General features: G+C 68.6%; 56 protein-coding genes (1 of these 56 running past the window's edge). 33 read left to right on the top strand and 23 right to left on the bottom strand.

What is annotated here, in order from left to right; all coding sequences use genetic code 11:
• Positions 1–776 carry the 5' portion of an MBL fold metallo-hydrolase gene (locus F9C11_RS00280; RefSeq protein WP_409182952.1) on the bottom strand. 16 nt of this gene lie to the left of the window's left edge, so the window shows 776 of its 792 coding nt (coding positions 1–776); it begins with the start codon at positions 774–776; the stop codon falls past the left edge of the window.
• 1200 nt (positions 777–1976) lie between these two features.
• On the opposite strand from F9C11_RS00280, the gene F9C11_RS00275 reads away from it, so the two are divergent.
• From F9C11_RS00275 to F9C11_RS00265, 3 genes are read left to right on the top strand one after another with little or no spacing between them, the layout of a single operon-like run.
• Positions 1977–2660: a hypothetical protein gene (locus tag F9C11_RS00275; protein WP_409182951.1), complete on the top strand. Its 684-nt coding sequence runs from the start codon at positions 1977–1979 to the stop codon at positions 2658–2660.
• Between the two features lie 16 nt (positions 2661–2676).
• Positions 2677–3120, top strand: a complete 444-nt coding sequence (locus tag F9C11_RS00270; protein WP_409182950.1) for a hypothetical protein — start codon at positions 2677–2679, stop codon at positions 3118–3120.
• Entirely contained in the window at positions 3110–4786 is a 1677-nt protein-coding gene (locus tag F9C11_RS00265; protein WP_409182949.1) for a Terminase, read from the top strand. The genes F9C11_RS00270 and F9C11_RS00265 overlap by 11 nt, the downstream gene beginning before the upstream one ends.
• A 20-nt stretch (positions 4787–4806) precedes the next feature.
• Here F9C11_RS00265 and F9C11_RS00260 read toward each other — a convergent pair whose 3' ends face one another.
• Positions 4807–5211 carry a hypothetical protein gene (locus tag F9C11_RS00260; protein ID WP_409182948.1) on the bottom strand — a complete coding sequence of 135 codons (405 nt, stop codon included), beginning with the start codon at positions 5209–5211 and terminating at the stop codon, positions 4807–4809.
• Between the two features lie 488 nt (positions 5212–5699).
• Here F9C11_RS00260 and F9C11_RS00255 point away from each other — a divergent pair, with 488 nt between their 5' ends.
• The 4 genes from F9C11_RS00255 to F9C11_RS00240 all read left to right on the top strand — a co-directional run bounded on the left by F9C11_RS00255 (position 5700) and on the right by F9C11_RS00240 (position 8405).
• Positions 5700–6017: a hypothetical protein gene (locus F9C11_RS00255; protein WP_409182947.1), complete on the top strand. Its 318-nt coding sequence runs from the start codon at positions 5700–5702 to the stop codon at positions 6015–6017.
• Between the two features lie 51 nt (positions 6018–6068).
• Positions 6069–6959 carry a P22 phage major capsid protein family protein gene (locus F9C11_RS00250; RefSeq protein WP_409182946.1) on the top strand — a complete coding sequence of 297 codons (891 nt, stop codon included), beginning with the start codon at positions 6069–6071 and terminating at the stop codon, positions 6957–6959.
• Positions 6960–7406: 447 nt separating this feature from the next.
• The gene (locus F9C11_RS00245; RefSeq protein WP_409182945.1) at positions 7407–7766 is read left to right on the top strand and encodes a hypothetical protein; all 360 of its coding nucleotides are present in this window, start codon (positions 7407–7409) and stop codon (positions 7764–7766) included.
• Positions 7767–7769: 3 nt separating this feature from the next.
• Entirely contained in the window at positions 7770–8405 is a 636-nt protein-coding gene (locus F9C11_RS00240) for a hypothetical protein (RefSeq protein ID WP_409182944.1), read from the top strand.
• A gap of 115 nt (positions 8406–8520) precedes the next feature.
• On the opposite strand, the gene F9C11_RS00235 is transcribed toward F9C11_RS00240, so the two are convergent.
• Positions 8521–9603 carry a helix-turn-helix domain-containing protein gene (locus tag F9C11_RS00235; protein ID WP_409182943.1) on the bottom strand — a complete coding sequence of 361 codons (1083 nt, stop codon included), beginning with the start codon at positions 9601–9603 and terminating at the stop codon, positions 8521–8523.
• Positions 9604–9792: 189 nt separating this feature from the next.
• On the opposite strand from F9C11_RS00235, the gene F9C11_RS00230 reads away from it, so the two are divergent.
• Together F9C11_RS00230 and F9C11_RS00225 are read left to right on the top strand one after the other, a co-directional pair.
• Positions 9793–9969, top strand: coding sequence for a hypothetical protein (locus F9C11_RS00230; protein ID WP_409182942.1), 177 nt, complete (start codon positions 9793–9795; stop codon positions 9967–9969).
• A gap of 11 nt (positions 9970–9980) precedes the next feature.
• On the top strand, positions 9981–10325 hold the full coding sequence (locus F9C11_RS00225; RefSeq protein ID WP_409182941.1) for a hypothetical protein: 345 nt from the start codon (positions 9981–9983) through the stop codon (positions 10323–10325).
• Positions 10326–10705: 380 nt separating this feature from the next.
• Here the strand turns inward: F9C11_RS00225 and F9C11_RS00220 are convergent, their stop codons facing one another.
• The gene (locus F9C11_RS00220) at positions 10706–13009 is read right to left on the bottom strand and encodes a terpene synthase family protein (protein ID WP_409182940.1); all 2304 of its coding nucleotides are present in this window, start codon (positions 13007–13009) and stop codon (positions 10706–10708) included.
• Between the two features lie 111 nt (positions 13010–13120).
• Between F9C11_RS00220 and F9C11_RS00215 the strand changes: the two genes are divergently transcribed.
• The 4 genes from F9C11_RS00215 to F9C11_RS00200 all read left to right on the top strand — a co-directional run bounded on the left by F9C11_RS00215 (position 13121) and on the right by F9C11_RS00200 (position 16480).
• Entirely contained in the window at positions 13121–13528 is a 408-nt protein-coding gene (locus F9C11_RS00215) for a GNAT family N-acetyltransferase (protein ID WP_409182939.1), read from the top strand.
• Between the two features lie 175 nt (positions 13529–13703).
• A complete protein-coding gene (locus F9C11_RS00210; protein WP_409182938.1) occupies positions 13704–14720 on the top strand; it encodes a S1 family peptidase in 1017 nt (338 codons plus the stop codon).
• A 98-nt stretch (positions 14721–14818) separates the two neighbouring features.
• Positions 14819–15661 carry an SCO6745 family protein gene (locus F9C11_RS00205; RefSeq protein ID WP_409182937.1) on the top strand — a complete coding sequence of 281 codons (843 nt, stop codon included), beginning with the start codon at positions 14819–14821 and terminating at the stop codon, positions 15659–15661.
• A gap of 63 nt (positions 15662–15724) precedes the next feature.
• The gene (locus F9C11_RS00200; RefSeq protein ID WP_409182936.1) at positions 15725–16480 is read left to right on the top strand and encodes an SDR family NAD(P)-dependent oxidoreductase; all 756 of its coding nucleotides are present in this window, start codon (positions 15725–15727) and stop codon (positions 16478–16480) included.
• 62 nt (positions 16481–16542) lie between these two features.
• On the opposite strand, the gene F9C11_RS00195 is transcribed toward F9C11_RS00200, so the two are convergent.
• The 3 genes from F9C11_RS00195 to F9C11_RS00185 form a co-directional block, all read right to left on the bottom strand.
• Positions 16543–16959, bottom strand: a complete 417-nt coding sequence (locus F9C11_RS00195) for a VOC family protein (RefSeq protein ID WP_409182935.1) — start codon at positions 16957–16959, stop codon at positions 16543–16545.
• A gap of 33 nt (positions 16960–16992) precedes the next feature.
• Positions 16993–18279 carry a diguanylate cyclase gene (locus F9C11_RS00190; RefSeq protein ID WP_409182934.1) on the bottom strand — a complete coding sequence of 429 codons (1287 nt, stop codon included), beginning with the start codon at positions 18277–18279 and terminating at the stop codon, positions 16993–16995.
• A 1467-nt stretch (positions 18280–19746) separates the two neighbouring features.
• A complete protein-coding gene (locus tag F9C11_RS00185; protein WP_409182933.1) occupies positions 19747–20988 on the bottom strand; it encodes an MFS transporter in 1242 nt (413 codons plus the stop codon).
• Positions 20989–21124: 136 nt separating this feature from the next.
• Here F9C11_RS00185 and F9C11_RS00180 point away from each other — a divergent pair, with 136 nt between their 5' ends.
• Positions 21125–22621, top strand: a complete 1497-nt coding sequence (locus F9C11_RS00180; RefSeq protein ID WP_409182932.1) for a serine/threonine-protein kinase — start codon at positions 21125–21127, stop codon at positions 22619–22621.
• Here the strand turns inward: F9C11_RS00180 and F9C11_RS00175 are convergent.
• Positions 22618–23196 carry an HAD family hydrolase gene (locus tag F9C11_RS00175; RefSeq protein WP_409182931.1) on the bottom strand — a complete coding sequence of 193 codons (579 nt, stop codon included), beginning with the start codon at positions 23194–23196 and terminating at the stop codon, positions 22618–22620. The genes F9C11_RS00180 and F9C11_RS00175 overlap by 4 nt on opposite strands.
• A gap of 98 nt (positions 23197–23294) precedes the next feature.
• Between F9C11_RS00175 and dinB the strand changes: the two genes are divergently transcribed.
• Positions 23295–24512, top strand: coding sequence for a DNA polymerase IV (dinB, locus tag F9C11_RS00170; protein ID WP_409182930.1), 1218 nt, complete (start codon positions 23295–23297; stop codon positions 24510–24512).
• A gap of 893 nt (positions 24513–25405) precedes the next feature.
• Here dinB and F9C11_RS00165 read toward each other — a convergent pair.
• Genes F9C11_RS00165 through F9C11_RS00150 form a run of 4 tightly spaced genes read right to left on the bottom strand, consistent with a single transcriptional unit; the run spans position 25406 to position 28558 of the window.
• Positions 25406–26194 (bottom strand): NAD(P)-binding domain-containing protein, encoded by a 789-nt coding sequence (locus F9C11_RS00165; RefSeq protein WP_409182929.1) that lies wholly within the window; start codon positions 26192–26194, stop codon positions 25406–25408.
• Positions 26191–26634: a hypothetical protein gene (locus tag F9C11_RS00160; RefSeq protein WP_409182928.1), complete on the bottom strand. Its 444-nt coding sequence runs from the start codon at positions 26632–26634 to the stop codon at positions 26191–26193. Before F9C11_RS00160 ends, F9C11_RS00165 begins: the two co-directional genes overlap by 4 nt.
• Positions 26634–27608 (bottom strand): aldo/keto reductase, encoded by a 975-nt coding sequence (locus tag F9C11_RS00155; RefSeq protein ID WP_409182927.1) that lies wholly within the window; start codon positions 27606–27608, stop codon positions 26634–26636. Before F9C11_RS00155 ends, F9C11_RS00160 begins: the two co-directional genes overlap by 1 nt.
• A gap of 11 nt (positions 27609–27619) precedes the next feature.
• Complete coding sequence (locus F9C11_RS00150; RefSeq protein WP_409182926.1) at positions 27620–28558, bottom strand: alpha/beta hydrolase; 939 nt, start codon at positions 28556–28558, stop codon at positions 27620–27622.
• 128 nt (positions 28559–28686) lie between these two features.
• Here F9C11_RS00150 and F9C11_RS00145 point away from each other — a divergent pair, with 128 nt between their 5' ends.
• Positions 28687–29328, top strand: coding sequence for a TetR/AcrR family transcriptional regulator (locus F9C11_RS00145; RefSeq protein ID WP_409182925.1), 642 nt, complete (start codon positions 28687–28689; stop codon positions 29326–29328).
• A 33-nt stretch (positions 29329–29361) separates the two neighbouring features.
• Here F9C11_RS00145 and F9C11_RS00140 read toward each other — a convergent pair whose 3' ends face one another.
• Positions 29362–30132 carry a TetR/AcrR family transcriptional regulator gene (locus F9C11_RS00140; protein ID WP_409182924.1) on the bottom strand — a complete coding sequence of 257 codons (771 nt, stop codon included), beginning with the start codon at positions 30130–30132 and terminating at the stop codon, positions 29362–29364.
• A gap of 61 nt (positions 30133–30193) precedes the next feature.
• Between F9C11_RS00140 and F9C11_RS00135 the strand changes: the two genes are divergently transcribed.
• Together F9C11_RS00135 and F9C11_RS00130 are read left to right on the top strand one after the other, a co-directional pair.
• Positions 30194–31024: an ABC transporter ATP-binding protein gene (locus tag F9C11_RS00135; protein WP_409182923.1), complete on the top strand. Its 831-nt coding sequence runs from the start codon at positions 30194–30196 to the stop codon at positions 31022–31024.
• Entirely contained in the window at positions 31021–31821 is an 801-nt protein-coding gene (locus tag F9C11_RS00130) for an ABC transporter permease (RefSeq protein WP_409182922.1), read from the top strand. The genes F9C11_RS00135 and F9C11_RS00130 overlap by 4 nt, the downstream gene beginning before the upstream one ends.
• Before the next feature lie 57 nt (positions 31822–31878).
• Here the strand turns inward: F9C11_RS00130 and F9C11_RS00125 are convergent, their stop codons facing one another.
• On the bottom strand, positions 31879–33270 hold the full coding sequence (locus F9C11_RS00125; RefSeq protein ID WP_409182921.1) for a sugar porter family MFS transporter: 1392 nt from the start codon (positions 33268–33270) through the stop codon (positions 31879–31881).
• A 420-nt stretch (positions 33271–33690) separates the two neighbouring features.
• Here F9C11_RS00125 and F9C11_RS00120 point away from each other — a divergent pair, with 420 nt between their 5' ends.
• The 5 genes from F9C11_RS00120 to F9C11_RS00100 all read left to right on the top strand — a co-directional run bounded on the left by F9C11_RS00120 (position 33691) and on the right by F9C11_RS00100 (position 37031).
• Positions 33691–33984 carry a hypothetical protein gene (locus tag F9C11_RS00120; RefSeq protein WP_409182920.1) on the top strand — a complete coding sequence of 98 codons (294 nt, stop codon included), beginning with the start codon at positions 33691–33693 and terminating at the stop codon, positions 33982–33984.
• Complete coding sequence (locus F9C11_RS00115) at positions 33981–35480, top strand: alpha/beta hydrolase (protein WP_409182919.1); 1500 nt, start codon at positions 33981–33983, stop codon at positions 35478–35480. Before F9C11_RS00120 ends, F9C11_RS00115 begins: the two co-directional genes overlap by 4 nt.
• Positions 35481–35551: 71 nt before the next feature.
• The gene (locus F9C11_RS00110; protein WP_409182918.1) at positions 35552–36085 is read left to right on the top strand and encodes a hypothetical protein; all 534 of its coding nucleotides are present in this window, start codon (positions 35552–35554) and stop codon (positions 36083–36085) included.
• Positions 36086–36132: 47 nt separating this feature from the next.
• Entirely contained in the window at positions 36133–36723 is a 591-nt protein-coding gene (locus F9C11_RS00105; protein ID WP_409182917.1) for a TetR/AcrR family transcriptional regulator, read from the top strand.
• A 14-nt stretch (positions 36724–36737) separates the two neighbouring features.
• Positions 36738–37031 carry a hypothetical protein gene (locus F9C11_RS00100; protein WP_409182916.1) on the top strand — a complete coding sequence of 98 codons (294 nt, stop codon included), beginning with the start codon at positions 36738–36740 and terminating at the stop codon, positions 37029–37031.
• Positions 37032–37070: 39 nt separating this feature from the next.
• Here F9C11_RS00100 and F9C11_RS00095 read toward each other — a convergent pair whose 3' ends face one another.
• Entirely contained in the window at positions 37071–37628 is a 558-nt protein-coding gene (locus F9C11_RS00095) for a YceI family protein (protein ID WP_409182915.1), read from the bottom strand.
• A gap of 99 nt (positions 37629–37727) precedes the next feature.
• Between F9C11_RS00095 and F9C11_RS00090 the strand changes: the two genes are divergently transcribed.
• Positions 37728–38213, top strand: a complete 486-nt coding sequence (locus F9C11_RS00090; RefSeq protein WP_409182914.1) for a MarR family winged helix-turn-helix transcriptional regulator — start codon at positions 37728–37730, stop codon at positions 38211–38213.
• Positions 38214–38232: 19 nt separating this feature from the next.
• A complete protein-coding gene (locus tag F9C11_RS00085; RefSeq protein WP_409182913.1) occupies positions 38233–39222 on the top strand; it encodes a glutathione S-transferase family protein in 990 nt (329 codons plus the stop codon).
• Positions 39223–39265: 43 nt separating this feature from the next.
• On the opposite strand, the gene F9C11_RS00080 is transcribed toward F9C11_RS00085, so the two are convergent.
• From F9C11_RS00080 to F9C11_RS00070, 3 genes are all read right to left on the bottom strand, one after another.
• Complete coding sequence (locus tag F9C11_RS00080) at positions 39266–39937, bottom strand: alpha/beta fold hydrolase (protein WP_409182912.1); 672 nt, start codon at positions 39935–39937, stop codon at positions 39266–39268.
• A gap of 69 nt (positions 39938–40006) precedes the next feature.
• Entirely contained in the window at positions 40007–42268 is a 2262-nt protein-coding gene (locus F9C11_RS00075; RefSeq protein ID WP_409182911.1) for a hypothetical protein, read from the bottom strand.
• Between the two features lie 198 nt (positions 42269–42466).
• Positions 42467–45529, bottom strand: a complete 3063-nt coding sequence (locus tag F9C11_RS00070; RefSeq protein ID WP_409182910.1) for a BTAD domain-containing putative transcriptional regulator — start codon at positions 45527–45529, stop codon at positions 42467–42469.
• A 109-nt stretch (positions 45530–45638) separates the two neighbouring features.
• On the opposite strand from F9C11_RS00070, the gene F9C11_RS00065 reads away from it, so the two are divergent.
• The 4 genes from F9C11_RS00065 (at position 45639) to F9C11_RS00050 (ending at position 48298) form a co-directional block, all read left to right on the top strand.
• Positions 45639–46274: a TetR/AcrR family transcriptional regulator gene (locus F9C11_RS00065; RefSeq protein WP_409182909.1), complete on the top strand. Its 636-nt coding sequence runs from the start codon at positions 45639–45641 to the stop codon at positions 46272–46274.
• A 1-nt stretch (position 46275) separates the two neighbouring features.
• Positions 46276–46572 (top strand): DUF6204 family protein, encoded by a 297-nt coding sequence (locus F9C11_RS00060; RefSeq protein WP_409182908.1) that lies wholly within the window; start codon positions 46276–46278, stop codon positions 46570–46572.
• A gap of 176 nt (positions 46573–46748) precedes the next feature.
• Positions 46749–47312 carry a hypothetical protein gene (locus F9C11_RS00055; RefSeq protein ID WP_409182907.1) on the top strand — a complete coding sequence of 188 codons (564 nt, stop codon included), beginning with the start codon at positions 46749–46751 and terminating at the stop codon, positions 47310–47312.
• On the top strand, positions 47309–48298 hold the full coding sequence (locus F9C11_RS00050) for a hypothetical protein (RefSeq protein WP_409182906.1): 990 nt from the start codon (positions 47309–47311) through the stop codon (positions 48296–48298). Before F9C11_RS00055 ends, F9C11_RS00050 begins: the two co-directional genes overlap by 4 nt.
• Here F9C11_RS00050 and F9C11_RS00045 read toward each other — a convergent pair.
• On the bottom strand, positions 48295–48810 hold the full coding sequence (locus F9C11_RS00045; protein ID WP_409182905.1) for an arsinothricin resistance N-acetyltransferase ArsN1 family B: 516 nt from the start codon (positions 48808–48810) through the stop codon (positions 48295–48297). The two genes, F9C11_RS00050 and F9C11_RS00045, sit on opposite strands and share 4 nt — an antisense overlap.
• A gap of 42 nt (positions 48811–48852) precedes the next feature.
• Here F9C11_RS00045 and F9C11_RS00040 point away from each other — a divergent pair, with 42 nt between their 5' ends.
• Complete coding sequence (locus F9C11_RS00040; protein ID WP_409182904.1) at positions 48853–49410, top strand: helix-turn-helix domain-containing protein; 558 nt, start codon at positions 48853–48855, stop codon at positions 49408–49410.
• 85 nt (positions 49411–49495) lie between these two features.
• Complete coding sequence (locus tag F9C11_RS00035) at positions 49496–50896, top strand: MFS transporter (RefSeq protein ID WP_409182903.1); 1401 nt, start codon at positions 49496–49498, stop codon at positions 50894–50896.
• On the opposite strand, the gene F9C11_RS00030 is transcribed toward F9C11_RS00035, so the two are convergent.
• Both F9C11_RS00030 and F9C11_RS00025 read right to left on the bottom strand, forming a co-directional pair.
• Positions 50787–52376 carry a DNA polymerase ligase N-terminal domain-containing protein gene (locus F9C11_RS00030; RefSeq protein ID WP_409182902.1) on the bottom strand — a complete coding sequence of 530 codons (1590 nt, stop codon included), beginning with the start codon at positions 52374–52376 and terminating at the stop codon, positions 50787–50789. The two genes, F9C11_RS00035 and F9C11_RS00030, sit on opposite strands and share 110 nt — an antisense overlap.
• A 15-nt stretch (positions 52377–52391) precedes the next feature.
• Positions 52392–52868 carry a MarR family winged helix-turn-helix transcriptional regulator gene (locus F9C11_RS00025; RefSeq protein WP_409182901.1) on the bottom strand — a complete coding sequence of 159 codons (477 nt, stop codon included), beginning with the start codon at positions 52866–52868 and terminating at the stop codon, positions 52392–52394.
• A gap of 84 nt (positions 52869–52952) precedes the next feature.
• Between F9C11_RS00025 and F9C11_RS00020 the strand changes: the two genes are divergently transcribed.
• The gene (locus F9C11_RS00020; protein WP_409187099.1) at positions 52953–53588 is read left to right on the top strand and encodes an FMN-dependent NADH-azoreductase; all 636 of its coding nucleotides are present in this window, start codon (positions 52953–52955) and stop codon (positions 53586–53588) included.
• 283 nt (positions 53589–53871) lie between these two features.
• Here F9C11_RS00020 and F9C11_RS00015 read toward each other — a convergent pair whose 3' ends face one another.
• The gene (locus tag F9C11_RS00015) at positions 53872–54405 is read right to left on the bottom strand and encodes a GNAT family N-acetyltransferase (protein ID WP_409182900.1); all 534 of its coding nucleotides are present in this window, start codon (positions 54403–54405) and stop codon (positions 53872–53874) included.
• A gap of 109 nt (positions 54406–54514) precedes the next feature.
• On the opposite strand from F9C11_RS00015, the gene F9C11_RS00010 reads away from it, so the two are divergent.
• Positions 54515–54871: an ArsC/Spx/MgsR family protein gene (locus tag F9C11_RS00010; RefSeq protein WP_409182899.1), complete on the top strand. Its 357-nt coding sequence runs from the start codon at positions 54515–54517 to the stop codon at positions 54869–54871.
• On the opposite strand, the gene F9C11_RS00005 is transcribed toward F9C11_RS00010, so the two are convergent.
• A complete protein-coding gene (locus F9C11_RS00005) occupies positions 54864–55628 on the bottom strand; it encodes a sulfite exporter TauE/SafE family protein (protein WP_409182898.1) in 765 nt (254 codons plus the stop codon). The genes F9C11_RS00010 and F9C11_RS00005 overlap by 8 nt on opposite strands.

The raw sequence follows: 55628 nt of genomic DNA, 5'->3' as shown, positions 1-55628 counted from the left end.
CGGGCAGGGAGCAGGACGTCGGAGCCGGGGCGGGTGTGCAGGACCTCGGTGTCCAGGCCTTTGCGGCGGACGTGGTGCGCGAAGGTGCGCGGGGGTTCCACGAGGAGCCGGCGCATTTTGGCGGTGCGGTGCAGGCCGGGGACGGCGAGGGTGCCCCAGTGGACCGGGACCGCCGTTCGGGCCCGCAGCAGGGCGGCGGCTTCGGCGGCTCGTTCCGGGGTGAGGTGGCCGGGGCCGAGGTTGGGGCCCCAGCCCCAGACCGGGAGGAGCGCTACGTCTACCGGGCCCAGGTCGGCCATGCCGGGGAAGAGGTCGGTGTCGCCTGCCGAGTAGATCCGCTGGTTGTCGCCCTCGAGGAGGTGGCCCAGGGCGGGGCTTTGCGGCCCGTGGGTGAGGCGGGGGCCCCAGCGGTGGCCGGAGTGGACCGCGGTCGTGGCGGTGATGCGCAGGTCGCCGGAGGTGATGGTTTGGCCTGGGGAGAGTTCTTCCACCTCGGTGAAGCCCTGTTTGGCCAGCCAGGAGCCGGCGCCTCTGGGGACGACGATTCTCGTGGCCTTGCCCAGGAGTTTCAGGGAGGGGAGGTGGAGGTGGTCGCCGTGGAGGTGGGAGATGAGGACTAGGTCCGCTCCGGTCCAGGCTGAGACGTCCGGTTTCGGGACTACTCGGGTCAGGGGGCCGATCCAGCGGGTGAGGACTGGGTCGGTGAGGGCGACCTGGCCGGCTAGTTCCACGCGGGTGGTCGCGTGGCCTAGGAAGTGGAGGGTTGGGCTGGTCACGGTTCGAGTATTGCCGGAGGTGCGCGGGGACGCTCGGCGGAGTGGTGGGGCGCACCTGTTTCGGGGGGTGTTTCGGCTCGTCGCCCTGGCGGGCGACATTGCCGGTTGATGGGTTGCGTGGGGCCCCCGAAGTTTGATTGTGCTGACGGTTCGGGGGTGCTTGTCAAGGCGGGAAAGTCGAATTCAGACTGACGCTCCCAAACCGAATCTCGGAGTTCTTGCAAGTCAGCGCGCTTGACGAGCCCAAACTCGCCGCGTCCGCTCGACCGCTGACTCGCAAGGCCGAGCCGATTGCTCACGATGAGGCCGTGACCAGCTCGACCACGCGCAACAGCCGCCACTCGTCACGCACCGCCACCCCTTGGGGGGTATGGCCCCTCGCCGCCCCGGAGGCCGCACCGGTTAGGGATAGCACCTCGCGGTCTGTACGAAACTCCGGCGATTGCCGCGGCCCACATCAAGATCCTCGCCGGTTACGGATCTTGCCGCCACGGCGGAGGCAGGCGATTTGCGGAATCAGGGGCCGGGATGACGGCTGCCTTGCGAACGAGCTGTTCGGCCGGGTCGCCCGGCTGGGACGCAGCTTCACCATGGGGCTCTCGCGCAACTTGGATCGCGAGGCTGAACCATCGGCCCGCCCGAGCGTCGACTTTGATCTGACGAAAGCACATGCGCGCGTCGAGCTTGAGAAGCACAACAGATACGAGTACGAGCCCGAGGCCCGCCAAGGCCACGATGCACGCGATAACCGCGAGCCACACACCCACCGACACGGACCTACCTCTCCTTGAAGATCAAGGTCCATGCTCGAAGAGGCCAAAAGAAGCTCACTCCCCCGGACGGCGCTTGTCAAGGCAAAGTAGCGGGGAGTCATCCGGCAACTCTCCGGACCGCAGGTCAGAGGCTCGGCCAGCTTGTCGGTAATCCGTAAAACGCCCAACTATCGCATCGCGCCCGCTCTGTATATGCGCAGGTGATGCCCTGCTGTTCAGTGTGTAAAGCGCGGTCGCTCACAACCAGGCTGGTTCATCTGCCGCTGCAAGGCAGGTTCCGCAGCTCGCACTTGCTCGTTGTCTCTAGCCCAGGAGGTGACGCGCCCTGCCCGCCACCCCACCCGTCCCCGGACCAAGGATGCCCGCGAACCCGACTTCCGCCCGCTCTCCAGCGGTCCCCGCCTCGACCAGCTCTCTGCTCACACGCTTGCCCGCCGGTGCCGCGGAGCTGCCTCCGCCGGGCGGACCGCACGCTGACCCGGACGTCCCGCTGCTGGTCGCCCCCTGCTCGTGGCACGCCGCGCAGTACGCCGTGCTGCGCTGGCACTACTCACAGAAGATGCCGCGCAGCAAAGTCGCTCCCTTCGGAGTCCGGGAACATGGCGAGTTCTCCGGAGTCGTCATGTTCGGCCGATCCGCCACGGCAGCGCTCGGCAGCCCCTACGGCCTGGACCAGACCGAGTGCGTGGAGCTGCTGCGGATCGCGCTGCGCCCACACGAGCACCCTGTGACTCAGATGGTCGCGGCCAGCCTGCGCCAGCTCCGCGCCGCCTGCCCCGGCCTGCGGCTGATCGTGTCCTACGCCGACACCGCCCAAGGCCACCGAGGCGGGATCTACCAGGCCGGGAACTGGATCTACACCGGCACCACCAGCACCGCGAACGTCTCCTACATCGTTCACGGGCAGCTCGTGCACGGCCGGACGCTGCGCCACCTGGCAGTCCAAAGGCCGGCGGGCGAGACCGCCGAGGAATTCGTGCGGCGCACCGTGGACCCGCACGTGCGCCGCGTCGCCGATGCCGCAGTGAAGCACCGCTACCTGTACCCGCTCGACCGCGCGATGCGCCGCCAGGTCGCCCCGCTGGCGAAGCCGTACCCGGTCGCCGCCTGACCCGAGGGGGTGAGCCGTGGCGATCACCGGACGGCCGCCCTCGGCCAACTCGCGCAACCGCAACCCCAAGGCTTACGACTGGACCACCGTCGAGGCGGTCCCGTTCGACGGCGACTCGCCGGAGCTGCCGCCCAACGGCCGCAAGAAATGGCACCCGGAAACCCTCGCGTGGTGGGACGCGGTCCGGCACATGCCGCACTGCCGATTGTGGACTGACACCGACTGGCGGTTCGCGATGGAAACCGCCGTGCTGGTCGACGCGTTCTGGCGCGGAGAAGCCAACCGCGCCGCCGAGCTGCGGCTGCGCGCGGCAAAACTCGGCCTCACCCACGAGGACCGGCTGAAACTGCGCATCCGCTACACCACCCCCGGCGGCGACACCGACGCCCCGCCGACCCCGGACGCGGCCGCGGTGACCCGGCTCGACGAGCGCCGCCGGAGGCTGTCCGGTGACGCGTGAGCTGGTCTATGCACCCGGCCACGACCGCGCCCGCTCCCTGGGCTGGCTCGGCTCGGCCTGGGTCGAGCACTTCACCGTGCACGGCCCCGGCGACGTCCAGGGCGACGAGGTCGACCTTGACGACGAGTTCGCCGGGTTCCTGGTCGACGCCTACGCCCTCGACGGCCACGGCCGACGCCTGTACAGCCGGGCCGTGCTCTCGCGTGCGAAAGGCCGCGCCAAGTCGGAGATCGCGGGGTTCGTCGGCCTGTTCGAGGCGTTCGGCCCGTGCCGTTTCGCCGGGTGGGCCACCGGCGGCGAGACCTACCGATGGCACGACTTCACCTACACCTACGAGCCCGGCGAACCCATGGGCCAGCCGCTCACGTACCCCTACATCCGTTGTCTGGCAACGGAAGAGAGCCAGACCGGCAACACCTACGACGTCATTCACTTCAACCTCACCGAAGGCCCGCTCGGCGAAGACCTGCCGAAGGACGCCGCCGGACTGACCCGCGTCCTGCTGCCCGGCGGCGGCGAAATCGTCCCGTCCACCGCCAGCTCCTCAGCGAAGGACGGCGGCAAGGAATCGCTGGCGATTTTCGATGAGCCGCACCTGTACATCACGCCCGAGCTGCGGCGGATGTTCAAGACGGTGGACCGCAACCTGCGCAAGCGCAAAACCGCTCAGCCGTGGGGGCTGCTGACGTCCACGATGTACCAGGCCGGGGAAGACTCGATCCTCGAAGCGCTCGACCGGCAGGCGAAAGCCATCCGCGAAGGGCGCACCCGCTCCGCGCGGCTGCTGTGGGACCACCGCGAAGCCCCCGCCGACGTCGACCTGACCGACCTGGACGCCATGGTGGCGGCCCTGCGGGAGGTCTACGGACCGGCCGCGGACTGGATGGACCTGCCCGGCATCGTCGAGAACGAGTTCTGGGACCTCACCAAAGCACCGGAGGAATCCCGCCGGTACTTCTTCAACCAGCGCTCCTCGGCCGCCACCGCGTGGACCACCGCACCGGAATGGACGGCCTGCCACGACCCCGACCGGCCCCCGCTGCTCGACGGCGACACGGTGGCCATGTTCTTTGACGGCAGCAAGAACGACGACGCCACCGGCCTGGTAGCCGTGCGGATGTCCGACGGGCACGCCGCCGTCCTGCACTGTCAGGAGAAACCTGAAGGCCCCGCCGGTGCCGGCTGGGAAGTCGACCGGGCGGCCGCCGACCTGGCGGTGCGCACCGCCTTCGACCGGTTCGACGTGGTCGGGTTCTTCGCCGACGTCCGCGGGTTCGAGTCCTACGTCGACGCCTGGGCGTTCGAGTTCGGAGATCGGCTGCTGATCGACGCGACCCCGGGGCGCAGCCGCTCGGCCGTCGCGTTCGACATGCGCGCCAAGGTGCCGGAGTTCGTCCCGGCCGTGGAACGGACGCTGGCGGAGATCAAGCAGAAGGCCCTGACCCACGACGGAGACTCCCGCCTCACCCGGCACGTGCTCAACGCCCGCCGCCAGCCGACCCGTTACGGCGTGCTCATCCGGAAAGAGTCGCGGGACTCGCCCCACAAGATCGACCTCGCCGTGTGCCTTATCGGTGCGCGGCACGTCCGCCGCCTGGTGCTCGCCTCGCCGGAATGGGCCAAGCGCGGACAGAAACGCGCCGACAAGCTCCGTGTCTTCACGTGACAGTTGCATCCCTGTGGCCATCAGCCTTGCCGCAACCCGCCGGTTAGGCGTTGCGCCATTTCGGCCAAGGCTCGGAGCATCGTTGCATCACCGCTCATGACCACCAGCAAGGTGAGCAGCAGCAATCCCGCTACCAGAAGAACGTGCACGAGGTCGCGACCGCGATAGATCGCTGCCGCTCCCGCACCCAGCACTAGGGCGGCAAGAAAATAGCCTGTGATTAGCCCAATGAGAGCCAAGTTTCGAACCTCTCTGCGTGGTTTCGCCTGCCGTGACGAATCCTGCATCAATGAGCAGGGTGACACAACGACATCGGGATAGATCGCAGGAAATCGGTAATTGATATGCGAAATTGAGCGAAACTCGCACATATGCAGGAAATTGCTCGCGAAAATATCAGCAAAAATCAGTTGCGGGAAAATCACCCGTTAGATGTGCGGACCTCAGTCATCTGAGGCATTGGAGGATCTACCTTGTCAAAAGCTGTCGCCCGCCGAGGCGACCGATATCGCTCACCGGATTGAGACCATTTGGCCAGACCAGGCCCGCAACAACCGTATTCACCGCTACGTCCAAGGCGAGCACGATCTGCCGTTCGCGCCGCGCTCGGCACGGCGGGCTTACCGGTGGTTAATCGACCGGCCCCGGACTAACTGGTGCCGCCTGCTGATGCAACTCCTCGCGCAGAACCTGTTCGTGGACGGCTACCGCGCGCTCGGCGACGATCAGGCCGACGAGCCGCTGGGCTGGTCGCACTGGAACCAGAACGGCATGGCCCGCCCCTGCGGCCGAGCCAGCCCAGCCCGCCGCCGACCCCGCCGCAGTCGCGGCTCCGGCACCGCCAGTTGCCCAGCAGCCGACCCCGGCACCCGAGCCTGCGGAACTGACGACGTTGCGCGAGCAGGCCGAGCAGATGACCGAGCAGGCCGAAGCCTCGAAGCAGCGCGCCGAAGCCGCGGAACTCGAACTCGCCCGGCTGACCGTCGTCCGGACGGCACAGCTGCCGGACGCGCTCGCCTCCCGGCTCAACGGCACGACCACCGACGAGCTGACGGCCGACGCCGCCGAGCTGGCCGGGGTCATCTCCGCGCTGGTCGCAGCCGCCGCACCGCCTCCGCCGACCGCGACCGGACGTCCGCCGGTGGGCGCACTGCGCCCGGCGGCCAGCGCTCCGGCCGAACCGGTCGAGGACACACCCGAGCAGATCAGCCGCCTGGTCTGGGGCAAGTAACCCCATCCCGTTCCCGCCCGCCCATCCACCTCAGTAGAACCGCACCCGCCTATGCCCAATAAATTCCTCACGCCCAAGCAGATCGCGTCCGCCTCGATCGCGGCCCTGACCCAGCAGACCGTGCTGGCCGGTACCGCGTGGCGCGACGCCGAAGCCGACTTCACCGGCAAGCAGGGCGTCACCGTCACCGTCCGGACGGACCCCGTCGTCGGCCCGGCCCGCACGTTCAACCGGTCCGAGAACAAACCCATCGTGATCGACGACGCCGAGGAAAAGTCGGTAGACGTCAAGCTGGATACCTACCTGTACAAGGGCATCAACCTCCCCGACGAGCTGCTGACCTTGCAGGTCAAGGACTTCACCAAACAGGTCGCCACTCCGCAGGCCAAGAGCGTGGCCATCGGCGTGGAAAGCATGGTCGCCGGGCAAATGAACGCCCTGACCTCGACCGTCACCGTGGAAGCTGACGGCACCGACCTGCACACCCAGCTGATTCGCGCCCGCGCAATGCTGAACAAAGCCGGCGTTCCGTTCGACCAGCGCTGGTTCGCCGTGTCGTCGGAGCTGGAATCGATGCTGCTCAACGACCCGCAGAAACGACTGGTCCCGGTGGACGCGTCCGGCTCGCCGCAGGCACTGCGCGACGCGATCATCGGCCGCCTGTACGGGTTCACCGTCCTGCCGAGCAACTACCTGGCCGACGGTTCCGGCGTCGCCTACCACACAACGGCGTTCCCGCTGGTGACCCGAGCACTGGAAGTACCGGCCGGAGCGACGTTCGGCCAGGCCACGACCTATGGCGGATTCGCCATGCGACTGGTCCGCGACTACGACCCCGGCTACCAGCAGGACCGCTCCGTCGTCTCGACCCTGGCAGGGGTCAGCACCACCACCGACGGCTCGGTCAAACGCGTCCGGTTCACCACCGCACCCGCCGCGTGACCGAAGCCGCGGAGCCGGAACCCCTGGCGACTCTCGCGCAGCTCAAAGCCCGGCCAGGGGTCAACGTCACCGGCCCAGACGCCGAAGCGCGCGCCCTGACCGCGCTGGTCGACGCGTCGAACCTGGTGCGCGCCGAGCTGCCGCCCGCGCTGCTCACCCCGACCGTCCCGTCCGCCGTCGTCACCATCGTGTGCCAGGCGGCGGGCCGGGCAGTGCGCAACCCCGAGGGCTACAGCTCCGAAACCGCAGGCCAGTACACCTACCGCTACGGCGACGACGCCACCTCGGGTGTCTACCTCACCGAGCACGACCACAAGGTCCTGCGGCGGCTGGCCCGCCGCAGGACCTTGTGGTCGGTCCGCACCCCTACGCGGCCGAACCCGACGACGGCGGACCGTACACGCTGCCGGTCCTCGGACCGGACGGCCAGCCGGCCGAACCGATGCCATGGGAGGAGCCACCGCCCTGAACCTGCCTCACCAGCTCACCGTCATCAGCCCCCGCGAAGTCCCCGACGCCTACGACAACCCGACCCCGGCACTGGACTACGGACCCGACGCGCCACGGCGGCCGGTGGCCGGCCTTCTGCTGCCGCGCGACAACGCCCGCACCGGCGGCACCGAACCGTCACCAGGACGAGTCGCGGTCACCGGCGGGTGGTGGCTGCTGACCGCTGAGCCAATCCACGCGCGCGAGCGCATCACTCACGACGGCCGAACCTTCACGGTGGAAGGAGAGCCCGCCAAGTTCGAGCCCCGACCCGGGTTCCTCCACTACGAAACCGTCTTGACCCACACGGAGGGCTGACCCGTGGCACTGCCCAGCATCTTCGGCGTCACGATCGACTCGGACGGCGCGCGGGAACTGCTGAACTCACTGGAAGTCGCCGAAGCCGTGCACGCCGCCGCGCAACGGGTCGCCGACACAGCCCACGCGCAGGGCCACCGCGTCGCCAGCGCAGAAGCGCTTCCCGTCGAAGTCATCACCGAGACCGCCACCGATCGAACCTCAGCCACCGTCGCGGTCCGGCATCCGGCTGGGGTCGGCATGGAAGCACGCTACGGGCTGCTCAAACGCGCGGCCGAGGCCAACGGGCTTCAGGTGGGTGACCGGCCTCGATCCTGGCGACGTGTGAGCCAGCTCCCGCCGATCCCGCGCGACGTCGCCGAGACGGTTGTCCGGCTGCTGCGCAGCTTGCTCTCCGCCGCGACGGATCCGGCCGCCGCAGGCGTGAAAGTCTCGACTGAGACCGGCCGCGGCCACGACGGAGGTCCGCCGTCACTACCGTGGCTCTTGGTGGCCGAGGACGGACACAGCTGGGACTGGCCCGCCGTGCAACGTGCCGTGATCCGGCTGACCTGCTGGCACCGCGACGCCCATACCGCTAAACGGCTTGCCGGGATCGCGTTGGGCCTGGTGTGCACTCCGCAGCAGAGCGGGGGCTGATGCACGGCGAACCCATCACCGCACCGATCGCTGGTGTCGACGCCTTTACTGCGGAACCAGTGGCAACAGTCAGCTTGACCGCTTACGCCCGAACCTCCAGTCGACCTAAGTAGCTTCACAACTCGAACTCAGCGACTCTCCTCCCTTCGCGGGCAATGGCATACCCGGCTGCGAGAAGTGCGTGAACCTCGCGCGCAGTTATTGGTATTGATCCTTCACCACGTCTCCGGATAATCGAGAAGAATACTCCTTCAGATCTTCCAGCTATCACGGCGCCATGAACAAGGAATGGCTTGTCTGACTCGACTTGAGACGGCACTAAGATGGTAAGGCAAATCTTCTCGTCGTCCATTGATGTTCGAACTATCTCAAGTCCGCGAACTGGAGGGTAGACCCTCTGGTCGATAATGGAGCGAAGTCGCGATTCTATACCGTCGGCGGCAATGAATGGCGACTGCTTGACAACGCGATCGATGCCGTCGAGGCGTTTAGTGCGGTAACCAAAGGCTAAGATTCCACCAGTCTCGGAGTTTGCGAAGCGTGCGATATCCTGTGCAAACTCCACCTTGTCTGCCTCATTTTCAAGCGACAGCCGCGATTTAAATTCGAGCCAAGATTTCTCTGTCTGGCCGATGATGCTGCCTTCTTCGCCTTGAATGAGCGCGGTCCAGACAAATGACTTTGAACCTCTCGATCGTGCCTTCAATTCCCCTGGGTTCGAATCAAGCGGCGTCAGCTCTGCATGCAAAGTATCGATGCATGCGTGAAGTTCGAATAGGGTTACAGAGTGATCGTTCAGTGACAAATTGAATGACCAGCTAGGCGGATGATCGTATTCGAGCACTAGCGTGGTCGAATCGACGACTGCGCCGATCTTGACCAGGATGAATCCCGCCAGTGACTCAACCGCGTTCTGCTTGAAGTAAACAGGGTTGTTTACTGATATTTCGGCACCGACTCGACCGTCTTCGTGAAAATCGACGATACAGAAGCGTTCCATGTCCATGGTATGAAGCGAACCGTCTCGGTAGGGTGCGTGCAGAATCAGTAAATTATAGAGGGACTCCAGGGTCATGCTTCCAACTTTGCTTAGTGGGATGTCTAGTTCAAAGTTTTGGCAGCTCCCTCCTGCTTGATAACCGATCCCGTCGACTATCAGTTCGTCTTTATTTTCTCCGCGCCAGGCGAAATCGGGCATGGGCAATATTGTATAGCATCAACAAAATAGTTTGTCTTGTGCAAGAGGTCTTCCATTAGAGTGGAATGCAAAAATGACCATGAATAGCGCACTGGTCCGCGTGCCCGGAACCGGTGAGGTGTCGCTAGCTCCGTCGGACACGCACGAGCCGGCTGACGCAACTAGCCCGCTGGAGGCCCCTGGACCGGATTGGGTCTATCCACGCCGGACGGCACCACGCTGGCACGCAAGGTGGAGAAGGAAGGAACCGAGCACTGGCAGCAACTCACCCCGGCCCGCTACATCTACAAGTCCCAGGAACTCACCGTGGCATCGGTGTTCCAGGAAACGAAGGCGAAGTCCTCTCCGTCTTTTTCGGCGGTATGAAGTTCGCCGCCGTGGGAACTACCGCACCGAGGAACTACCGGGCGGAGATCAGCTCGATTCCCAAGAGCGACGTTCGCGCGCTCTGTGTGTACTGGACCGATGTGGTGTCCGAAGAGGAGACCTACAGCAACCGGCCCTACCTGCGGCGTGCCGAAGTCTCCGAAACCGAGGACGCCCAGTTCTCGCGCACGCAGGAAGCCCGATGGGGCTTGACGTTCTCAGCTCTCGCGCCGCCGAAGGGCAAGACCTACATCGCCGTCTGGCTCACCAACGACCCGGCGGTGCTCTTCGGTGCCCCGGCCGTGGCGACCGGCGTCCTCGACGTGCTTACCGAGGGCCGGCCGCCTGCCGAGTGACGCTTACGTCAGCTCGGCTAACGCGGCGCGTAACTCGGCCATGGAGCTGTACTCCAACTCGACCGAGTGGTGTTTCTCCCACGGCTTGTGAGAACCGGAAGCGATCATTGACCCATGCAAGCGAATGAGATCCCCTGCGCGCTCGGCCCGCCGGGTGCAGGTCCAGGCCGGTTTCCCTTTGATGCTGTGCCTATGGCCGGGAACGTAGGTTGCAAAACCGCTAAAGATGCCTTGACAAGCACCGCGAACCGCAGGGCGGTTTCGTATCGGAGTCGGGGGAGGGGCTGGGTTCCTTGCTGTTTGGGTGCACCGGTGCGGTTTTAGGGCTTGAAAAGCAGTGAGGGTAATTCTGAGGGGCTCTGAGTCTGTGAAGGTGGCCCTTACGGGCCGGTGGTGGAGTTGGCTGAGGTGGTGGGGATGTGCAGGGATTGGGTGCCCAGGCCGGTGGCGGCCAGGTGGAGGCGGGGTTTTTCGCCTGCCTGGGGTGGGGTGGTGCCGGTGCAGCCTGGGTGTTTTAGGGCGTTGGCGATGTCGATTGGCTCGGCGGGGGCTTGTGCTGCTCGGACTCGGTCCAGTTCTTCGTCGGTGTACCTGGCGGAATTGTGGTGCCAGTTCGCGATGCCGGTCATCAGGTTCTTCAGCAAATCCGCGTAATCGGTGAGGGCGTCGCGTGCTTTCGCGTCCAGGTTGTAGTCAGTGAAGAGTCCGGGCAGTCCTACGTCTGCTGCGTGCTGGAACTCGGCCAGTCTCGCTTGTGCCAGGTCGGCGACGATCTGGAGGGCTCGGTCCTGTTCCACGTCCAGGAAGGACCGGACTACCAGCACGGCGTTGTGCAGGCCGCCTTCGTACTCGATTTCCTTGCGGTAGGAGAACAAATCGTTGATCAGCCAGGCGTAGTCGGCGGCCGAATCCTCCAGGGCTTCGATGACTCGGTTCCGGTGGATTTCCGGCGGTACGGTGCGGCTGTTGGTCAGGCGGCTGATGCTGGTCACCAGTTCGGAGCCGAAGGTGCGGCGGCGCATTTCGACGTAGTCGATGGGGTCCGGGATGCGGTTTTGAGCCTGGTTGGCCACTTCCCACACCCAGGAGTCGATCATGGACTCGACCGTGGCGCGGAAGGCTTCGCGTTCGGCGGGGCTCAGTGGGCCGGTGGTGCGTTGCCAGAGATCGGCCAGGCCGGTTTCCAGTGCGGTTTGCGGTGGGGGTGGGGGTTCGCCGTTGGCGGGCATGAAGAGTTTGAGGCGTTCGGTGGTCAACCTGGCCGCGGAGAGGTCGTGGGCGAGGACTTCCGCGTAATAGTCGTCGGCGTAGGTGCCCCAGGTGAGCCAGTCGGTGGTGAGGGACAATTGCTCCGGAGGCGCGGCGGGGCAGAGGCCGGCGGAGGCCAGCGGGATGTCGGTCTTGCGCAAGCGGACGGCGTTCCATGCTCCCTCCGACAGCAGGCCCATGCGTTGCGGCCAATCGGTGATTTTCTTGCGTTCCGCGGCTAAGTGCGAGCTCAGTTGCAGGGGAAAGGGCAAAGGGAGGGAAGGTATAGCGACTGGGCCTAATTGTTCGTATGGCTGGTGGGTGAACGCTCGCGTGCGTTGAGGTGCGGTGGTGGCGACGGAGCGGAAAATGCGGGCGGCGGAGGTGCCTAGTCCAGAAGGGCCGCCTAGGATTTCTGGGCCGCCGCGGGCGTCTAGGGCGCCTTTGTTCATGTAGCGGCTTGAGCGCAGGTGCCATTCGTGCCCGCCGGATTGCCAGTCTTGCAGGCCTTTGACGTACGCGAGGGTTTCGGCTCGTCCGGCTAGTTGTACGCCGTTTTCGTCGAACAGCGCGGGGACTTCGGTGAGGGCGGTGTGTTCGAACTGGTGCAGGCGCGAGGTCAGCAGGTCGTTCACCGCGTCCGCGGCTTCTTGCGTGGTGCAGCCCAGGAACTTTTCGAAGACCAGGACGCTGTTGGAGAGTTCGCCTTCGTCTTCGACTTCCCGCTGGTAGGAGAAGAGGTCGTTGCGCAGGTGGACGGCGTCGGCGAAGCAGTCGCGCAGGACTTCCATCGGGCGTTTGGCCGCGATTTCGTCGGGGACCTCGGCGTTCAGGGAGTGTTCGATCAGGTTCGCCGACCAGGGCGCGCCGCCGACTTTGCGGCGCATGGCGACGTATTCGATGGGGTTCGCTACCCGGCTTTCGTTGATGTTGGCCAGTTCCCAGAGAGATTCGTCGAGGAGGTTGCGCGTGCTTTCGCGGAAGCGTCGTCGCCAGCCTGGCGAACGATGCGGGACGGTGCGGTTCCACAGGTCGGTCAGGCCGCGTTCGACGGGGTTTTCCGGCGTTTCGGTGATCGCGCCTTCGGCGGGCATGAAACGCGCGATCCGGTCCAGGTAAGCGCGTGCGTGGTCGATGTCGCCGGTGCGTTTGAACAGTTCCAGGAAATGGTCGTCGAAGTAGAAGACCCAGACGTACCAATCCGTGACGAGGTCGAGTTCCCGAGGGGCGGCGTCGGGATGGGTGTAGGAGCACAGCAGCGCGTAGTCGTGGGAGTCGAGGTCGTGCTCGTTCCAGATGACGGTGCCGTGCTGGGGCACGTCGATCATGTCCATCGAGTACGCCCACGCCTTGCTGTGCTTCCGCGCGCCGTCCAGGTGCGGGTTCAGCCGGGCCGGGTACGACAGATAGAACTCGGGCAGGACGAACGGCTGCACGCGGGCTCCCCTCGCGGTCGCGGGTACCGACTCCCCGAGGCAAACAGACCGCACCGGCGCGGCGGAAGACCCGCGCCGGCACGCCACTCCTGAGATCGCCGCGCATCGCTCATGCGGCCGAGGACGAGGGCTGTTTTGATGGGCGCTGAGTACAGCCGCGTCGCTCGATGGTGGAGATCGGGACGGCGAACGGGAAGCGACCACGAGGAGCCGAAGATGAGCGAAGAAGAACCCCGCGTCTCCCGCAACGACAGCGAAAACCGCTACGAAGTGTATGCGGACGGCAAGCTCGCCGGCTTCGCTGAGTTCACCCCGAAGGACACCGAAACCGTCTTCACCCACACCGAGATCGGCGACGAGTTCGGCGGTCGCGGGCTCGGCAAGGTGCTGGCGAAGGCCGCGCTGGACGACGTCGTGGCGCGCGGCGGCGTGATCGTTCCGGTGTGCCCGTTCATCGCCGGGTACCTGCGCAAGAACGAAGGCTACGCCGAGCACGTCCGGTGGCCCGGGCAGCACTGACGCAGGTCAGCGGCGCCGTTCGGGGGATTCCAGGTGGTCCGAACGGCGCAGCTATGTCCGATTGGTCCGCATTTTTTGGTTATTAACCAACCTTCGTCGGTTTCGCGTTGGTTGCCGGGCAACAAAAGTGTGGGGCGTCCCACCGGTCGGTTTCAGCCCACCTGGAGGAAGATCCATGACTTCCCGGAAGACGCTCGTCGCGGGATTCACCGCACTGTCGGCCGCGGCGTTGACCGCGGGCATGTGCGTGAACGCCGCCTCGGCAAGCCCGATGGCGTTCGCCCAGATGCAGGCACAGGCGATCACCCAGGCGACGCAGGTCGCCGACACGCTCGGCGCCGGAAACGGCGGCATCTACCTCGAACGCGGCAAGGCGGTGCTGAACGTCACCGACGCCGCGGCGCAGGAGAAGGCCAAGGCCGCCGGCTTCGCGACCAAGCTCGTCAAGCACAGCTTCACCGCGCTCACCGGCGCGAAGAACCAGATGGACACCGTGAAGAACGTGCCGCAGACGTCGTGGGGCATCGACACCAAGACCAACCAGGTCGTGGTGAAGATCTACGACTCGGCGTCCCAGGCCACGAAGGACAAGGTCACCGCCGCCGCGGCGAAGCTGGGCGACGCGGCGCGCGTCGAGCACCGCTCGGGCAAGCTGTCCACCTACATCGCGGACGGCGACTCCATCAACAACGGCCAGTTCACCTGCTCGCTCGGGTTCAACGTGACCAAGGGCGGCCAGCCGTACATGCTGACCGCGGGCCACTGCACCAACGAGGGCGGCACCTGGTCCGGCGGCGACGTTTCCGGCGCCCAGGTCGTCGAAAGCGACTGCCCCGGAGCCGACTCCGGCCTGCTGACCCGGCCGAACGGCACCGGTCCCGGCGCGATCAACACCGGCCAGCAGATCACCAGCGCCGGCACCCCGACCGTCGGCGAGCAGATCGAGAAGATGGGCCAGACGACCGGCGGCGGCAGCGGCGAGGTCACCTCGGTGGACGAGTCGGTCAACTTCGACGTCGGCGTCCTGAACCACGAGTTCGGCACCACCGCCCACACCGACCACGGCGACTCGGGCGGCCCGGCGTACGACGGCGAGAAGGGCCTCGGCACCCTCTCCGGCGGCGACACCCAGACCAGCTACTTCTACCCGCTGACTCTGGAACTGCAGTCCTACGGCCTCGAACTCGCCTGAGGTTTTTCGGCTCCACGGCCCGTCGCCCCTCTCCCGGGGCGGCGGGCTTCTTTTTCGCGCGCCCGTTTTTGTCGTACCCCGGGCTTAGAGTCGGTCGCATGAAGCCGAACCCGGCCCGAGATCTCTGGACAGCCATCGAACCTCTGCACGCAGTCGTCTACTTCGCCCCGGAACCCGCCGCGGCGGCGAAGGACGTCGGCCTGCGCGGCTGGTGGATGGGCTACTTCGCGGGCCGAGCGGCGCCACTCGGCCCGATCGGCCCGGAACCGGTCACGTCGATGTTCTTCGGCTTCGCGCCGCGGATGGTCGAGCGAGCGCTGCCCGACGCGTGGTCGTTCGCCTCTCCGGCCGACGTCGTGCGCACGCGGGTGGAAGCGGTCGAAGCGGCCTTGACGCGGCTGCTCGGGCCGGAAAGCGTGGACGAACTGGCTACGTTGCTGGAACAGGCAGCCGCCGCCTGCCAGTTCGACGCCCGCCCGCTCGCCGCGGCCTGGTCCGCAGTGCCTCGCCCGGACCGGCCGCTGGCCCGGTTGTGGCTGGCGACCGCCGTGCTGCGCGAACACCGCGGCGACGGGCACGTCCTGGCCGCGGTCGCGGCTGGTCTGACCGGGCTGGAAACCACGCTCAGCCACGTCGCCACGGGAGCCACCGCCCGCGAGCAAGTCCAGCGCGCCCGTGGCTGGACCGACGAGGAATGGTCTGCGGCAACGGAAAACCTGGTCGAGCGCGGCCTGCTCGACGCCGAGGGGCTGACCCCGGCGGGCGCGGAAGTCCGCCGCACCATTGAAGAAACCACCGACCGGCTGGCTGCCGTCCCGCTCGAAGCACTGGGTCCGGCGGGCGTCGACCGGGTGCTGAAACTGGCGGTCCCGCTGAGCCGGCGCATCATCGACAGCGGAGGTGTGCCGATTCCCAACCCGATGGGTGCGACCCGCCCCTGAGGTCGATTCCCCGGTTCCCCGCTCGACGCACTGGTGACAGGCACGAGAAGGGAGCCGGAGAAGATGCTGCTCGAAGGCAAGAACGCGGTCGTGTACGGCGCTGGCGGAGGAATCGGCGGCGCGTTCGCCAGGGCGTTCGCGGAGGAGGGCGCGCGGGTCTTCCTGGCCGGACGCACCCGCGAAAAGCTGGACCGAGTCGCCGACGACATCCGCGCCGCTGGCGGCGAGGCTGAGGTCGCGGTAGTCGACGCGCTCGACGAGAAATCCGTCGACGCGCATGCCGACGCCGTCGTCGAAGCCGCGGGCAGTCTCGACATCTCGGTGAACGTGATCAGCCACGGCGACGTCCAGGGAACGCCCATGGTCGAGATGTCGCTGGCCGATTACGAACAGCCGGTGGTCAACGGCGTCCGCACCACGTTTCTCACCATGCGCGCCGCGGGCCGCCATATGAAGCGCCAAGGCAACGGCGTCGTCCTCCTCTTCGGCGGCGACGGAGACCCAGTACGCAACCACGCGGTCGGCGGCCTGCAAGTCGGCTTCTCCGCGTTGGAAGCAATGCGCCGCCAGCTAGCCGCCGAACTCGGCCGATACGGCGTGCGCACGGTGACCCTCCGAACCGGCGGCATCCCGGAAACCCTCCCCGCGGATTTCCTCGGCGCCGAAGAACTCGCCGCGGAACTAGCCGAGCCAACCATGCTGGGGCGCACGGCGACGCTGGCTGATGTGGGTGCGGTCGCGGCGTTTGTGGCGTCCGATCGGGCTCGGACGATGACTGCGGCCACGGTGAACGTCAGCTGTGGTGCGCTGGTGGATTAGCCGGTTACCTGTGACGTCCGACCGGGCCTGCACGACGACCGGTGGGCTGGTGGATTAGCCGGTTACCGCTTGGCGCGGGCGGATATCTGCTGGACGGACCAGCTGTTGCCGTCGGGGTCGGAGAAGTGGACGAACCCGATGTTGTCGAGGTCTTCGAGCGCGCCGGTGCCCGGGTCGGGGCCGTAGAGCTGGAGTTCGCTGACCTCGACACCGCGCTCCACCAGCTCCTCGCGGGCCTTGCGCACGTCGGCGACGACCAGCTGCAGGCCCTTCAGCGACCCCGGCGGCATGTCCGGCACCATGCCCTTGCCCAGGACGATCGAACAGCCCGATCCCGGCGGCGTCAGCTGCACCAGGCGCTGGCCGGGGCCGGGACTGAGGTCGTGGTCGAGGGTGAAGCCGACCTGGTCGACGTAGAACGCTTTCGCCCGGTCCACGTCGGATACCGGCACGACGACGACCTCGAGAGTCCAGTCCATGAGACGAGTTCTAGCGGCGGCCCGAGAGGGCGGTCAAGCACTCGCCAGCTCGACCCGGTTCCGGCCCGCCTGCTTGGCCCGGTACAGCGCGGCGTCGGCGGCCACCAGCACGTCGTCGACGCTGGCGAGGTGCTTCGCCGGGTACAGCGCGCAGCCGATCGAGACGGTCAGGTCGCTGATCACCGAGTCCTGGTCCGGCAGCGCGACGACCACCTGCGGGATCCGCCGCCGGATGCGGTCGGCGATGTGGCCGAGGTGCTCGGCGCTCGGGATGTCCGGCAGCGCGATCGCGAACTCCTCGCCGCCCCAGCGGCCGCACACGTCCTGCTCGCGGACCTCGTCGCGCAGCGACAGCGCGATCTCGCGCAGCACCAGGTCGCCGGTGGGGTGGCCGTAGGTGTCGTTGATCGCCTTGAAGTGGTCGAGGTCGAGCAGCAGCACGCCGACGCTGTCCTGGTTCGCCCGCGCGCGCTCGAGGTAGCGCTCGGCGACCGTGCGCCACCAGCGTTTGGTGGCCAGCCCGGTGGTGACGTCGGTGCGCGCGTCGCGCTGGAACTGGGTGAGCAGCAGGCCGCGGTGCAGTGCCACGAGCGCGATCACGACGCCCGCCAGGATGAGCGGGTTGGCCAGCAGCAGGAGCGCCGCGGTGACCAGGCCAAGCCCGATCGCGCCCGCTTCGAGGAGCTGGTCGCCGAAGCCGGAGAACAGGTCGGCGAACGACCGCGGCGGGCTCGACAGCGCGATCGCGACCATGACGAGCGCGGTGTTGATCGCCCAGCGCAACCCGGCAGCGAGCACGAAGACGATGAGGTCGAGCAGCCCCGGGCCGAAGCCGTCGGCGAGCACCCCGGGATAGGCGTGCATGCCGAGCGCGAGCACCGCGACGGCGGCTTGCGTGCCGCACAGGACGGACGCGCAGGAGAAAATCCAGCGGTGCGGCAGGACCGGCCGTTCGCGCGGCCAGATCCGCCACCAGGCGACGGCGTAGGTGAGCACGACCATCGCCGACGCGAGGATCGCCGGCAGCGCGACCACGGCGGCGATGCTCCACACGGCTTTGGTGTCGACGTACGCGACGGTGGGCGCTCGGCTGTACTCGCGTTGCCGCTCGATGTGCCGGGTCGCCTCGATCGCGAGCGCCGCGCACACGGCGAGCACGCCGAAGCGGATCAGGTCGATCTGACGCACCGGCGCGAGCCACGCGGTGGCGAGGGTGGTGCCGACTGCCACGACGTTCACCAGCAGCACGTACATGCGGACGTGAGAGGGCAATCGCCATAGGCGCCAGCCTGTGAACCACCCGGCAACTCGTCCGCGCACTCTTCACCTCACCCGATTGGCTTCTACGGTAAACGACGAGGCGCGTTGTGTGCTGCCGGTCGTCCGGACTCTGGGAAGCACCGGGGCGATTTCGCCCGGACAGCCCAGCGTCAGGCGACCGGCGAGGGGAGGTGGCCACTGTGAGTAGTTGCCAGCGGCTCCGAATCCGGGCCGGACCAGGGAATCCACGAGGGTCCCTTTTGGGCTCCCATGGCCACTTTCGGTGACCGTCCTCCCGGCGATGACGTGCGAAAACCGCCGAAGGCGCGACTCTGAAACGGAGGTGACGACCGTGCGCGACAACAACTGGACCGCTCTCCGGTGACCTCGGTATCCGCCGCGGTCTCAACTCAAGGTCGAGACTTCGGCCGCCGCGGCTCTTCGCAGACGGGAGGAGGTGCCCACAGTGCGGGACAACAACTGGTGAACCGAGCCACGCCGGGAATCCGGCATGCGGAAACGAAAACGGAAAGGAAGCGGCTTTCGATGCGCGACAACAACTGGACTCGCTGAGGACTGCCAGGTGATCGAGATATCCGGACAGAAAGGAGACGACCGCGATGCGTGACAACAACTGGACCCGCTGAACCGGCTGAAACAACTGCACGAAATGCGAAGGAAGGAGGTGAACGACTGCCATGCGCGACAACAACTGGACTCGCTGAGCACCGCCGATCAGTGACCGCCGAGTCGTGAAAGGAGCCGCAGCCGTGCGCGACAACAACTGGAACCGCTGAATCTCCGTCAACCACTGCCTATGGACTCATGAAGGGAGCCATTCGAGATGCGTGACAACAACTGGACTCGCTGAACGTCCGCAACCGCCAGCCGTCGAGCCGCGAAAGGAGTCGCTGTCATGCGCGACAACAACTGGACCCGCTGAGTTCCGCCGACCACCGCCATCGAGCCGCGAAGGGAGCCGCTGCCGTGCGTGACAACAACTGGACCTGCTGAAGCCCCGCCGATCCGCCTTGCCCGAGAAGGAGACATCGCCGTGCGCGACAACAACTGGGCTCGCTGAGCCCCGCAACCGATCGTCCGCCGAGCCGTGAAGGGAGCAGTCGCCGTGCGTGACAACAACTGGATCCGCTGAAACCCGCAACCAACCGTCCGCCGAGCCGCGAAAGGAGCCGTCCCCATGCGTGACAACAACTGGACTCGCTGAAACCCGTCAACCGTCGAGCCGCGAAGGGAGCCGCCGCCATGCGCGACAACAACTGGAACCGCTGAAACCCGCCAACCGCCCGTCCGCCAAGCCGCGAAGGGAGCCGCCGCCGTGCGTGACAACAACTGGATCCGCTGAATCCCGCAACCAACCGTCCGCCGAGCCGCGAAAGGAGCCGTCCCCATGCGCGACAACAACTGGACCCGCTGACCGCCCATCCCGCCCACGAGGAGGTGAGAGGGCGTGCGTGACAACAACTGGACGTGACCGAAACCAGTCCCGCCGCGCGCTCGTCCCGCGGATTACGGCGCGGGAGGTGGGGTGGCCTCGTCGAGGGGAGTTCGGCGGGGCCGCGCCGCGCGGGCCGCTCGCGTCCACGCGATTCCGGCCGCTCCGGCGCAGCCCGCTCCGGCGACCGCGGCGATCGCGACCACCGTCGTCGGGGCGAAGGCCAGTGCCAGTGCGCCCGCGGCGGCGATCGTCAGGCCCTGCGCCGCCCGCAGTGCCGCGATCGCGACTCCGATCACCTGGCCGCGCTGTTCCGGCGGCGCGGCGAGGCTGTACTGCACTTGCGTGATCAAGTCGTGCGCGGAGAACATCCCGGACACCGTCCACACCGCCACGACCACCGGCAACGCGGGCGTCCAGCCGGTCGGCAGCAGGACGAGGCTGCTCGCCACCGCGAGCGGGCCCAGCCACCGCACCTGCCGCGCTCGCGGCAACCGGCTGATCAGCAGCGCGCCGAGCAGCGTCCCGATCGGGTTCGCCACCAGCAGCCAGCCGAGCACGCCCGTGCCGCCGAGTTGCGCCGCGACTGGTACTGCCAGGCCCTCCGGTACCACGTAGAACCCGCAGCAGCACGCGATCGCCAGCAGCGACCGCAGTTTCCGGTCCCGCGCGACAAGCCGGCAACCGGCCTTCAGCGACGCCCATTGCGGCGCGTGTTCGGACACCTTCGAGACCGGGTACCGCCCCAAACCCCAGCGCAGCGCGGCTGCCGACACCGCGAACGTCACCGCGTCCGCCCACAGCGCGCCCGAAACCCCGAGCCACGCGACCACCGCGGCGCCCGCGCCGAAGCCGATCACCAGTGCGGCCTGGTACGTCGAAGAGAGGATCGCTTGGCCGGTCGCCAGCTTCTCCTCGCCCAGCAGGTCCGGCAGGACCGCCTGCCGAGCCGCCTGAAACGGTCCGGCCGCGAGTTGGACGACTACGAGCAGTCCGGCGGCGACCGGCCAGGGCATGCCGGGAATCGCCATCAGCGCGACCAGCACTGCGCGTACGACATCGGCGACCACGAGCACCGTCCGCCGCGGGAACCGGTCGGCGAGTCCGCCGAGCGCACCACCGAGAAGGTCCGGCAAATAGGTGAGCGCGTACGTCCCGGCGGCCCAGCCCGCGGACGCCGTTCGGTTGAACACCAACACAGTCAGCGCGACCCGCGCTAGTTGGTCACCTGCCACCGACAGCACGTGCGCGAGCCAGAGCGCACGGAATTCGCCCATCCGGAACACGCTCCGGAAGGACGGCGCCGTCGTGGTCATGTGCTCACCCTGTCGTGACTCGGCCACCCGGAGCAACCCCGGCCGGGCGCGGGTGGGTCGCGGATCCGGCTCCGGCCGTCCGTGGAAAACTGGGTGATCGCCGTCCGTGGATGATGTCGCACCGAAGGGTTTTCCGTTGACCGAGGAGAGCCGGCAGGTCGCCGGTCGCTACGAGCTCGTCGAACTGATCGGCAGCGGCGCGATGGGGATGGTCTGGCGCGGGGAGGACAAGATCCTCGGCCGCGTCGTCGCGGTCAAGGAACTCCTCATGCCCGTGAACCAGGGCGAGGACAAGGTCGAGGAAGCCCGCAACCGCGCCATGCGCGAGGCCCGCATCGCCGCCCGGCTGCAGCATCCGAACGCGATCTCGGTGTTCAACGTGGTCGAGCACGAGGACCGGCCGTGGCTGATCATGGAGTACCTGCCCTCGCGCAGCCTCGCGGTGAAACTGCGCGAGGACGGGCCGCTGAGCGTCGACGAGGCGATCTCCTTCGCGGTGCAGCTGGCCGGCGTGCTCGCCGCCGCGCACCGGGCGGGCATCGTGCACCGGGATGTCAAGCCGGGCAACGTCCTGCTCGGCGACGACGGCAGCACGGTCAAGGTGACCGATTTCGGCATTTCCCGCGCGGTCGGCGACGTCACGCTCACCGCGACCGGCGAGATCTCCGGCACGCCCGCGTTCCTCGCGCCCGAGGTCGCCCGCGGCGAGGAGGCGACGTTCGCGTCCGACGTGTTCGCTCTCGGCGCGACGCTGTACATGGCGGTGGAGGGCGATCCGCCGTTCGGCACCGCGGACAACGCGATCGCCTTGCTGTACCGGGTTTCCAGCGGTTCGATCAACCCGCCGAAACAGGCCGGGAAGCTCGAGCCGCTGCTGCTGAAGCTGCTGGAACTCAAGCCGGAGGACCGGCCGTCGATGGCCGAGGTCGTCGAGGAACTGCGCAAACTCGACGGCGGCGTCACCCCGGTCGCGACCGTTCCGGAGCCGCCGACGCTGCCGGACGCCAAACCGCCGGCCGTGCCGGCCACGGTCGCGGTTCCGGCCGCGGGCGCCGCCGCCGCGCCGCCCGCGGGTTCGGACCGAAGACGGCGCGGGATGATCTTCGCCGGGGCGGGCGCGTTGCTCGTCGTGGTCGCCGTGATCGTCACTGTCCTCCTCACCCGCAACCACGGGCAGGAGGAGCCGGCCGCGAACCCGCCGCCCGCTGCGGTGAGTTCCTCGGCCAGCAGTGCTCCGGCCCCTTCGTCCGCTTCGCAACCGGCAACCTCGACGCAGCCGTCGACTCCGCCGTCGTCGAGCAGCCCTCCGCCGTCCAGCTCGGCGACGAACTCGCCGGAGGCGATGGCGGCCGCGCTGCGCACCTACTTCTCGTATCTTCCGGGCAATCTGGATGGCGGCTGGGCGATGCTCAGCGACGGGTTCCGGGCCGCGAAGAAGCAGACCTTCGAGCGGTACAAGTCGTGGTGGAGCCAGTTCAGTTCGGTGACCGCGAACGACGTCCAGGTCATCGGCGAGAACAAGCTCAGCGCGAGGATCACCTACCATCGCGCCAGCGGCGGCACCACGACCGAGTCGCACGTCTACACGATGTCGCAGCGCAACGGCACCTGGCAGATCGACACCGAGAACTAGCTCTCGAGCAGGAGCGCGATCGCCGCGGCGGTGTCGCGCTCCGGACCGACCCGCACGGTGCGCAATCCGGCCGACCGTGCGGGTTCGACGTCAGCGCCGACCAGCCAGGCGTCGTCCAGCGTGGTTTCGCAGCGTTCGGCGACGAGGGCGAACAGCTTCGGGTCCGATGTGGACAGTCCGTCCGGCCCGGCGAGAGCCCAGCCGTCCACGAGCCCGGCGATGCCGGTGCACAACAGCGTGGCGAGCTGCGGTTCGCCCTCGCCGAGGACGCCGATCCGCCAGCCCGCCGAGCGCAGCCGGGGCAATCCGGCCAGTACGCCCGGGGCGGCGGGGACGAGCGCCGGATGGCGTTCGCGGTAGGCGGCTTCGAGGTCGGCTTCTTGCAGGTCGAACCGTTCGCGGACGTTCTTGAAGAATGTCGCCCGGTCGGCGCGCCCGCGGTCGTCGGCGGCGATGAGCCAGGCGGCGTCCGCGTCGGCGAGCCGGTGCTCCGCGCAGAACTCCCACACCCAGCGGCGGAATCCCTCCGCGCGATCGACGAGCGTGGTGTCGAGGTCGAACAGGGCGAGCCGCACGGGGGAGAGATTAGCGCGTTCCGTCTCGGCTCCGGGAAAGTTTTCTACTCCGTTCGAGTGAACGGATCCCGGTTTTTGTCGGGGTTCGATGCGAACATATGTTCGTGACGAGCGAAGGACCGATCCTCCACGCCGATCTCGACGCGTTCTACGCCTCGGTCGAGCAGCGCGACGATCCCCGGCTGCGCGGCAGGCCGGTGATCGTGGGCGGCGGTGTGGTGCTGGCCGCGAGCTACGAGGCCAAGGCGTTGGGCGTGCGCACCGCGATGGGCGGGGCGCAGGCGAGGAGGTTGTGCCCGCATGCCGTGGTGGTGCCGCCGCGGATGTCGGTCTACAGCGCGGCGAGCAAGGCGGTGTTCGAGGTGTTCCGGCAGACCACGCCGGCGGTGGAAGGAGTGTCGATCGACGAAGCTTTCTTGGACGTCGGCGGGTTGCGGCGGATCGCCGGAAGCCCGTCGGAGATCGCGGTGCGGTTGCGCGCGGAGGTGCTGGCGCGGGTCGGGCTGCCGATCACGGTAGGGGTGGCGCGCACGAAATTCCTCGCGAAGGTGGCGAGCGGCGTCGCGAAACCGGACGGCCTGCTGGTGGTGCCGCCGGAGCACGAGCTGGAATTCCTGCATCCGCTGCCGGTGGAGCGGTTGTGGGGAGTGGGGAAGGTGACGTCGGCGAAGCTGCGGGAGCGGGGCGTGCGCACCGTGCGCCAAGTCGCCGAACTGCCCGAGGCCGCGCTGGTCTCCATGCTGGGCCCAGGCACCGGACGCCACCTGCACGCCCTGGCGCACGGCCGCGACCCGCGCGCGGTGCAACCGGGAAAACGCCGCCGCTCGATCGGCTCGCAACGCGCACTGGGCCGCCGCTCACGGTCGCCTGCCGAACTGGACGAGATTGTGGTGTCCATTGTGGACCGTTTGGCGCGGCGGCTGCGCGGCGCGTCGCGGGTGTGCCGGACGGTGGTGCTGCGCATGCGCTTCGCGGACTTCACCCGCGCCACGAGGTCGCACACGCTCGCCGACAGCACCGACCACACGGAAACGCTGCTGTACGCGGCCCGCGGTCTGCTGTCGGCGGCGCAACCGCTGGTGTACGACCGGGGTTTGACGTTGCTGGGCCTGTCGTTCTCGAACCTCGACAGCCATGGCGCGGTGCAGTTGGCGCTGCCGCTGGACCAACCGGCCAGCCCGGCGATGTCCGCGGAGGCGACGGCGCTGGACTCAGCGGTGGACGCATTGCGAAACCGCTTCGGCGCGGCCGCATTGACCCGGGCGGCGCTGCTGAGCCATGAGGCGGGGATGGAGATGCCGATGCTGCCGGATTGATCGAGTGTGGTGGTGTTGTGGCGGGTTCGCTGTGGCGTGGGCGGCTTTGCGTGAGGGTGTGGGGGTTGTGGTCTGGTTTTGAGGGTTGAGCTGCTGGGTTGGTTGAGTGTGGTGGTGTTGTGGCGGGCTGGCTTTGGTGTGGGCGGCTATGGGTGAGGGTGTGGGAGGTTGTGGTCTGGTTTTGAGGGTTGAGCTGCAGGGCTGATCGAGTGTGGTGGTGCTGTGGCGGGTTCGCTGTGGTGTGGGCGGCTTTGCGTGAGGGTGTGGGAGGTTGTGGTCTGGCTTTGAGGGCTGAGCTGCTGGATTGATCGACTGCGGTGGTCCTCCGGACGCTGCGCGGTGGTTCGGAGGGCTTGCGCGAAATGGCGAGACGTCATTGTCCGGCTTCGGAATGGTGATGCTCGTGGCTCCGGTGTCGGGTGCGTGCTTCCCGCGCAGGGCGATTAGCCCGGAGTGGGCGGTGAACTGGCTGTTCGCGATGGGTCTTCGTGGTTCTGCCGGGAAAGCAGGTGCGTGGCCGGGAGTCGGCTCGAGCAGGGTGGCCGGTGCCTGGCCGCCGGGAGTGTCTGGCGGCCAGGTATGCGGGGAGATTCTCTCTCGCCTGGTGCGCTGGCTTCCGGTTTGACACCGGTGATTGCATTCGTCGCCCGCGGATGCCCGCGGATGCCCGCGGATGCCCGCGGATGCCCGCGGATGCCCGCGGATGCCCGCGGATGCCCGCGGATGCCCGCGGATGCCCGCGGATGCCCGCGAATGCCCGCGAATGCCTGCGGTCGGCCCCTGTCCTCGCAACGGGTACGGGACGGTGCCCAGGCCCCATCCCGAACCCGGCCACCCACCTGCGAGCGGTGCGCCCAACTGGCCGCGGGCACTCGGCCTCGCCCGGGAAGCCGTTAGGTCAGGTCGGCGAGGAGATCGTCCAGGGCTTCCTTGAGAGCGTTGGCATTGCCTGGATCGAACCACGTCGTGCGGATTCGCTCGTTGTTTCCCTTGGGGGTCTCGTGGTCGGCGGCGAGCTGATCCAGAGAGCGGCTCTCGTCGTTCAGCGCGCGGCCGACGTTCTCGAAGAGGCCGCGCACATACCGTTCGGCGGACTCGGCGGGGATGCCGTGGCTGGTGGCCCACGCGGTGAGCGTCGCGAGGTAGGCGTAGTGGGCGGTGAGGGTTCCCGTCAGTGCGGAGAAGACGTTGAAGGCGTCCTCGTCGGCCACCGGCAACGACCCGCCCAGTTGGTTGAAGAGAGCGTCCACCATCGGGTGTGCGGGCGTGGTCACCGTGACGGATCGACGTTCGCGTGCGGCGGGCAGCGGGATGGCGCGGACTATCGGGGCAGCGGTGCCGAGAGTGCGGCGCAAGGCATCGACGGAGACTCCGGCGATCAGGCTGACCACGGTCTTGCCGTCGTCCACCTTCAGCCTGCCGAGCGCATCCGCGTGGTCCTGGCGGCGCACGGCGAGGATCACCAACTCCGCCCGGTTGACCACTTCCTGGTTGTCGGCGCACACCTGGACGCCCTCGAAGCGTTCGGACAGTTCGGCGGCGGTGCGGGTTCCCCGCGGAGAGAGGAAGATCGCCGGGGAAGCGCCGCCCTCGTGGCGCAAGCCTTCGACTAGGGCCTTGCCGATCTCGCCCACGCCGATGATGCCGATGGTGTGCTGCACGGACGCGTGGGGTCGGTTCACGCCGAGTTCCTTTCTCTCCACAGCAAAACAACCGCGAGAACGCCTGCCAGGCAAGGGAGCATCCCGGCCAAGCCCAGTGCCGGCGGCAGGCCGGTCGCGCCGGAGGTGTCCTTGGTCAGCAATCCGGCCAGTCCGGTGCCGATGCCGAGCACGAGCAGCACGGTCGCGGCGGGGCGAGCCCATCCCTTGCCTGCCTTGACGGCCCAGATCGTGGTGAGCCAGCCGAGCACGCCGAATGCTCCGATGACCGACAATACGACCAGATAGGTGGTTCCGGCCGAGTCGATCTGGCTCTGCGAGTAGGCGGGATACCCAGCCCGGATGTGCTCGGCAAGCAGGTGGGTGGTGCTGTGGTCGACGTAGGCGGCGATTGTCGCGAGGACGGTGAGCGCGAGGCCCGCGTACAGTGCGGCGAGCGGTCCTCGGAATGGTTGTGCCATCAGGGTTTTCTTTCGTCAGTGCTGTGGTCGATGAGGGAGCTGCCGGATTCGCCGTAGCGGGCGCCGGCGGCTCCGGTGTCGGGGACGGCGGCGTCGATGTCGCGAAGATCGGCGGCGGTGAGCTGCAGGTCGAGGGCGGCCAGGTTGTCGCGCAGGTGTGCGCGGCGGGAGCTGCCGGGGATCGGGACGATGTCGTTGCCGCGGGCGAGAAGCCACGCGAGCGCGATTTGTGCGGGCGTAACACCTTTCGCGGCGGCGAGATGCGTGACGGCGTCGACAATGGCGAGGTTGGCTTTGAGTGCGTCGCCGTTGTAGCGGGGAACGGTGGCACGGAAGTCGCCGGGTTCGTAGCGCGTGGTGCTGCGGACGGCCCCGGTGAGCAGGCCCCGGCCGAGCGGGCTGTAGGCGACCAGGATGGCGTCGATGCTGCGGATAGCGGGCAGGATGTCGCGTTCGACGTGCCGTTCCCACAACGAGTATTCGGTCTGGACGGCGCTGATCGGATGGACCGCGTGGGCGCGGCGGATAGTGGCGGACGAGACTTCGGACAAGCCGATGCCGCGTGCTTTGCCTTGGGCGACCAGGTCGGCCAAGGCGCCCACTGACTCCTCGATCGGGACGGTCGGATCGACACGGGCGAGGTAGTACAGGTCAACGTGATCGGTGCGCAGCCGGCGCAATGACGCGTCGCAGGCACGCCGCAGGTCCTCGGGCGAACCGGCGGGCACCAGGCCCTCGGCGGTGCGTCGGACTCCGGTTTTCGTGGCCAGCACGACACGGTCGCGGTGCCGCGCGAGGGTCCGGCCGAGGAGTTCCTCGTTGGCTCCGTCGCCGTAGAAGTCACCGGTGTCGAACATGGTGACGCCTGAGTCGAGGGCCTCGAGCAGGGTGGCTGCGGCTTCGCGCGGGTCGGTGCGGCCGTAGGAGCCGGTCATGCTCATGCAGCCGAGACCTAGCCGGGAGATACGGTGCATGTGGTCCTCCGTCACTTCGCCAGAGCCTCGCCGAGGAACGCGAGGATTTCTGCCTGTGCGGCTTCGGCCTGCGGTTCCACGCCGGGAAGGGTGAGGAACGCGTGCTTCGCGCCCGGGTATTCGGAGAGCTGCCCGGAAGTTCCCGCCTCGCGCAGCCGTTCGGCGTAGCGGCGGCCGTGGTCGGCGACCGCGTCTTGGGTGGGCACTACCACCAGCGCTGGCGCGAGGCCGCTCAAATCGGTGGTGTGCAACGGCGAGACGGCCTTGGCGTCGGCTCCTGGCGGGACAGCGAGCCGCTGGAAGAGCTGCAGCAGCGGCAGGGCTCGGCTCGGGCGGTACGCGTGTTCGGCGATGGAGGGGTAGTCGAACATCGTCTCGGTCACGTCGGCGACCGGGTTGACCAGCACCTGCGCCTTGAGTTCCAGGCCGTTTTTCTTGGCACGGACGGCAGTTAGGGCGCTGATCAGCGCACCGCAGCTCTCGCCGAAGACGGCCACGCGCGTGGGGTCGACGCCCCACTGCGCGGCGTGCCGCACCAGGTGTTGGAGCGTGTCCCAGCCGTCGTCGGCGGCGTTCGCGAGGGGGCTGTCGGGGGCGAGGAGGCGGTGTTCTACCGAGACCACGACGGCGGGAAGCCGTGCGGCGGCGTGGCTGTTGGTCCAATCGCACTGTGCCGCGGTGCCGACGAAGCCGCCTCCGTGGACATGGACCACCAACGGCAGGGTGGCTTCCGACCTCGGCCGGTAGACCCGGACCGGCAGGGCGCGGCCGGGCAGAGCGACCTCTCGCCACTCGATCTCGGCGTCGGGACTCGGCGCCCCGATGAGCGGGTATGCCGCGCGGGAAGCCCGGAAGCGGTTCTCCGCCTCGCGGTAGACCAGCAGTTCCTCGGGCGTGATCACCGAGAAGTCCGGCTCCGGCGGTCTCGCCGGAGCAATGGATTCACTCATGGTTCCGTCTTTTCTCCCGGCTGGAACGCCGGGTGCGTCGTAGTGCCCCAGTGGCTTGTCCTCATTATGCACACAGTGTGTGCATCGGCAAGTGCATAGGTTATGCTGGTCCGGACGAGAGGGGCGAGATGACTGGCCGCAGGCGATGGTCGACCGACGAAATCCTGGACACCGCGGAAGACCTGCTGCGCACGAGCGACGCCGACTCGTTCAGCGTGCGCAAGCTCGCCGCGGCTCTGGGGACCGATCCCTCCAGCCTTTACCGGCACTTCCGCAACAAGACCGAACTGCTGCGCGCGGTCGCGGACCGGATCCTGCTGGCCGCCATGGACGGCTACCGTCCGGAAGGCACTGGGAAACAGCGCATCACCGCGCTGGCCCTGCGCCTGCACGAGGCCTTCGGGGAGCAGCCCCAGCTCGCCACGGTGTGGGGCCGCTACGCGTCCGGCGGCACCGGATCCCGGTTGGTCATGGAGGAATTGCTGCAGGCCCTGCGCGCGGCCGGGGTGCCGGACGAGCAGGTCCCGGTGCGGTACCACCGCATCGTGGTCCTCATCGCCGCGCTGATCGCCGCCGAGGCTGGCATCAGCTCCATCACCGCCGAGGAGTTCGAACAGGGGCTGGAGCAGTTCCGCGTCGCGGTGCTCGGCGCGGATCCCGAACGCTTTCCCGCACTGGCCTACTTCGCTCGCGAGGTCCGTCCCCTCGGGGCGGATCGACGGGCCGCGTTCGAAGAAATCCTCGCCGACCACTTGGCCCAGATTCCCTGAGGGCGCCGGGTTCGCCGCGCAGGGAGCAGGACGCTACTCAGCGGATCGGTTGACCAGTGCGGCAATGCCTTCGATTAGGCGGTCCAGTCCGAACGCGTACTCGTGGTCGACGCTGTACGGAGCCTGGTGCGTTTGCCCGGCCGTGGCTCCGACCCGATCCGCGACCGGGAAGCGGCGCGGTTCGTAGACCTCCGCCAGGGCGGGGGCGGTCGCGGCCCACCATTGCTGGTCGGTCATTCCGGTTTGCCGCACGACGCGCGCGGCCTCGACCTTGCGGCGGGCCAGGCCTTCCACGTGGTTGGCCAGCAGGGTGATCGTCGAGTCCATTTCGACGTCCGACAGCCCGATGCCGTCGATGACCGCCAGTTCCAGGTCGTACTTCGCGATCGCGTGCGGGCCCAGCGTCGGGCGGCCGGTGAAGACCTGCAGCAGCCACGGATGCCGCAGGTACATCGCCCAATTGACGGCGGCGACGCGGCGGAGGCCCTCGCGCCAGTCGTCACAGTCTATTTCGGACAGTTCGGCCACCGCTTCGCCGTAGACCGCGTCGACCATCGCTTCGACCAGTTCCGCGCGCGACGAAACGTAGGTGTAGAGCGACATCGTCCCGACGCCCAGCGATTCGGCCACCCGGCGCATCGACAGGGTCGCCAGGTCCTGTTCGGCGTCGGCGACCTCGACCGCCGCGTCGACGATCCGGGCCGGGGTCAGTCCGTGCTTCGGGCCGCGCCGCGGCAGCCGGCGGGTGCCCCACAGCAGCGCGATCGTCGCGGCGGGATCGCCGGGGTTGCCGTCAGTGCTCACGTGACCAGCATAGGAAGTTTACTCCGTAGGCAATACGGAGTGATGTGCTAGCCTTCTTCGTATGGCATACGGAGTAGGCGGCCTCGCGGCGAGCGGGGTGCGGAAGCGGTACGGCGAGCGGGCCGCGCTGGACGGGTTCGACCTGCGGGTCGAGCCGGGGACGGTGTGCGGGCTGCTCGGTCCCAACGGCGCGGGCAAGACGACCGCGGTCCGGATTCTGACCACGTTGCTGCGCCCGGACGCGGGCGAGGTGCGGGTGGCGGGCTTCGACGCGGTCGCCGAACCGGACGAGGTGCGGCGGCGGATCGGGCTGGTCGGGCAGAACGCCTCGGTCGACGAGATCCTGACCGGCAGGCAGAACCTCGAACTGTTCGGCAGGCTCGGCGGATTGCCGGCGCGGGCGGCCCGGGCGCGAGCGACGGAACTGCTCGAACGGTTCGGTCTCGCCGAAGCGGCGGGCCGGCCGGTGTCCGGTTACTCCGGCGGCATGCGGCGCAAGCTGGACCTGGCCGCCGGGCTTCTGCTGAACCCGGCGGTGCTCTTTCTCGACGAACCGACCACCGGGCTCGATCCGGCAGCTCGCCTCGACGTCTGGGCGGACGTCCGCGCACTGGCCGGCACCGGCACCACGGTGCTGCTGACCACGCAGTACCTGGAGGAGGCCGACCAGCTCGCCGACCGGATCGCGGTCCTCGACGCGGGGCGCGTCGTCGCCGCGGGCACGCCGGACGAGCTGAAGGCGAAGGTCGGGCCGGATCGGGTGGAGACGGTTGTCCGCAAGCCGACGCTGGACGAGGTTTTCCTGCATCTGACCGGGCGCGCCCGTCCGGCGGAGGCTGCGGGAACGACCGGAAAAGCCTTGTCCGCCAACGCTTCCGAGGAGGTTCGATGACCGTCCCCGCCATAGTGCCCGGGCACGTGTCCTGGCTGACCCACACCGCCGTCCTGACCCGGCGGATCCTGGTGCACTGGAAGCAACGTCCGGTCTCGATCGCGGTCACGTTGCTGTTCCCGGTCCTGATCGTGGTGATGTTCGGCCAGCTTTTCGGCGGCGCGATGGCCATCCGGGACGGCGCGTACATCGATTTCCTCATTCCCGGCATGCTCGCGATGACCATGCTGTTCGGGTTGGAATCGACCGTTCTCGCGGTGGTCTCCGACGCCTCGAAGGGCGTGACCGAGCGGATTCGCGCGATGCCGGTCAGCGGGCTTGCGGTGCTGACCGGACGTTGTCTCGCCGATCTGATCAGCGCGGTCGCCGGGCTGATCGTGATGATGGGGGCCGGGCTGGCGCTGGGCTGGCGTCCGCAGCAGGCGTCGGTGCTGGGCGCGGTCGGGCTGCTGCTGTGGTTGCGGTTCGCCTTCGTCTGGGTCGGGATTTACCTCGGGCTGCTGCTGAAGACGCCGGAATCGGCGGTTTCGGTGCAGGTGCTGGTGTGGCCGGTCGGATTCCTTTCCGGCGTTTTCGTTTCCCCGGACACCATGCCCGCCTGGCTGAGCGCGGTCGCGACCTGGAATCCGCTCACCGCGACCGCTGGCGCGGTGCGCGAGCTGGCGGGCAATCCCGCGTGGGCGGCGAACGGCTGGGCGGCGGAGCATTCGGTGCTGCTCGCGACGGGGTGGCCCGCGGTGCTGACCGCGGTGTTCCTCCCGCTCGCCACCCGGCGGTACCGGATGCTCGGGCGATGAAAAACCGCCGGGCGGCAAGGGAAATCCCTGCCGCCCGGCGGTACCCCGAGAGGAAATTCAGGCGCGGGCCTTCGCCTGCGTGCGCCCGCGCAGGTCGAGTTCGATTTCCTCCAGCGTCCGGCCCTTGGTTTCCGGGACGAGCCACTTCGTGAGGAAGAACAGGACCACGTTGATGCCCGCGAACAGGAACATCGAACCGCCGAGGCCGAGCGCGCCCGGGTCGGAGATGATCGGGAACACGGCGCTGATGATGCCGGTCGCGGCCCACAGCACGACGCTGCTCACCCCCATGCCCGCGGCGCGCACCTTCAGCGGGAACACCTCGGCCATCATGACCCACACGACCGCGCCCCAGCCCAGTTCGTAGCCGACCAGGTACAGCACCATCGCGACCAGCATCAGGATGCCCTTGGTCGCGGTGTCGTGCACCTCCAGCACGATGAACCCGGCCGCGACCAGCGTGACGACCATCAGCACGTTGCCGATCAGCAGCAGCGGTTTGCGGCCCCACCGGTCGACCACGAACACGACCCACGCGGTGAACAGGAATTTGGTCACGCCCAGCAGCACGCCGGACAGCAGCGCCGCCTGGGTCGCGAACCCGAGGCCGATCAGCATCGTCGGGAAGTACGCGTTGACCGCGTTCACGCCGCTGAACTGCTGGCCGATCGCGAGCAGCAGGGCCACCACGAGCATCGGCCGCACGGTCGGCGTCAGCAGGTCGCGGAACCGGGTCTTCGCCGATTCCGAGTCGAGCCGGATCACCTCGCGGATCGTGCCGATCTCCTCGTCGACGTTCACGCCGCCGCCGTGCGAGCTGAGCAGGACCGCGCGCGCCTGTTCCTCGTGGCCGTTCGCGACGAGCCAGCGCGGCGTTTCGGGCAGGAACACCAGTCCCGCCAGCAGGATCACCGCGGGCACGATGGCACCGGCGAACATCAGCCGCCAGTTGCCCGAACTGCCGAGCCCGTAGCTGACCAGGAACGCGATCAGGATGCCGAGCACGATGAAGATCTGGTTCAGCGCGCCCATCGCCCCGCGCAGCCGGGCCGGAGCGAGTTCCGACAGGTAGGTCGGGACCGTCGAAGACGACAATCCGATGCCGATGCCGATCACCAGCCGGGAAATGATCAGCAACGCGAACGTCGGCGAAAACGTGGCCGCGAGCGTGCCGGCGATGACGACGACCGCGGCCGTCATGATCGTCCGGCGGCGGCCGAGCCGTTCGTTGAGCCGGGAGGAGAAACTCGCGCCGAGAATCGCACCGATCGAAATGCTCGCGGTGATGACGCCCTTGTCCCAGCCGGACAGGCCCCAGAGTTTCCCGATGAACGGCAACACCCCGGAAATGACCCCGAGGTCGTACCCGAACAGGATGCCGCCGAGGGCACCGAAGAAATACAGCGTCGTTCTGCCGATGGGCCGCCGCGCCGCGGCTGTCTGTGTCATTGCCGAGCCGTCTCTTTCCGGGATGGCCGGCCGGTCCTGGTCCGCTGCCCGCGAGGGCAGCGCCGTCCTGGCCGGACGAATGGGGGTCGAGGGGACAAGGACTGCCGGACTTCTCCAGCACTGCGGAACCGGCCGGACCCGCCGCCGCGGGGCGCCTTTCCTCGCCGCGCGCCGGCCCGGCCAGCTCCGGTACGAACTTCGCCGTACACAGTCACACGCTGGTCACCGGCGGGCAAGACGCGGGCTGATAACTATTCAGTCACGTGACTAGCGTTCACATATGTGGACAGGGTAGGTGAGCGTTTGTGCAGGTCAGGGCCTTGGGGTCAGGAGTTCCCCGGAAGCTCGAACTGTGGGGAACCGGCTGCCGGGGACTTCCGTCGTACGGGGCGTCCGGTCGCCGCGGTGGGGGAGATGCGCATGGGAACGGGTTTCGAGGTCGCTCCGGGGGAGGTCGCGACCGCGGCCGGACGGGCAAGGGAGGCGGCGGCGGCCGTGCGGGCGGCCGACCTCGCGGGCGCGCTCGCCGGGGTCGGGCTGGCCGGCGGCACGAGCGTGGCCGCGGCGGATCGCCTGTCCGGAGCCTGGGGTCGCGCCGTTCCGAAGTGGACCGCCGATGCCGAGGCCTACGCGGGGAACCTCGACCAGGCCGCGGCCGGTTACCGCGGCGCCGACCAGAACGCGACCGGCGAGATCGCGGCGGCCGGCCGATGATCACCTGGGGAGACGTCCGGCGCTGGAACCCGGCCGGCCTCGCCGCGGCAGTCGACGCGCTCGGTGTTCGGGCCGCCCGGCTCACCGCGGCGAACGACGATGCCGACGCCATGACGAAGTTCGGTGCCTGGCAAGGCGACGCAGCCGACGCGGCGACCGCCAAAGGCAGTGCGCTGACCGCGGAATTGCGCCAGTTGACCACGGACGTGTCGGCGGTCCGGCGCGGAGTGCACGACGCGCAGCTGGCGGTCGAGCGAATCAGCTCGGCGGTGCGCGAGGTCGACGATTTCGCCTCGCGCAACGGAATGCGGATCGACGACGGCGGCGGGGTCAGCGGGGAACCCGAGCGGCAGGCCGAGGTCGCTGACCGCGTCGGCCGGATTCTCCGCGACGCCACCGAAATCGACGCTGACCTCACCGTCGTGCTCGACCGTGCGGTCAACGGCGAAAGCAGTGGCACTGGGATGGTCGCGCTGGCGATGGCGACCAGCAGCCAGCCGAAACCGAACGGCACCCCGGCGGAGAACCGGGCGTGGTGGGACAGCCTGTCCGACTCCGCGCAGTCCTCGATCCTGCGGGACAACCCCGATCTGATCCGCAACCTCGACGGCATCCCGGTGGTCGACCGCGACGCGGCGAATCGCGTTGTGCTGCAACGGGAAATCGACAAACGCAAAGGCGATGACGCACAGCTTCGCGGCCTCACCGCGATCCGCGACCGGCTCGCGGCCACCGGCGACGGCAAACCGCCCGCATTCCTGATTTCGCTCGACGTCAGCGGCGACGGCACCGCGGTGGTCGCGGCCGGAAATCCAGACACCGCAGCGAATGTCGCCACCTACGTGCCCGGCACCGGCAGTGAACTGGCCAAGATCGGCGGAGATCTCGGCCGGTCGGACAAGATGTGGCAGTCGGCGACGATGGCGGGCTCGCCGTCCACGTCGGTGATTACCTGGGTCGGCTACGACGCGCCGGACGAACTAGTGAACGCCGCCAGCGAGAAATACGCCGACGGCGGCAAGGACGCGTTGGCGAAATTCGAGGACGGCCTGCGAGCTTCGCACGAAGGCGCGCCGTCGCACAACACCGTGCTCGGCCACAGCTACGGCACGACGGTGATCGGCCACGCGGCTCGCGACGGCGGACTGAATGCCGATGACCTGATCTTCGTCGGCAGCCCCGGCGTCGGCGTCGAACACGCGAACCAGTTGCACCTCGACGGCATCCCGCAGGACCAGGTCGCCCAGCACGTGCACTCCACGGTCGCGGAACACGACCTGATCAAGATCACCAACATCGGCGTCGGCGGCCACGATCCGCTCGGCCCGAGCCCGGCCGGCGACGGATTCGGCGGCCAGGTCTTCGCATCCGCGCCGGGAGACAAGGGCCCGTGGTACGAGGGCGGCCTGTCCGGGGCCGCGCACAGCCAATACTGGGAGGACAACAACCCGTCGCTGCGCAGCTTCGGCCGGATCATCGCCGGGCTGCCGGCGTGACGGCGCGCCGTGCCGCGCTGGCCTGCCTCGCCGCCCTTCCCCTCGTAGCCTGCTCCCCAGGAGGTGGAGCCATGACCCCCACGATCACCGAAACCGAAGCCCGCGACCGGGTCGAGGACTACGTCCGCGGCGCGTTCTCCGCGCTGCCCGCGCCGGCCGGCCGGGAACTGTTCTCCCGCAACCGTTCCGAATGCACCGATCCGACCGACCACGGTCCGGCCGGGCGGTTCGAGATCTCCGCCACCTACGAGGTGACCGGCCTCGAACCGGACACCTTCGCCGCGCAGTTCGACGCCGTCGTGAAGTGGTGGCAGGGGCACGGCTTCACCGTGCTGACCGACCGGCGGCCCACCGACCAGTACGTCTTCGCGCGCAACGAGCGGGACGGCTTCGACATGTCGTTGCAGGCCAACGAACTCGGGAAGCTGTATCTGGGCGCGACGTCGCCGTGCGTCTGGCCGAACGGCGCGCCGGAGGCGGAAGCCGAGCCCGTCGAGGAACCTGAGGCCGGGCAAGAGCCGGAACGGCCGCGACCGCGCCGCGCGCCGGTGGACGACGAGGACTTCGGCGAGACGTCCTGGTCCGACGGAGGCACCGCGTTCTGAGCTTCCCGGATAGAGTGGACTGGCAGGTCCAATCGGGAGGCGGGCGAATGACGCTCACGCGCAAGGGCGAGGCCACGCGGCAGCGGATCGTGGAGGGCGCGGCCGAGGTGATCCGCGACCGCGGCGTGCTCGCGACGACGCTCGACGACGTGCGCGCGCACACCAAGACCAGCAAGAGCCAGCTGTTCCACTACTTCCCGGACGGCAAGGAAGAACTGCTGCTGGCCGTCGCGCGCTGGGAGGCGGACCGGGTGCTGGAGGTGCAGCAGCCGGCGCTCGGCACGCTGCGCACCTGGGACGATTTCCGGACCTGGCAGCAGGTGGTGCTCGCGCACTACACCGAGCAGGGCAGGCACTGTCCGCTGAACGTGGTGATGTCGCAGATCGGCCGCAACACGCCGGGGGCGCAGGCGGTGGTGACGCAGCTGATGCGGCGGTGGCTGGGCGAGCTGACGGCGGGGATCGAGAACCTGCGGGCGGCGGGGGAGGTCCGGCCCGGGCTGGATCCGAAGCAGGCGGCGTCGGCGCTGCTGGCCGGGGTGCAGGGCGGGGTCTTGATGCTGCTGACTACCGGGGAGGCTCAGCACCTCGAAGCCGCGCTCGAGGTGGGGATCGCCGGGTTGCGCGGCGGGAAATAGGGGCAGCCGCCCGGATGCTGCGGTTGTCCACGACGGCCGACCGCAGCAAGGTCGGCCATCTGCGCCGCAACCCGCGCGCGACGCTGCACGTCCAGGGCGGTGACGTCTGGTCGTTCGCCGTCGCTGAGGGGCAGGCGGAGGTTTCCGCGGTCACCGAGGTTCCCGGCGACGCGGTCGGGCGGGAGCTGCTCGCGATGCTTCCGGGGGACGCGCGGCCGGAGGCGTTCCTGAAGCAGCAAGTGGAAGAGCGGCGTGTCGTGATCCGGCTCCCGGTCGAGCGGCTTTACGGCACCGCGCTCGACGGCTGAGCCGGTGAAGGGTGTCGGAACCCTTCACCGGCTGTTCGTTCAGGCGTTCTTGATCGCGGAGATCTCGAACTCGAGGGTGATCTTGTCCGAGACCAGCACGCCGCCGGTCTCGAGCGCGGCGTTGAAGGTGACGCCGTAGTCGCTGCGGTTGATCGTGGTCGAGCCCTCGAAGCCGACGCGGTCGTTGCCGAACGGGTCCTTCGCGGAGCCGCCGAACTCGAACGGGATGGTGACCGACTTGGTGATGCCCTTGACGGTCAGGTCGCCGGTCACGTCGAAGGTGTCCTCGCCGGTCTGCTTGATGCCGGTGGAGGAGAAGGTGATGGTCGGGAACTGCTCGACCGACAGGAAGTCGTTGTTGCGCAGGTGGCCGTCGCGGTCCGCGTTGCGGGTGTCGACGCTCTTGGTCTGGATGGTCACGTTCGCGCTCGAGTTGGCCGGGTTCTCGCCGTCCAGGGTGAACGAGCCCTCGAACTCGTTGAAGGAGCCGCGGACCTTGGTGACCATGGCGTGGCGGGCGACGAAGCCGATCCGGCTGTGCGCGGCGTCGATCGTGTAGGTGCCGGTCAGGTGGGCGTAGGTGGTCGCGCTGGTCATGTGTTCCGTTCCTTCGGTCTTTGGTTGAGTGTTCAACTAGCACTGTAGCCCACAATAACTGATTGCGCGAGCAAGTGTCGGATATACTCCCCCTCTGTGGTGACCAGAACCCCGCTGACCAGCGAAGAAGAGGCGGTGTGGCGTCCGCTGATGCGCCTCGTCACAGTCCTGCCGAGGGCTCTTGAGGACCAGTTCGCCCACGACAACGGCGTCTCGCTGACGGATTACACCGTGCTCGTGTCGCTGGCGGAGGCGCCCGAAGGCAGGCTGCGGCTCACCGATCTGGCGCAGGCCACGGCGCTGTCGCTGAGCCGGATCAGCCGGGTCGTGGAGGCGATGGTGCGCCGGGGCCTGGTCAAGAAAGTCAAGTGCCCGCAGGACCGGCGGGCCGCGCACGCGACGCTCACCGAATTGGGGCACGCGAAGCTGGCCGCCGCCTATCCCGGGCATCTCGAGCGGGTGCGTTCGTTCCTGTTCGACCACCTCTCGCCCGAGGAGGTCCGCGCCGCGGGCCCGATCCTCGCCCGGCTGGCCGCCGCGCTGGAGCCGCCGGACTGTTCCGCCTTCCCGGACGACCAGACCTGATCCCGACGAAAGGCTTCCGATGCCCGACCAGGGTGAGTTCAAGCGCGACACGAACTACATCTCCGACCGCATCACCGCCGACGGCCGCGACGGCTGGCCGGTGGAGCCGGGCCGCTACCGCCTGGTGATCGCGCGAGCGTGCCCGTGGGCGAACCGCGCGTCGATCGTGCGCCGGCTGCTGGGTCTCGAGGAGGTGCTGTCGATGGGCCTGTGCGGCCCGACGCACGACGAGCGCAGCTGGACCTTCGACCTCGACCCCGGCGGCCGCGATCCGGTGCTCGGCATCGAACGGCTGCAGGAGGCGTTTTTCGCGCGCTATCCGGACTATCCGCGCGGGATCACCGTTCCGTCCATTGTGGACGTCCCGAGTGGACAGATCGTGACGAACGACTTCAAGCAGATCACGGTCGATCTGTCGCTGGAATGGGGCGCCTACCACCGTGACGGTGCGCCGGAGCTGTACCCGGAGCGGCTGCGTGACGAGATCGAGGACGTCGCGGAGAAGGTGTTCCGGGACGTGAACAACGGGGTGTACAAAGCGGGTTTCGCCACTTCGCAGGAGGCTTACGAAGAGGCTTATCGTGCGTTGTTCTCCCGGCTGGATTGGCTTTCCTCGCGGTTGACCGATCAGCGGTACCTGGTGGGCGACACGATCACCGAGGCGGACATCCGGCTGTTCACGACGCTGGTCCGCTTCGACGCGGTGTACCACGGGCATTTCAAGTGCAACCGGCAGAAGCTCACGGAGATGCCGGTGCTGTGGGCGTACGCGCGGGATCTGTTCCAGACCCCGGGGTTCGGCGACACGATCGATTTCGGGCAGATCAAGGAGCATTACTACGTAGTGCACCGGAACGTGAACCCGACCGGGATCGTGCCGCTGGGGCCGGACCTGGCCGGATGGCTGACGCCGCACGGACGGGAGGAACTGGGCGGGAGGCCCTTCGGGGACGGGACGCCGCCGGGGACGCCGCCGCTGGGGGAGCGGGTGCCTGCGCTGGAGTCGTGAGTGTTCTTCCCGGTTCTAACCGGGAAGAACACTCACGAGGCCGTCATTCCTCGCCGGCGTCGAGAAGGATCCGCAGCAGTTCCTCCGGTGCGTCCCGCATCAGGTCGTGCTTGCTTTCCAGCGCGTGCACAGTCCACTGTGGATCTTCGAGGAGCCGCCGGTAAGTCGGTTCGAACGGGGAGCCGCCGTCCCAGATCCGGGCGTACACGTAGTCCCGGCGGCGGAATCGGCTCAGGTCTCCGTTCAGCCGGATCGACTGCAGCAGGGTCGCCAGCGGGTGTGCGGACGCGCGCGGGTCGAAGAACGGCAGCGGCGGGACGGCATACCCGGTCTCGCCGACGCTCAGGTACCACTCGCGCTGCCGGTCGTCGGTCAGACTCCAGCAGGAGTCGCCGTTTTCCGGGACGAAAGCGTCGAGGTACACCAGCGCGTCGACCAGTTCCGGCACGCGGTCGGCGGCACCGGTGACGACCATCCCGCCGTAGCTGTGGCCGACCAGGACGGCGCGTTCGACCTGTTCAGCCTGCATCGCGCGGACGAGGTCCTCGATGTGGGTGTCGAGATTGACCCCGGCGTGCAGCAGGTGCTGCCGCTCGCTGAGCCCGGTGAGCGTCAGCGGGAGCACGCGGTGGCCGCGGTCGCGCAGTTGGCCGGTCAGGCGGTCGAAGCACCAGCCGCCGTGGCAGGCGCCGGGGACGAGGACGTAGGTGGTCATGGGAGCAACGCTAGAAGCGGCACGGCGATAAGTCCAAGAGCTGGTTGTTTCGTGCTCCAGAAGCAGTGGTTATGCCCGGGCGGGCAGCGGCAGGTCGTGCGCCTTGCGGAACTCGTTCAGAGCGGCCCATGCGAGGTGCGGATCCAGTGCGAGATGCCGCCGGGCGACGGCCAGTTCGTGCAGGCCCGGGGTGAGCCGCGGCTTGGTGAGGGCGTCGGTGAACACGTCCAGCACGGTCGCGCAGAAGAGGACGAACGCGCTGCTGTGCAGGCGGAGCCGGTTGACCGCGTCGGCGAGGTCGGGGGTCGCGCCTTCGTGGAGTTCGGCGGCGAGTTCGGCGAGTTCGCCCGCCTCGTGAGTGTCGGGGATGCGGAGCAGCTTCGGCCACAGTTCGGTCAGCTCCGGCGTCTGCGCGAGTCCGCGAGCTTGCGCGGTGAACCCGCTCGCTTTGGCGGTCAGGTCGGCGCGGACCAGGATGCCGGTGACCGTCGACAGCGACGGTTCGTAATGTTCGATCGTCACGTCCACCATGTCGATCGTGGTGCGGCGCAGGTCTCGCGGCAGGCCGCCGGAGAGGCAGTGGCCGAGGTAGCAGAACTGCTCCGGGACGCCGGGCAGCCGCTGCGCGATCCACAGCCTGCTTTCGTCCAGCGTGAACGGTTCCAGGCGCACCACTTCGGAAAACGCGCTGTCGAAGGCGTCGCGCACGGCCAGTCCGCGTTGCTCGAAGCTGAGCACCGCGTCGTCGGACACCGCCACGAAGTACAGGCAGCCGGGCACGCCGAAGATGCCCTTGATGTCGTTCACCAGCTGCTGGGCCTTGTCCTGCTCGCCGATCTTGTCCAGCTCGTCGATCGCGACGACGACCCGGTCGGTGATGCCTTCCTCGCGCAGCGACTCGGCAGTCAGCTGGGCGAACGCGCGGAACTCGTCGACGACTTCCGGATGCGTGAGCTGCTGTTCGGCTCGCTGCGTGGTGCGGGTGCGGCCCAGTTCGCCGCCTGCCGGGACGGCGAGCTTGCCGGACCAGCCGGTGGTATAGGTCAGCAGGTACTGGATCCGGAGCAGCTGGCGTCGTGCTTCGGCTTCGAGGGCGCGTGGTCCGGCGGAGGATTTCCGCCGCAGGAAGAACAGTACCGCGCTGGTTGCCGAGGCGAGAATTTTCCATCCCCAGCGGAGCGCCAGGACCGCGACCACGCACAGGGCGATCCGGTTGCCCACCGGCTGCTCAGTCCACAATGGACCCAGCAAGCCGGGGAAGCGCACCTTGGCGATGGTCTGCCACAGCTCGACCGGAAACCGCGTGAAGTTCCCGTTCCACAGCACGCCGCCGATCGCCCAGCCGAGCGCCGCGGACCCGGCGAGGTCGGCCGATCCGCGCCAGAACCGGCGGGCCCCCCAGCGCCAGCCGAGTTCCGGCCCCACCGTCAGCCGGATCCGTTCGAGGACCGCCTGGCACAGCAGTTTGTGCAGGTGCAGCACGAAATCGCGGGCGTCGTAGGTGGCCGGGGCGGAGGCGACCACCACCAGTGGCGCCGGGTTTTCGCTGCCGTGCAGCAGACCGCGTTGCATGGAACGGATCGCGGTGGTTTTGCCGGACCCGCGTTGCCCGCCGAGCGCGACCGCGCCGGAACCCGCGCGTTCGAGGACCCGCCGGATCCGTTTCGCCGCCGCGGTCGGCACGATCCGGGTGCTGTCCTCCTCGCCGAGGTCGTATTGCTGCTCGAAAACCAGCGTCGTGCCGAAGTGCAGCCGCCGGTGCGCGGAGATGACGTCGCGGGCCTCGGGCAGCACGATCTCGCGCGCGGCGAACGAACGGCGCGGGCCGAGGCCGAACTGCTCCTCGTGGAACTGCATGGCGTCCGGGTTGATCCACTCGCGCAGCGAGGCGACCTTGCGGACGGCGAGCGCGCCGGTCGCGAAGAGGACGCACGGCATCATCATTCCGGAGAAAATCCGGAAAAACAGCGGAAGCCGGCCCCAGGCGGCGGTCATCAGGCTGAGGTAGGCGAGCCCGAGCAGCATCGCGACGAGCAGCCAGGCCACCTCGCGCGGCGACACCGCCCGGTTGCGCGGACGGAACCCTCGGTCGCCCTCGGCCATGACTTGGTCCTGCAGCGTCCGGATCTTCGCGAGCAGGGTCTCGTTCGCGAACAGCTCTTCGCGGACGACCTCGGTGCGCAGCGATTCGCGGGCGAGCAGGCGGGTGACCTCGGGGGAGCTGAGCGTTTCGTCGATCAGGGAGGCCAGCGCGGCCTGCGCGGTCCACGAGTCGAAATCCTCGAGGTCTTCCTCCTCGATCGAATGCGGGTCGCTCCGCTCGCCGGTCACCGGCGGATGATGCCACAAGAAGTGCTTCGGACAGGGCGGTTTCGGCGCCGGTTAGCGGGAAGGGACGCCGAGCAGCGGCGGGACGCGGCGTTCGGCGAGCAGGAGGTGGCCGGCGCGGTTCGAGTCGAGCACCTGTGCCAGCGTGTCGAGGCGGTTCCGGCTTACCGGGCGGGAGCGATCGCGTTGCGGTGGCTTCCGTCAGCCGAGGACGTCGTAAGCGAGGGCGACCGGGTCGTCGACCGTGCCTGACGGCTGGGCTTGGACGGCGGCCGCGGCGGCGGTCGCGTCGGGGAGGGCGAGGTGCGGGCCGCCGCGGAGGCGGTCTCCGGCGACCAGGAGATCGGCGGCGGCGACCGGACGGCCGACGCACAGCGCGTGGTCGGCGATGCCCACGAGGACGATCGACAGGTACAGCGCCTCGCCGGCTTCCGCGGCCAAGGCGAGTGCTTCGCGGCGGCGGTCCCGGGCGGCGGCGAGGTCATCGGTTTGGGCGTCCAGGTAGGCGTGCGAATGCTGGATTATCGCGCGGAACAACGGATGCGGCGAGACCTCGCTCAGCAACGCTTCGGCGCGGTTCAGTTCCAGCCGGGCTTCCGCCAGGTCGCCGCGCCAGCGGGCCAGGTCGGCTTTCGTCTGTGCCAGAAGAGCGAGCGGATCGGGGTACGAGATGCTTCGCGCCTCGCGGTCGGCGGCGGCTATCGCGGACGCGGCGGCTGCCTCGTCACCGAGTTGCCAGAACAGCTGCGCTTGCCGGCCGCGGGCGAAGAGGACTTCTTCGGCCGACCCGAGTTCCGAGACGACTTCGATCGATTCCTCGTAGCACGAAACGGCTTCCTCCAGTTCGCCGCGCCGGCCGACGACCTCGGCGAGGCTGTTCAGCGCCAGCGAGATCCCCCAGCGTTCCCCGCTCAGCCGGAACAGCCGGACGGCCTCGCGGATGTCGGCTTCCTGCGCGGCCGAATCGTGCCGGAGGTTCAGCTGCGTCCGTGCCCGGTGCAGCCGGGCGTGGGCGCGCAGCCACGGGTCCTCGTCGGACAGCAATTCGGCCAACGCGGACTCGCCGGCGCTGGCGTCCCCGGTGTGCGTGAACACCGGGATAATGCACCGCAGCAGCGAATTCTCGCTGCCGCGGCTGAGTTCGAGCGCCCGGCGGCTCAGCCCGTCGGCGGAGCTTTCGTCGGTCATCCCGACGGTCAGCAGCAACGCGGCCATCGCGTACCCCATCGCGCGGAGTTCGCGGTCGGTCTCGCCGGGCAACGCCAGCGCCGCCTCGATGAGTTCCTGTGCCTCGGTTTTGTGCCCGGTCAGCATCCAGAACCACGCGCACGACGTCGCCAGCCGCAGTGCCGTCGCGGCTTCGCCGGCGGCGATGGCACCGCGTATCGCGGAGATCAGATTACCGTGCTCGGCGGCGAAGCGCGCCAGCCATTCGATCTGCTCGGCCCGGCGCAGGTACTTGTCGCCGGTTTCGGCGAAGGAGGCGAACCACTCGGCGTGCGCTTGCCGCAGTTCCTCGCGTTCGCCGGCCAGGGTGAGCTGTTCCAGGCCGTACGCCTTGATCGTCTCGAGCATCCGGTAGTGCGGTTCGGTGTCCGCGGAAACCGTCAGCAGCGATTTGTCGACAAGCGCGCTGAGCAGCTCGGACGTCCCGCCGCAGACCGCTTCCGCGGCCGCCGCGGTCGCGCCGCCGGAGAACACCGACAACCGGCGCAGCAGCTGCCGTTCGCCCGGTTCCAGCAGGTCCCAGCTCCAGTCGACCACCGCGCGCAGTGTCCGGTGCCGCGGCAGCGCGGTCCGGCTGCCCGCGGTGAGCAGGCGGAACCGGTCGTCGAGCCGGGCCGCGAGCTGCGAGATGCTCAGCGACCGCAGCCGGGCGGCGGCCAGCTCCACCGCCAGCGGCATTCCGTCGAGCGCCCGGCAAATCCGCACCACATCGTCCACAGTGGACTCATCGACGGCGAACCCTGGCCGCACCGCGGCGGCTCGGTCGGCCAGCAGGCGTACCGAAGCACACGACCTCGCTTCGACCGCTGTCGCGCCTTCCGCGGGAAGCGTCAGCGGTTCCACCGGCCAGAGCGCTTCCCCGGTCACCGCCAAGGGTTCCCGGCTGGTCGCGAGAATGCGCAGCCGCGGACATTCGCCGAGCAGGTATTCGGCCAGTTCCGCGGCGGCCTCGATGACGTGCTCGCAATTGTCGAGCACCAGCACCGCGTCCCGGTCCCGCAGCGCCCTCGCCGCCCGCTCGCGCGGACTGCTGTTGGCGAGCGATCCGCGGTACCTCTGCTCGCGCGGGCCCAGCGCGTCGAGCACGGCCTGCGGGACGTCCGCGCCGCTGCTGACCGGGGCCAGTTCGGCGAACCACACGCCGCTGCGTCCGGTCAGCAGCTGCCGTCCGGTTTCCGTGGCCAGCCGCGTCTTCCCGGCCCCGCCGGGCCCGGTCAACGTGGTGAGCCGGTACTCGCCGACGAGCTTGGCCACGCGGGCGACCTCGGAGTTCCGGCCGACGAAACTGGTCAGCCCGGCCCGCAGGTTCGTGCGCGCGACGTCCTCGTTCGCCACGGTTTCGCGAAGGATTTTGGTGTGCGCGGCGGACAATTCGGGAGCCGGATCGGTGCCGAGTTCGTCCGCCAGCGCCCTCCGGATCCGCGCGAACACCTGCAGGGCTTCAGCCGGTCGGCCGGCGGCTTGCAGGGACCGCATCAACGCCGCGGCCAGCCGTTCGCGCAACGGGTTCTCGGCCAGCAGCCTCGACAGCTCTTCCACGAGATCCGCGCCGTGGCCCAGCCGGAGCACGGCTTCGGCGTACTCCTCGGTGGCGGACAGCCGCAGCTCGTTCAGCCGCACGATGTGGCCTTGGAAGAACTGTGCGTCCGAGACATCGCCGAGCGCCGGGCCGCGCCACAGGTTGAGTGCCTCGCGCAGCAGCACGACGCGCTTCTCGTCAGGCAGGGTTCGCGCAGCGGCGACCAGTTCCTCGAACCGGGTCGCGTCCACGGTCGCCTCAGGCAGCCGGTAGCCGGACGGCGTGGAGTCGAGCCGGGTGCCGATCCGGCGAAGCCGCGAGACGAGCGCCTGCAGCGCGTTGGCGGTGGCCGGCGGACGCGTCCCCCAGACGGCGTCGACCAGCCGCCCGGCCGGGACGATCCGGCCGGGCTCCAGCGCGAGGGCGCTCAGCAGCGTCCGCAACCGGGCGCCGGCGATCTCGACTGCGGCACCGTCGTCGTTCCGGACCTCCAGCGGGCCCAGCAAACCGATCCGCACCTGGTCGATGATGCCGCTTCGGCCGCTGTCCCGTCCTCCGGGATCTCCCGGAGATCCGGCGGCAAAAAATGGAGTCGACACCAAGTTTGCAGTATGCTTCACTTTCCGGGTGGGACTTCGGGAGCGGAAGAAGCAGGAGACGACGCGGCGCATCGCGGAAACCGCGCTGCGGATGTTCGTCGAACGCGGATTCGACGCGGTGACGATCGCGGAGGTGGCCGAGGCCGCCGACGTCGCGGTCAACACGGTCTACAACTACTTCCGCGTCAAGGAGGACCTGGTGCTGCCGCCGTCCGAAGCCTCGGCCGGACGGCTGGCCGAGATCGTGCGGGCGCGGGAGCCGGGGGTCTCCGCGGCCCGCGCGGTGCTGGACCGCCTGCGCGGCGAGATCCGGCAACGCTCGCGGACGATCGGGCTCAGCCCGGGGTTCGGCCGGGTGCTGCCGATGATGCTGGCCGCGCCCACGCTCGCGGCCCGGCTGCGAGACCTCGGCGAGCAGATGGTCGCCGAACTCGCCGACCTGCTGACCGCGGAAACCGGTGCGGCGCCAGGGGATCCGGTGCCCGGGCTGGTCGCCGCGCAGATCGGATGGGTGCACAGCCTGCTGTACGGCGAGATCGGCAAACGCACCGTCGCCGGCGAGCGGCCGGACGACATCGCGGAGGCCGCACTGACGCTCCTCGACGCGGTGGAAGGCCTGCTCAGCGAACAAGTACTGACTTATGCGACCCGGAAGGACACCTGACATGGACGCGTTCCGCGTCATCATCCGCGGCAAATTCGACCCTCTCGACGCGGAGGCCCGTGCCTCGCTGGCGGCCAAGGCCGACGTCGCCTTCACCGAGGAAGGCACCTTCACGCACGACGTCAACGCGACGGCGTTCACCTTCCGCTGCCAGGTCCCGGCCGGGCCGGACGACGACGAACGCGCGGCGAAGGACGGCGCGCTCGCCGCGTTGGAGGCGCATGGCCTGCCGTGCCGGGACCTGAACTACGCGGTGACCGACTTGCGTGCGATCAAGATTCGCCGCAAGAACCGGTAGTGACGTCCGCCGGTGCGGTCGCCGCGCGCCAGCAGTCGTGGAAGGTGGGCTACCTCGGCACCGGCGCGAGACGGATGACGCCCCGGCTGGGCAAGGACCTGCTGCGCCTCTGACCGGATCCGCCCGAAGTCGCGTCGTTCCCGGGGTTCGGCGTGCTTCGTACCTACAGTGGCCAGGTGACTACGCCTGCCGAGGACCAGCGCGACCACGTGATGGCGCGCGCGTCCGCGCTCCGCCGCGAGCTTCGTGCGGGTCTGGCGCAGCTGCCGGGCCAGGCGGACGACGAACGCACGCAGACGCTCGACGCCTTGGTCGAGCGGGCGGAGGCGCTGCTGCGCACCGAGAAGGAAGTCGACGTCGCGGTCGAGCAGGTGCGGCTCGCCCGGTTGGAGGCGAAGCGCGGAAGGGTGCAGCGGACGACGCTGTACCTGGCGGTCGCGCCGGTCGCGGTCGGGATGGTGAGCGGGGCGATGATGCTGTTCGGCGCGCTCAACGTGATCTGGCTGCTGCTCGCGTTGCCGCTGCTGGGCGCGGGACTGCGGATCGCGTTCGGGCCGCTCGGGCCGACACCGTTGATGGTCAACCGGCGGCAGCGCGCTGCGTACAGCGGTGCGCTGGCCGCGATCTTCACCACGGTCGCGCTCATCGGGGCCGGGCCGAGCGCGCAGTCGATCGTGGTCATCCTGGCCGCGCTCGCCACGGTGGCGACCGTGGCGTTCCTGGTGCAGGAGGCGCGGTGACCTACTCCGAGTACTACCGCGACACCGAGTACTACCCGGCCGAGGAGGGCCCGGAGACCGATCCGGAACTCCTCGCCCTCACCGACACGGTCGGCGGTATGCAGGAGACCGTCGACGAGCTGGAAAACCGCACCGCTCGCGAGCTTTCGGAACTGCGCGAGACAGTCGAGTCGTTCACCGAAACCCACTCCCGGCACGAAACCCGGCTGGACCACACGGCCCGGCAGCTCGAACGGCTCCGGCAGCGGCTGCTGGTGCTCGAACGCGCGGTGCGGGTGTCGGAAAAAGTGCCGGTGGTCGACCTGGACGACGTCGGCCCGCAGTTGCGGCAGCTCGCCGCGGAGGCGGAACGGCGGCACAGCCTCGCCGCGCAGCTGCTCACGCCGAGTCAGCGCCGACCGTACGAAGAGGACGTCGCGCGGTTGCCGCAGGCACGGGAAGCGTTGGCGCAGAGCGAAGAAGCGCTCATCGCGGTGCTGGAAGTGCTGGCGAAAGCCGAACGCGGCACGCCGGAACGGGACGACGCGGAGTCGCGCCTGCCCGAAGCGGTCGCTCGGCGGCGGGGTGTGCTGGATCGGCAGCTGCCCGCCGCACTGCAGGATGCCGAAGCAGCGCACCAGGTTCTGGCAGCGGACGAGGTGGCGCGGACCCGGGTGCTGCCGCAGATCGAGAAGTGCGAGCGGGACTGGGAGGAGCTGCATTCCCGGCTGCGCGAACGAATCACCGAGGCGATCGGGTCGAGCGCGTTGCTGCCGGTGTGGTTCACGCACGCGTTCGGGGTCGCGCCGCCTTCCGGTGCGGCGGGGGACAAGTGGATCCGCGCGGCGACGTCCGCGCTGGCCTACCGGGTGACGCACGGCGTGGTCGATCCCGCGCTGCCGCTGGGGGAGCCGCCGCCGTCGGACACCGACTGGACGGAACCGAAGTGGTCCTGGCGCGCCCGGCTGGAGCACGACATCGAAGAACTGGACCTCGGGGTGGATTAACGCGGTTCGTCTGGCGCGGTGCCTGGCCCGAGTTCTCGTTGCATCCAGGTGACGTCGCGCCAGGCGCCGTGTTTCCAGCCGATCCTGCGGTAAGTGCCGATGAGTTCGAAGCCCATTGCCTGGTGCAGTCCGACGCTCGGCTCGTTCGGCTGCGTCATTCCGGCCACCGCCATCCGGAAGCCGCGTTCGGCGAGGCGGGCGAAAAGGGCTTCGTACAAGGCTTTTCCGCCGCCCGCGCGTCGACGGTCTTGTGCGAGGTACACGCTCACCTCGCACGACCAGCGGTAAGCCGCGCGTTCCTTGTGCGGGCTGCCGTACGCGTACCCGACCACTGAGCCGTCCATTTCCAAAACCAGCCACGCGTGCGACTTCGTCGCCTTCGCGATCCGCGCGGCCATTTCCGTCGGCGTCGGTGGTTCGGTCTCGAAGCTGATCGCGGTGTCCCGGACGTACGGCGCGTAGATCGCCGCGCACGCCTCGGCGTCCCGTTCTTCGGCAGGTCGGATCAACATGTGCACGATAGTAGACACGATCCGCTGCTATAGTCGACCACTGTGACCGATCCCCTCTCCGCTTCGCTCGCCGCGGCGGTGCGTGAAGCCCGGCAGGACCGTGGATTGTCCGCGGGTGTGCTTGCCGAACGTTCCGGCGTTTCCCGTGCCATGATCGGGAAAATCGAGCGCGGCGAAGCGCAGCCGACTGCCGTCCTGCTGAGCCGGCTCGCCACCGCGCTCGGGCTCACGCTGTCCGAACTCATCGCCCGTGCGGAGGGCGACGATCGCCGCCTCGTCCGCCGCGAGGATCAGCCGACCTGGCAGGACCCGGTCACCGGCTACCTGCGCCGCGCGGTCTCGCCGCCTGGCCACGGGACTGCGGAGCTGGTGGAAATCGACCTCCCGCCGGGCGCGAAAGCCGGATTTCCGGCCAGTTCCTACGCCTTCGCCGACCATCAGATCTGGGTGCTGTCCGGCCGATTGCGGTTCCACGAAGGCGAAGTCGTGCACGAACTCGCCGAAGGCGACTGCCTGCAGCTGGGCCGCCCGGTCGACTGCGCGTATGAGAACCCGGGCGCGAAGCCGTGCCGTTATCTGGTGGTGCTCACCAAATTGTGACGCAGTTCACGCCCGATTTGTCTGATTACCGGGGCCTCCCGCCCGGACATGATGCGACCGCAAACGCATCCGGGAGGAGAAGCGAATGGGTTCGTGGCGCGAATTGGGAGCGCATTTCAGCACCGCGGTCGTGCTGGCCGGTGGAGTGCTGGTCGGCGCGGTCAACATCTATGTGGCAGCAAGCCTTTTGCCGACCGCGGTCGCCGACATCGGCGGGGAGCGGCTTTACGCGTGGAACATGACGGCGTTCCTCGTCGCGCAGGTCGTCGCGACGATGTTCGTCAGCCGGGCGCTCGCCCGCCTCGGCAACGCGGCGGCGTACTACCTGGGGTTCGGCGTTTTCGCGGCGGGCTCGGTGGTGTGCGCGGTGAGCCCGGCGATGCCGGTGCTGCTGGCCGGTCGGGGAGTGCAGGGATTGGGCGCCGGATTGCTGACCGGACTCGGGTTCGCGGTGATTCATTCGGCACTGCCGCAGCATCTGTGGGCACGGGGGAGCGCGTTGATTTCCGCGATGTTCGGGGTCGGCAACCTCGTCGGCCCGGCGCTCGGCGGGTTGTTCGCGCAATTCGGTTCGTGGCGGGCGGCGTTCGTTGTGCTGGCGGTCGCGGCGGTCGTCATCGCGGCGCTGGTGCCGCGGGCGCTTCCGCGCAGCGAGCGAAGCGGCGCGGAAGCACCGGTGCCGACCTTCGCGCTGGTGGCCGTCGTAGCCGCGGTCGGAGCGGTGAGCATTGCCGGCATCTTGACCAACGTCGTCGGGATGGCCGCGTTCATCGTGCTCGGATTCGGTTTCGTCGTAGCGTTTCTGCTCGTCGAGAAGCGCGCCGCGGTCCGAGTGCTGCCCGCGGAGACCTACGAGTCCGGCTCGCCGCTGCGGTGGATCTACCTCACCATCATGTGCCTCGCCGCCGGAGTCTCGGTCGAGTCGTTCCTGCCGCTGTTCGGTCAGCACCTCGGCGGATTGCCGCCCGCCGCAGCGGGTTTCTTCTCCGCCGCGCTGTCCTTCGGCTGGTCCGCCGGGCAGATCGTCAGCTCCTCGGCCCGCCGCGTCCGGCTGCTCTGCCTGGCCGGACCGACGCTGCTGGCCGCCGCCTTCGTCGTACTTGCCTTGCTGCAGAAGGAAAACGCGTCCGTGCTGGCGTGGCTGGTCGTCCTTCTCGCCGGGGGCGCCGGGATCGGCATCGCCATGCCGCACCTGTCGGTCGCCGCGATGGCCAGCGGTCAGCAAGCAGCGGCCGCGATCGCGACCGTGCTCACGATGGCGACCGCGTTCGGCGCCTCGATCGCCGGTCTGCTGGTGAACTTGGGCGCGCCGTCGATGGTGACGTCCGCGCGCTTTCTGCTGACCGGGTTCGCCGTCGTGGCCGCGGCGGGGATTCTCACGACAGCCGCGGCAGGCGTTGGTGCACGTCGAGCAGCTGCGCGAACGGATCTCCCGCCTTCGCCACGCGATCGAGCACCGTCCGGATCGTCCACCGATCCGGAGTGAGGTCGGGGTCGTCGAGTTCGTCCCACTCCAGCGGGACGGACACCGGCGCCCCCGGCTTCGGCCGCACGCTGTAGGGCGCGACGAGGGTTTTGTTCAGCACGTTCTGCGTGTAGTCGAGCCGCGCCAGCCCCCCGCGGCGGTCTTTGTGCCACGCCCAGCTCACCAGGTCCGGCACGATCTTGCCGATCGACTTCGACACGGTTTCCGCCCACGCCCTGGTCTCGGCGTAGGTGTAGCGCGGTTCGACCGGCACCCAGATCTGGATCCCGCGCTGTCCCGTGGTCTTCGGCCGCCCGACGAGCCCGAAGTGGTCGAGCGCGGTGCGGTGCAGCCGGGCGAGCGCGAGGACGTCGTCGAAGGACGTCTCGGAGCCGGGGTCGATGTCGAAGAGCAGCCAGGTCGGATGCTCGACGTCGGACGTGCGCGACGTCCAGGCGTGCAGTTCCAGCGCGGCGAAATTGGCCAGCCAGGCCAGATCCGCGACCCCCGACGGCACGAGGTACTGCTGCACGTCGCCGGGGTCGGCTGCCTCGTAATGCCAGCGGTGCAGCCACTCCGGCGCGTGGTCGGGGACCTCTTTGTGCCAGAACCCGGGCTTCTCGATGCCGCCGGGGAACCGGTGGGTGTTGAGCGCGCGGCCGGCGAGGTAGGGGAGCATCGTCGGCGCGATCCGGGTGTAGTACTCGATCAGCTCGCGTTTGGTGATCGGCGCTTCGCCCTCGCGGCCCGGGATCAAGATCTTGTCGAGATTGGTCACCTTCAGCTGCTGCCCGGCGACCGTCCACGTGCCCTGTTTGCCCAGCTCGCCCAGCGCTTCGAGGTCTTCTTCGGACGCCGGTTCGAACACCGCGTGCAGCGGGACCTCGGCCTCGGTCGCCGGCAGATCGCTGCGCCACAACGCGGGCGGAGCGGCCGCGATCTCGTCGTTGGTGAGCCCGCTTTTCACCGACTTCGGATAGTCCTCGGCGTCCCAGCCCGGGGTGGCGTGGTCGTCCTGCTTGTGCAGCAGGAACCACTGCTTGCCGTCGTCGTCCTTCTTGGGGCGGATCAGCACGAAGCGCCCGGCCAGCTTCTCGCCGTACAGGTCGAAGTGCAGGTTCCCGTCCGCGAGGGCCTGCTCGGGATCGTCGGTGTCGACCGGCTCCCAGCGTCCGCGGTCCCACACGATCACGTCGCCGCCGCCGTACTCGCCGCGCGGGATGACGCCCTCGAAATCGGCGTACTCCAGCGGATGGTCCTCGACGTGCACGGCCATCCGCCGCGCCTTCGGATCGAGCGTCGGCCCCTTCGGCACCGCCCAGCTGACCAGCACGCCGCCCAGCTCAAGCCGGAAATCGTAGTGCTTCCGCCTCGCCCGGTGCCGCTGCACGACGAAGCGGTAGCCAGGCTCCTTTGGGGCGTCTGCGCCGGCTGGCTCGTCGGTCTTCGCGAAGTTGCGCATGGCGCGGTACTTCGCCAGCCGCTCGGCGGCGCCGTCCATTCGCTGGCCCTCCCGTCAGCAGGTCGGAGGCTCCTCGGTGCAGGAGCTGCTGTCGACCGTTCCGGAAGCCGCTTGCACCAGCAAGTTGTAGAGCTGCTCGCGCTGGTCCGGATCGAGCGCCGCGAAGACCTCGTCCTCGACGGCCGCGAGCGCCGCCTCGGCCCGGGCCAGCTCCTTGGCACCCCGTTCGGTCAGCACGACGACGTGCCGCCTGCGGTCCTCCGGCGAACGCCGCCGCTCGATCAGCTGGTCGGCCTCGAGGTCGTTGAGCAGGCCGACGACGTTGGTGCTGTCCATCTCGAGGATCTGCGCGAGCGACTGCTGGGTGCTGGAACCGCGAGTCTGGAGGACGGTCAGCGCGATCAAGTGCCGCGGCCGCAGCCCGAACGGAGCGAGCACACTCTCCGCGCGCAGCCGAATCCGGCGCGCGAAGTGCTCGAGCAACGCACCAGACCTGCGCGGAGCCTGTGCGACGAGCGGCAGCGGAGCCATGTGTCCATTCTACGAGACACCTCGGGTGGCTGCCGTGCTATAAATGGTTTGTCCAACACAAACTATCTATGGATGGTCATCGACATGGCACACCTGCTGCACCTCGACTCCAGCATCAACGGCGACCGCTCGGTGAGCCGCAAACTCAGCGCGAGGGCCGCCCAGGCCTGGCGAACCGCCCACCCCGACGGGATGGTGACCTACCGAGATCTGGGCGCGAACCCGGTGCCGCACCTGGATCCACTGGCTTGGGAAGCCCGCATCACCCCCGCGGCAGAACACACCGAAGCCCACCGAAAAGCCGCCCGAATCGGCGAAGAGCTAGTGGCGGAGGTCCTGGCCGCGGACACGGTGGTGCTGGGCCTGCCGCTCTACAACTACGGCGCCCCCAGCTCGGTGAAAGCCTGGGTGGACCGCCTGATCGCCTCCGCGGGCGACGACCCGTCAATCCTGGGGAAGGGACGAGAACTCCTGGTACTGGCAAGCCGAGGCGGAGGCTACGGCGAAGGCACCCCCCGCCACGGCTGGGACCACGCAGAAGGCTGGCTCCCGCACGGCCTTTCCCTGACCGGCTTGGAACCGCGGTTCATTACGGCGGAATTCACCATGGCAGAAGTAAACCCGAGCCTGGCCGAATTCCGCCCGCACGCCGCGGAAAGCCTAGCCGCCGCAGAACGGGAAATCGACGAACTCTGGACCCCCGCAGCAGCCACCCGTTGACTCACCGGAGACGGCAAACGTCCCGTGAGGGGAACCCTCACACCCCCTGATTCCCCCTCACGGCCCAAAAACAGGCACCGCTGCACCCAAAGAGCGAGGCGCCCACACCTCCCCCCGCCCCCGATACGAAGCCTCCCTGCGGTTCGGGGGTGCTTGTCAAGGCATCTTTCCCGCCTTGACAAGCACCCCCGAACCGTCAGCACAATCAAGCTTCGGGGGCCCCACGCAACCACTCGCCGGCAAGGTCGCCGCCAGGCGACGAGCCGTCAAAACGGAGAGAAACTCAAACAACATCCCCCCGCCGAACCCGATAAACCTGCAACCTCAAATCGTAATACTTAGTAGTCTCCCCAACCCACTGCATCCCAATCCGCTCCGCAGTAGCAATAGCCCGCGAATTACTAGGCCGAGCAACCGCGAACAACTCATCGGTCCCGTCCTGCGAAAACGCCCACTCCACCAACGCCCGCGCGGCCTCGGTCGCGTACCCGTGCCCCCACTCCTCGGGCCGCAACTGCCAGCTCAGCTCCAAATCCTCCCGGTAAGGAGGCAGCAACCGAATCCCCAGCCCGCCGACCACCCGCCCGTCGGAACGACGCTCGACCGCCCACTTCCCCCGAGGCGGAATCAAATTGGGCTGCGCCTCCACCCAGGCCTGCAGCACCGAGCGCATCGCGGCGGCGTCCGCGACCCGGTCCATCGCGGGAGTCAGCCAATGCGTCACATCGGCGGAACCGTAGATCTGAAACGCGGCTTCGGCGTCGTCGACCGTCCAGTCCCGGATCACGAGACGGTCGGTGGTCAGAGGCAGGGTCATGTACGAACGGTACGCCCGTTCCACCCGGTCCGGGCAGGTGATGCAGGACGCAGCGAAGGCTCTTGTCCGCCAAGGACTCCGCGCGGTACGGGGAGGGTAAACTGCGCGGGTGGAGATCTGGGTGAACCCGCGTTGTTCCAAGTGCCGCTCGGCGGTGTCGCTGCTCGACGAGGCCGGTGCGGAGTACACCGTGCGCCGCTATCTGGAGGACCCGCCGACCGAGGCGGAACTCGTCGCGGTGCTCGACCGGCTCGGCCTCGACCCGTGGGACATCACCCGCACCGGCGAGAAAATCGCCGGTGAACTCGAGCTGAAATCCTGGTCCCGGACTCCGGAGGACCGTCCACGGTGGATCGCCGCGCTCGCCGAGCACCCGGAGCTGATCCAGCGTCCGATCATCACCGCGGACGACGGCACCACGGTCGTCGCCCGCGACGAGGAGACCGTCCGGTCCGTCATCAGCTGACCGCGACCGCGATCAGCGCCGCCGCCAGCAGCGCCACGTAGGCGACGGCGTGCACCTTGTCCGGCAACCGGTCGGCGACGCGCCGGACGAGCGCGATCGTCGGCAGCGAACCGGCCAGCAGCGCCGCGCCCGCGACGGGATCGAGGTACCCCGACGGTCCGCCGCCCGCCGTCGCGTAGACCGCTGTCGCGACCACCGCGACCGGCACGCTAAGCGGGTTCGCCATCGCGGCCGCGTCCGCCATCGGCAGTCCCTTGCGGCGCAGCAGCGGCACTGTCATGACGCTGCCGCCCACCCCGAGAAAACTCGCCACCGCACCGATTCCGACGCCGCCCGCGGTAGTCGTGAACGTGCTCAACGGTTTGGGTTCTCCCTGCGGCTTAAGGAATCCACCGCGCGCCAGGCTGTCCACAATGGTCACTGCCAGGTAGGCGATGAACAGGACGCGCAACAGTCCGTCGCCCGCGTAGGTCGCGGCCACCGAACCCGCCACGGCACCGATCGCGACGAACGCGGCGAGCGGCCAGAGGTACTCGCGGCGGAGACGTCCGGCGCGGGCTTGCACGACGGTCGCGCTGACCGCGTTCACCACCATCACCGCGGTGGACGTAGCGACCGCGACATGCATGGCGTCGCCACGGCTGGTGACCGCCGCGACCACCGGCACGGTGACGAAGCCGCCGCCGAAACCGAACAGGACGGTCGTGACGCCGCTGAGGCAGCCGAAGAGCAGAAGAAGCAAGATCGAGGTCCACAC

This window comes from Amycolatopsis sp. VS8301801F10 (genome assembly GCF_046195355.1).
Lineage (GTDB): Bacteria > Actinomycetota > Actinomycetes > Mycobacteriales > Pseudonocardiaceae > Amycolatopsis.
The sequence above is the reverse complement of the archived record's forward strand: the minus strand, read 5'-3'. Positions and strand labels throughout refer to the sequence as shown.

Excerpts from the sequence above, each read along its gene's own strand:
- F9C11_RS00245 (WP_409182945.1), top strand. The coding sequence starts at position 7,407 with ATGGGAGGAGCCACCGCCCTGAACCTGCCTCACCAGCTCACCGTCATC.
- F9C11_RS00100 (WP_409182916.1), top strand. The coding sequence starts at position 36,738 with ATGCTGCGGTTGTCCACGACGGCCGACCGCAGCAAGGTCGGCCATCTG.
- F9C11_RS00145 (WP_409182925.1), top strand. The coding sequence starts at position 28,687 with ATGACTGGCCGCAGGCGATGGTCGACCGACGAAATCCTGGACACCGCG.
- F9C11_RS00205 (WP_409182937.1), top strand. The coding sequence starts at position 14,819 with ATGAAGCCGAACCCGGCCCGAGATCTCTGGACAGCCATCGAACCTCTG.
- F9C11_RS00025 (WP_409182901.1), bottom strand. The coding sequence starts at position 52,868 with ATGGCTCCGCTGCCGCTCGTCGCACAGGCTCCGCGCAGGTCTGGTGCG.
- F9C11_RS00130 (WP_409182922.1), top strand. The coding sequence starts at position 31,021 with ATGACCGTCCCCGCCATAGTGCCCGGGCACGTGTCCTGGCTGACCCAC.
- F9C11_RS00195 (WP_409182935.1), bottom strand. The coding sequence starts at position 16,959 with ATGGACTGGACTCTCGAGGTCGTCGTCGTGCCGGTATCCGACGTGGAC.
- F9C11_RS00160 (WP_409182928.1), bottom strand. The coding sequence starts at position 26,634 with ATGGCACAACCATTCCGAGGACCGCTCGCCGCACTGTACGCGGGCCTC.
- F9C11_RS00185 (WP_409182933.1), bottom strand. The coding sequence starts at position 20,988 with ATGACCACGACGGCGCCGTCCTTCCGGAGCGTGTTCCGGATGGGCGAA.
- F9C11_RS00020 (WP_409187099.1), top strand. The coding sequence starts at position 52,953 with ATGGCACACCTGCTGCACCTCGACTCCAGCATCAACGGCGACCGCTCG.
- F9C11_RS00235 (WP_409182943.1), bottom strand. The coding sequence starts at position 9,603 with ATGCCCGATTTCGCCTGGCGCGGAGAAAATAAAGACGAACTGATAGTC.
- F9C11_RS00030 (WP_409182902.1), bottom strand. The coding sequence starts at position 52,376 with ATGGACGGCGCCGCCGAGCGGCTGGCGAAGTACCGCGCCATGCGCAAC.
- F9C11_RS00035 (WP_409182903.1), top strand. The coding sequence starts at position 49,496 with ATGGGTTCGTGGCGCGAATTGGGAGCGCATTTCAGCACCGCGGTCGTG.
- F9C11_RS00105 (WP_409182917.1), top strand. The coding sequence starts at position 36,133 with ATGACGCTCACGCGCAAGGGCGAGGCCACGCGGCAGCGGATCGTGGAG.
- F9C11_RS00115 (WP_409182919.1), top strand. The coding sequence starts at position 33,981 with ATGATCACCTGGGGAGACGTCCGGCGCTGGAACCCGGCCGGCCTCGCC.
- F9C11_RS00250 (WP_409182946.1), top strand. The coding sequence starts at position 6,069 with ATGCCCAATAAATTCCTCACGCCCAAGCAGATCGCGTCCGCCTCGATC.
- F9C11_RS00215 (WP_409182939.1), top strand. The coding sequence starts at position 13,121 with ATGCGGCCGAGGACGAGGGCTGTTTTGATGGGCGCTGAGTACAGCCGC.
- F9C11_RS00125 (WP_409182921.1), bottom strand. The coding sequence starts at position 33,270 with ATGACACAGACAGCCGCGGCGCGGCGGCCCATCGGCAGAACGACGCTG.
- F9C11_RS00120 (WP_409182920.1), top strand. The coding sequence starts at position 33,691 with ATGGGAACGGGTTTCGAGGTCGCTCCGGGGGAGGTCGCGACCGCGGCC.
- F9C11_RS00080 (WP_409182912.1), bottom strand. The coding sequence starts at position 39,937 with ATGACCACCTACGTCCTCGTCCCCGGCGCCTGCCACGGCGGCTGGTGC.
- F9C11_RS00255 (WP_409182947.1), top strand. The coding sequence starts at position 5,700 with ATGACCGAGCAGGCCGAAGCCTCGAAGCAGCGCGCCGAAGCCGCGGAA.
- F9C11_RS00095 (WP_409182915.1), bottom strand. The coding sequence starts at position 37,628 with ATGACCAGCGCGACCACCTACGCCCACCTGACCGGCACCTACACGATC.
- F9C11_RS00015 (WP_409182900.1), bottom strand. The coding sequence starts at position 54,405 with ATGACCCTGCCTCTGACCACCGACCGTCTCGTGATCCGGGACTGGACG.
- F9C11_RS00200 (WP_409182936.1), top strand. The coding sequence starts at position 15,725 with ATGCTGCTCGAAGGCAAGAACGCGGTCGTGTACGGCGCTGGCGGAGGA.
- F9C11_RS00155 (WP_409182927.1), bottom strand. The coding sequence starts at position 27,608 with ATGCACCGTATCTCCCGGCTAGGTCTCGGCTGCATGAGCATGACCGGC.
- dinB (WP_409182930.1), top strand. The coding sequence starts at position 23,295 with ATGTTCGTGACGAGCGAAGGACCGATCCTCCACGCCGATCTCGACGCG.
- F9C11_RS00060 (WP_409182908.1), top strand. The coding sequence starts at position 46,276 with ATGGACGCGTTCCGCGTCATCATCCGCGGCAAATTCGACCCTCTCGAC.
- F9C11_RS00085 (WP_409182913.1), top strand. The coding sequence starts at position 38,233 with ATGCCCGACCAGGGTGAGTTCAAGCGCGACACGAACTACATCTCCGAC.
- F9C11_RS00045 (WP_409182905.1), bottom strand. The coding sequence starts at position 48,810 with ATGTTGATCCGACCTGCCGAAGAACGGGACGCCGAGGCGTGCGCGGCG.
- F9C11_RS00210 (WP_409182938.1), top strand. The coding sequence starts at position 13,704 with ATGACTTCCCGGAAGACGCTCGTCGCGGGATTCACCGCACTGTCGGCC.
- F9C11_RS00135 (WP_409182923.1), top strand. The coding sequence starts at position 30,194 with ATGGCATACGGAGTAGGCGGCCTCGCGGCGAGCGGGGTGCGGAAGCGG.
- F9C11_RS00110 (WP_409182918.1), top strand. The coding sequence starts at position 35,552 with ATGACCCCCACGATCACCGAAACCGAAGCCCGCGACCGGGTCGAGGAC.
- F9C11_RS00150 (WP_409182926.1), bottom strand. The coding sequence starts at position 28,558 with ATGAGTGAATCCATTGCTCCGGCGAGACCGCCGGAGCCGGACTTCTCG.